The 54,481-nt window shown below is 73.0% G+C and carries 50 protein-coding genes and 1 pseudogene (1 of these 51 only partly in view); 22 read left to right on the top strand and 29 right to left on the bottom strand.

Features of this window, described 5'->3' with window-relative positions:
- A pseudogene (locus tag I3F58_RS06220) lies at positions 1 to 731 on the bottom strand (regulator); the annotation flags it as partial.
- Between the two features lie 237 nt (positions 732 to 968).
- On the opposite strand from I3F58_RS06220, the gene lipB reads away from it, so the two are divergent.
- From lipB to I3F58_RS06200, 4 genes are all read left to right on the top strand, one after another.
- Positions 969 to 1,778, top strand: coding sequence for a lipoyl(octanoyl) transferase LipB (gene lipB / locus I3F58_RS06215; RefSeq protein WP_240107205.1), 810 nt, complete (start codon positions 969 to 971; stop codon positions 1,776 to 1,778).
- A 115-nt stretch (positions 1,779 to 1,893) separates the two neighbouring features.
- The gene (gene lipA / locus I3F58_RS06210; protein ID WP_240107204.1) at positions 1,894 to 2,874 is read left to right on the top strand and encodes a lipoyl synthase; all 981 of its coding nucleotides are present in this window, start codon (positions 1,894 to 1,896) and stop codon (positions 2,872 to 2,874) included.
- Between the two features lie 228 nt (positions 2,875 to 3,102).
- Entirely contained in the window at positions 3,103 to 3,342 is a 240-nt protein-coding gene (locus tag I3F58_RS06205; protein ID WP_240107203.1) for a hypothetical protein, read from the top strand.
- A gap of 10 nt (positions 3,343 to 3,352) precedes the next feature.
- The gene (locus tag I3F58_RS06200) at positions 3,353 to 4,060 is read left to right on the top strand and encodes a DUF4191 domain-containing protein (RefSeq protein WP_240107202.1); all 708 of its coding nucleotides are present in this window, start codon (positions 3,353 to 3,355) and stop codon (positions 4,058 to 4,060) included.
- A gap of 104 nt (positions 4,061 to 4,164) precedes the next feature.
- On the opposite strand, the gene I3F58_RS06195 is transcribed toward I3F58_RS06200, so the two are convergent.
- A complete protein-coding gene (locus tag I3F58_RS06195) occupies positions 4,165 to 4,638 on the bottom strand; it encodes an RDD family protein (protein ID WP_240107201.1) in 474 nt (157 codons plus the stop codon).
- 232 nt (positions 4,639 to 4,870) lie between these two features.
- Here I3F58_RS06195 and glnA point away from each other — a divergent pair, with 232 nt between their 5' ends.
- Positions 4,871 to 6,280, top strand: a complete 1,410-nt coding sequence (gene glnA / locus I3F58_RS06190) for a type I glutamate--ammonia ligase (protein WP_240107200.1) — start codon at positions 4,871 to 4,873, stop codon at positions 6,278 to 6,280.
- A 124-nt stretch (positions 6,281 to 6,404) separates the two neighbouring features.
- Here the strand turns inward: glnA and I3F58_RS06185 are convergent, their stop codons facing one another.
- Positions 6,405 to 6,788: a VOC family protein gene (locus I3F58_RS06185; protein WP_240107199.1), complete on the bottom strand. Its 384-nt coding sequence runs from the start codon at positions 6,786 to 6,788 to the stop codon at positions 6,405 to 6,407.
- A gap of 128 nt (positions 6,789 to 6,916) precedes the next feature.
- Positions 6,917 to 7,348 carry a MarR family winged helix-turn-helix transcriptional regulator gene (locus I3F58_RS06180; protein ID WP_240107198.1) on the bottom strand — a complete coding sequence of 144 codons (432 nt, stop codon included), beginning with the start codon at positions 7,346 to 7,348 and terminating at the stop codon, positions 6,917 to 6,919.
- 126 nt (positions 7,349 to 7,474) lie between these two features.
- Between I3F58_RS06180 and I3F58_RS06175 the strand changes: the two genes are divergently transcribed.
- Positions 7,475 to 8,602 (top strand): NADH:flavin oxidoreductase, encoded by a 1,128-nt coding sequence (locus I3F58_RS06175; protein ID WP_240107197.1) that lies wholly within the window; start codon positions 7,475 to 7,477, stop codon positions 8,600 to 8,602.
- A gap of 249 nt (positions 8,603 to 8,851) precedes the next feature.
- Here I3F58_RS06175 and I3F58_RS06170 read toward each other — a convergent pair whose 3' ends face one another.
- Together I3F58_RS06170 and I3F58_RS06165 are read right to left on the bottom strand one after the other, a co-directional pair.
- Positions 8,852 to 9,514 (bottom strand): hypothetical protein, encoded by a 663-nt coding sequence (locus tag I3F58_RS06170; RefSeq protein ID WP_240107196.1) that lies wholly within the window; start codon positions 9,512 to 9,514, stop codon positions 8,852 to 8,854.
- Between the two features lie 192 nt (positions 9,515 to 9,706).
- A complete protein-coding gene (locus I3F58_RS06165) occupies positions 9,707 to 10,381 on the bottom strand; it encodes a helix-turn-helix transcriptional regulator (protein WP_240107195.1) in 675 nt (224 codons plus the stop codon).
- Between the two features lie 66 nt (positions 10,382 to 10,447).
- Here I3F58_RS06165 and I3F58_RS06160 point away from each other — a divergent pair, with 66 nt between their 5' ends.
- Entirely contained in the window at positions 10,448 to 11,998 is a 1,551-nt protein-coding gene (locus I3F58_RS06160; RefSeq protein WP_240107194.1) for an isocitrate lyase/phosphoenolpyruvate mutase family protein, read from the top strand.
- A gap of 246 nt (positions 11,999 to 12,244) precedes the next feature.
- Here the strand turns inward: I3F58_RS06160 and I3F58_RS06155 are convergent, their stop codons facing one another.
- Complete coding sequence (locus I3F58_RS06155) at positions 12,245 to 12,778, bottom strand: NUDIX hydrolase (protein WP_240107193.1); 534 nt, start codon at positions 12,776 to 12,778, stop codon at positions 12,245 to 12,247.
- Between the two features lie 472 nt (positions 12,779 to 13,250).
- Here I3F58_RS06155 and I3F58_RS06150 point away from each other — a divergent pair, with 472 nt between their 5' ends.
- The 3 genes from I3F58_RS06150 to I3F58_RS06140 all read left to right on the top strand — a co-directional run bounded on the left by I3F58_RS06150 (position 13,251) and on the right by I3F58_RS06140 (position 20,913).
- Positions 13,251 to 14,948, top strand: a complete 1,698-nt coding sequence (locus I3F58_RS06150) for a carbohydrate-binding module family 20 domain-containing protein (RefSeq protein ID WP_240107192.1) — start codon at positions 13,251 to 13,253, stop codon at positions 14,946 to 14,948.
- A 113-nt stretch (positions 14,949 to 15,061) separates the two neighbouring features.
- Positions 15,062 to 20,455, top strand: a complete 5,394-nt coding sequence (gene pulA / locus I3F58_RS06145) for a pullulanase-type alpha-1,6-glucosidase (protein ID WP_374207912.1) — start codon at positions 15,062 to 15,064, stop codon at positions 20,453 to 20,455.
- Positions 20,456 to 20,562: 107 nt separating this feature from the next.
- Positions 20,563 to 20,913, top strand: coding sequence for a 5-carboxymethyl-2-hydroxymuconate Delta-isomerase (locus tag I3F58_RS06140; protein WP_240107191.1), 351 nt, complete (start codon positions 20,563 to 20,565; stop codon positions 20,911 to 20,913).
- Here the strand turns inward: I3F58_RS06140 and I3F58_RS06135 are convergent.
- Positions 20,898 to 21,653, bottom strand: coding sequence for a TetR/AcrR family transcriptional regulator (locus tag I3F58_RS06135; RefSeq protein ID WP_240107190.1), 756 nt, complete (start codon positions 21,651 to 21,653; stop codon positions 20,898 to 20,900). The two genes, I3F58_RS06140 and I3F58_RS06135, sit on opposite strands and share 16 nt — an antisense overlap.
- Positions 21,654 to 21,716: 63 nt before the next feature.
- Here I3F58_RS06135 and I3F58_RS06130 point away from each other — a divergent pair, with 63 nt between their 5' ends.
- On the top strand, positions 21,717 to 22,031 hold the full coding sequence (locus I3F58_RS06130; RefSeq protein ID WP_240107189.1) for a hypothetical protein: 315 nt from the start codon (positions 21,717 to 21,719) through the stop codon (positions 22,029 to 22,031).
- Between the two features lie 31 nt (positions 22,032 to 22,062).
- Here the strand turns inward: I3F58_RS06130 and I3F58_RS06125 are convergent, their stop codons facing one another.
- The 3 genes from I3F58_RS06125 to I3F58_RS06115 form a co-directional block, all read right to left on the bottom strand.
- Complete coding sequence (locus tag I3F58_RS06125; RefSeq protein WP_240107188.1) at positions 22,063 to 23,121, bottom strand: PDR/VanB family oxidoreductase; 1,059 nt, start codon at positions 23,119 to 23,121, stop codon at positions 22,063 to 22,065.
- A 4-nt stretch (positions 23,122 to 23,125) separates the two neighbouring features.
- A complete protein-coding gene (locus I3F58_RS06120; RefSeq protein WP_240107187.1) occupies positions 23,126 to 24,025 on the bottom strand; it encodes a metal-dependent hydrolase in 900 nt (299 codons plus the stop codon).
- 63 nt (positions 24,026 to 24,088) lie between these two features.
- On the bottom strand, positions 24,089 to 26,092 hold the full coding sequence (locus I3F58_RS06115; protein WP_374207914.1) for a hypothetical protein: 2,004 nt from the start codon (positions 26,090 to 26,092) through the stop codon (positions 24,089 to 24,091).
- A 93-nt stretch (positions 26,093 to 26,185) separates the two neighbouring features.
- Here I3F58_RS06115 and I3F58_RS06110 point away from each other — a divergent pair, with 93 nt between their 5' ends.
- Positions 26,186 to 26,608, top strand: coding sequence for a hypothetical protein (locus tag I3F58_RS06110; protein ID WP_240107186.1), 423 nt, complete (start codon positions 26,186 to 26,188; stop codon positions 26,606 to 26,608).
- A 60-nt stretch (positions 26,609 to 26,668) separates the two neighbouring features.
- Here I3F58_RS06110 and I3F58_RS06105 read toward each other — a convergent pair whose 3' ends face one another.
- From I3F58_RS06105 to I3F58_RS06090, 4 genes are all read right to left on the bottom strand, one after another.
- On the bottom strand, positions 26,669 to 28,141 hold the full coding sequence (locus I3F58_RS06105) for a DUF1996 domain-containing protein (protein ID WP_240107185.1): 1,473 nt from the start codon (positions 28,139 to 28,141) through the stop codon (positions 26,669 to 26,671).
- Positions 28,142 to 28,203: 62 nt separating this feature from the next.
- The gene (locus I3F58_RS06100; RefSeq protein WP_240107184.1) at positions 28,204 to 28,872 is read right to left on the bottom strand and encodes a response regulator transcription factor; all 669 of its coding nucleotides are present in this window, start codon (positions 28,870 to 28,872) and stop codon (positions 28,204 to 28,206) included.
- A complete protein-coding gene (locus I3F58_RS06095) occupies positions 28,857 to 30,164 on the bottom strand; it encodes a sensor histidine kinase (RefSeq protein ID WP_240107183.1) in 1,308 nt (435 codons plus the stop codon). The genes I3F58_RS06100 and I3F58_RS06095 overlap by 16 nt, the downstream gene beginning before the upstream one ends.
- Before the next feature lie 211 nt (positions 30,165 to 30,375).
- Positions 30,376 to 31,374, bottom strand: a complete 999-nt coding sequence (locus I3F58_RS06090) for an NAD-dependent epimerase/dehydratase family protein (protein WP_240107182.1) — start codon at positions 31,372 to 31,374, stop codon at positions 30,376 to 30,378.
- A 118-nt stretch (positions 31,375 to 31,492) separates the two neighbouring features.
- Between I3F58_RS06090 and I3F58_RS06085 the strand changes: the two genes are divergently transcribed.
- Positions 31,493 to 32,089, top strand: a complete 597-nt coding sequence (locus tag I3F58_RS06085; RefSeq protein ID WP_240107181.1) for a hypothetical protein — start codon at positions 31,493 to 31,495, stop codon at positions 32,087 to 32,089.
- A gap of 49 nt (positions 32,090 to 32,138) precedes the next feature.
- Positions 32,139 to 33,554 carry a PepSY domain-containing protein gene (locus I3F58_RS06080; RefSeq protein ID WP_240107180.1) on the top strand — a complete coding sequence of 472 codons (1,416 nt, stop codon included), beginning with the start codon at positions 32,139 to 32,141 and terminating at the stop codon, positions 33,552 to 33,554.
- Positions 33,555 to 33,622: 68 nt separating this feature from the next.
- On the opposite strand, the gene glnII is transcribed toward I3F58_RS06080, so the two are convergent.
- The 3 genes from glnII to I3F58_RS06065 form a co-directional block, all read right to left on the bottom strand.
- The gene (gene glnII / locus I3F58_RS06075) at positions 33,623 to 34,654 is read right to left on the bottom strand and encodes a glutamine synthetase (protein ID WP_240107179.1); all 1,032 of its coding nucleotides are present in this window, start codon (positions 34,652 to 34,654) and stop codon (positions 33,623 to 33,625) included.
- Positions 34,655 to 34,828: 174 nt separating this feature from the next.
- Positions 34,829 to 36,007 carry a hypothetical protein gene (locus tag I3F58_RS06070; protein ID WP_240107178.1) on the bottom strand — a complete coding sequence of 393 codons (1,179 nt, stop codon included), beginning with the start codon at positions 36,005 to 36,007 and terminating at the stop codon, positions 34,829 to 34,831.
- A complete protein-coding gene (locus I3F58_RS06065; protein ID WP_240107177.1) occupies positions 36,004 to 37,422 on the bottom strand; it encodes a hypothetical protein in 1,419 nt (472 codons plus the stop codon). Before I3F58_RS06065 ends, I3F58_RS06070 begins: the two co-directional genes overlap by 4 nt.
- Before the next feature lie 242 nt (positions 37,423 to 37,664).
- Between I3F58_RS06065 and I3F58_RS06060 the strand changes: the two genes are divergently transcribed.
- Positions 37,665 to 38,576: a Gfo/Idh/MocA family protein gene (locus I3F58_RS06060; protein WP_240107176.1), complete on the top strand. Its 912-nt coding sequence runs from the start codon at positions 37,665 to 37,667 to the stop codon at positions 38,574 to 38,576.
- A gap of 263 nt (positions 38,577 to 38,839) precedes the next feature.
- Here the strand turns inward: I3F58_RS06060 and I3F58_RS06055 are convergent, their stop codons facing one another.
- Positions 38,840 to 39,295, bottom strand: coding sequence for a MarR family transcriptional regulator (locus tag I3F58_RS06055; RefSeq protein ID WP_240107215.1), 456 nt, complete (start codon positions 39,293 to 39,295; stop codon positions 38,840 to 38,842).
- Between the two features lie 77 nt (positions 39,296 to 39,372).
- On the opposite strand from I3F58_RS06055, the gene I3F58_RS06050 reads away from it, so the two are divergent.
- Positions 39,373 to 40,236 carry an alpha/beta fold hydrolase gene (locus I3F58_RS06050; RefSeq protein WP_240107175.1) on the top strand — a complete coding sequence of 288 codons (864 nt, stop codon included), beginning with the start codon at positions 39,373 to 39,375 and terminating at the stop codon, positions 40,234 to 40,236.
- Here the strand turns inward: I3F58_RS06050 and I3F58_RS06045 are convergent.
- Both I3F58_RS06045 and I3F58_RS06040 read right to left on the bottom strand, forming a co-directional pair.
- Positions 40,233 to 40,847 (bottom strand): septal ring lytic transglycosylase RlpA family protein, encoded by a 615-nt coding sequence (locus I3F58_RS06045; RefSeq protein ID WP_240107174.1) that lies wholly within the window; start codon positions 40,845 to 40,847, stop codon positions 40,233 to 40,235. The genes I3F58_RS06050 and I3F58_RS06045 overlap by 4 nt on opposite strands.
- 118 nt (positions 40,848 to 40,965) lie before the next feature.
- Positions 40,966 to 41,328, bottom strand: a complete 363-nt coding sequence (locus tag I3F58_RS06040) for an arsenate reductase family protein (RefSeq protein WP_240107173.1) — start codon at positions 41,326 to 41,328, stop codon at positions 40,966 to 40,968.
- Between the two features lie 158 nt (positions 41,329 to 41,486).
- On the opposite strand from I3F58_RS06040, the gene I3F58_RS06035 reads away from it, so the two are divergent.
- Positions 41,487 to 41,762 (top strand): hypothetical protein, encoded by a 276-nt coding sequence (locus I3F58_RS06035; protein ID WP_240107172.1) that lies wholly within the window; start codon positions 41,487 to 41,489, stop codon positions 41,760 to 41,762.
- Positions 41,763 to 41,959: 197 nt separating this feature from the next.
- On the opposite strand, the gene I3F58_RS06030 is transcribed toward I3F58_RS06035, so the two are convergent.
- Positions 41,960 to 42,241, bottom strand: a complete 282-nt coding sequence (locus I3F58_RS06030; RefSeq protein WP_240107171.1) for a hypothetical protein — start codon at positions 42,239 to 42,241, stop codon at positions 41,960 to 41,962.
- A 192-nt stretch (positions 42,242 to 42,433) separates the two neighbouring features.
- Positions 42,434 to 43,300 carry a LysR family transcriptional regulator gene (locus I3F58_RS06025; RefSeq protein WP_275678183.1) on the bottom strand — a complete coding sequence of 289 codons (867 nt, stop codon included), beginning with the start codon at positions 43,298 to 43,300 and terminating at the stop codon, positions 42,434 to 42,436.
- A 69-nt stretch (positions 43,301 to 43,369) separates the two neighbouring features.
- Here I3F58_RS06025 and I3F58_RS06020 point away from each other — a divergent pair, with 69 nt between their 5' ends.
- Complete coding sequence (locus I3F58_RS06020; RefSeq protein ID WP_240107170.1) at positions 43,370 to 44,326, top strand: DMT family transporter; 957 nt, start codon at positions 43,370 to 43,372, stop codon at positions 44,324 to 44,326.
- A gap of 299 nt (positions 44,327 to 44,625) precedes the next feature.
- Here the strand turns inward: I3F58_RS06020 and I3F58_RS06015 are convergent, their stop codons facing one another.
- Positions 44,626 to 45,270: a hypothetical protein gene (locus tag I3F58_RS06015; RefSeq protein WP_240107169.1), complete on the bottom strand. Its 645-nt coding sequence runs from the start codon at positions 45,268 to 45,270 to the stop codon at positions 44,626 to 44,628.
- Between the two features lie 22 nt (positions 45,271 to 45,292).
- Positions 45,293 to 46,894: an alpha/beta hydrolase gene (locus tag I3F58_RS06010; RefSeq protein WP_240107168.1), complete on the bottom strand. Its 1,602-nt coding sequence runs from the start codon at positions 46,892 to 46,894 to the stop codon at positions 45,293 to 45,295.
- Between the two features lie 249 nt (positions 46,895 to 47,143).
- Here I3F58_RS06010 and I3F58_RS06005 point away from each other — a divergent pair, with 249 nt between their 5' ends.
- Entirely contained in the window at positions 47,144 to 48,517 is a 1,374-nt protein-coding gene (locus I3F58_RS06005; protein WP_240107167.1) for a rhodanese-like domain-containing protein, read from the top strand.
- Entirely contained in the window at positions 48,514 to 48,690 is a 177-nt protein-coding gene (locus I3F58_RS06000) for a hypothetical protein (RefSeq protein WP_240107166.1), read from the top strand. Before I3F58_RS06005 ends, I3F58_RS06000 begins: the two co-directional genes overlap by 4 nt.
- A gap of 12 nt (positions 48,691 to 48,702) precedes the next feature.
- On the opposite strand, the gene I3F58_RS05995 is transcribed toward I3F58_RS06000, so the two are convergent.
- Together I3F58_RS05995 and I3F58_RS05990 are read right to left on the bottom strand one after the other, a co-directional pair.
- A complete protein-coding gene (locus I3F58_RS05995) occupies positions 48,703 to 49,887 on the bottom strand; it encodes a helix-turn-helix domain-containing protein (RefSeq protein ID WP_240107165.1) in 1,185 nt (394 codons plus the stop codon).
- Between the two features lie 32 nt (positions 49,888 to 49,919).
- Entirely contained in the window at positions 49,920 to 51,269 is a 1,350-nt protein-coding gene (locus tag I3F58_RS05990) for a hypothetical protein (protein ID WP_240107164.1), read from the bottom strand.
- A 147-nt stretch (positions 51,270 to 51,416) separates the two neighbouring features.
- On the opposite strand from I3F58_RS05990, the gene I3F58_RS05985 reads away from it, so the two are divergent.
- Positions 51,417 to 51,770, top strand: a complete 354-nt coding sequence (locus I3F58_RS05985; RefSeq protein ID WP_240107163.1) for a hypothetical protein — start codon at positions 51,417 to 51,419, stop codon at positions 51,768 to 51,770.
- Positions 51,771 to 51,835: 65 nt separating this feature from the next.
- Entirely contained in the window at positions 51,836 to 51,985 is a 150-nt protein-coding gene (locus tag I3F58_RS05980; protein WP_240107162.1) for a hypothetical protein, read from the top strand.
- Between the two features lie 148 nt (positions 51,986 to 52,133).
- On the opposite strand, the gene I3F58_RS05975 is transcribed toward I3F58_RS05980, so the two are convergent.
- Complete coding sequence (locus I3F58_RS05975; RefSeq protein ID WP_374207911.1) at positions 52,134 to 53,216, bottom strand: LacI family DNA-binding transcriptional regulator; 1,083 nt, start codon at positions 53,214 to 53,216, stop codon at positions 52,134 to 52,136.
- Positions 53,204 to 54,481, bottom strand: the 3' portion of a protein-coding gene (locus tag I3F58_RS05970) for a glycoside hydrolase family 13 protein (RefSeq protein WP_240107161.1). Its footprint extends 378 nt past the window's final position; only the last 1,278 of its 1,656 coding nucleotides appear in the window; the start codon falls outside the window, past its right edge; it ends in the stop codon at positions 53,204 to 53,206. The genes I3F58_RS05975 and I3F58_RS05970 overlap by 13 nt, the downstream gene beginning before the upstream one ends.

The following is a 54,481-nucleotide window of genomic DNA, read 5'->3' as shown; positions in this document are numbered from 1 at the left end:
CCGGTGCCGCCGGGCCGCCCCTGAGTGCCGGACGCGCCGGAGCCGTCGGGACCACCGTGTCCACGCGGGCCGCCGTGACCGCCCGGCTCATCCGCCCCCGCCAGACCGCTCCCGGTACCGTCGGCGCCGCCGGTACCGGCCGGGCCGCCGGGTCCGCCCGCACCGGACCGTCCGGCGCCGCTCTCGTCCGGGCGGGCGCCCCCGCCCGTACCGCCGGAGGCGGGGCCGCGGCTCTGGGGCGGGACGCGGCCCGCTCCGGGGACGGCGGGCGGTTCCGCACGCCCGACCCGTTCGTCCGCACGGCCGATCAGCCAGTCGCGGCTCGGCACGACCAGCCCCGCAGGAGTGAACGCGATCTTCCGCAGTTCGGTGTGGCTGCCGGAGTCCTTCCGCCACAGCCCGCTGACGATGTCCACGGCCTCTTCCGGCGTGGAGGCGAACTCCAGACCCGCGTACACGGGGGCGCACGCGTCCAGTCCGAGGTCCTGCGCCGACAGCCGTCGCCCGAGCCGCCGGGTGAACACCTCCGCGATCAGCGCGGGCGTCGTACCGCGCGGCTGCTGCCCGCGCAGCCAGCGGGTGACGGAGGTCTTGTCGTATCGGAGGTCCAGACCGTGTTCCAGGCCGAGCTGATCGACCCGTCTGGCGAGTCCCGCGTTGGAGAAGCCGGCCTCAGCGATCAGGGCGGCGAGCTGGCGGTTCGGGGTGCGCTGCGGGGGTCGATCCGTCATCAGTGGTGCGGTCTCCTGCCTTCCGGGCCGGGGTACGGCCCCCTCGGGACGGCGTGAATTTAGCTGCCGGAGACGCCCATACCGCCACCTTCGCCCCACATTCATCCGATCGTGTGAGGATTGGGTACGGCGCTGACGCGTCAGACCTGGCCGACCGGCCCGACGGCGCCCGCCGTACAGTGGCAGGGCATGTCAGGCGCTTGGCCTATCGCTTGGCCTATCGAGGGAGACGGTGCCGTGAGTGAGCTGCGATTCGTCCATCTGGGCTTCGGGGACGACGCTGTCGAGTACCGGGAAGCCTGGGACCGGCAGCGTGAGGTCCACGCGGCCCGGTTCGCGGACGAGATCCCGGACACCTGCCTGCTGCTGGAGCACCCGCCCGTCTACACGGCGGGGCGGCGCACCGAGGACAGCGAGCGTCCGCTGGACGGCACCCCGGTGGTGGACGTGGACCGGGGCGGCAAGATCACCTGGCACGGCCCGGGCCAGCTCGTCGGCTACCCGATCATGAAGCTGCCGCGTCCGGTGGACGTGGTCGCGCATGTGCGGCGCCTGGAGGAGGCCCTGATCCGCACGGCCGCGGAGTTCGGGCTGGAGACCACCCGGGTGGAGGGCCGCAGCGGGGTGTGGGTGCTGGGCGACCCGGTCGACCGGCGTCCTTCCCTCGGCGGGCTCTCGCTGGACCTCGACCCCCGGCTGCACGACGAGGAGTTCGACCCTCGCCTGAACGGCCCCGAGTACGCCCCGTCCAACGCCGGCCAGCGCCGCGAGGACCGCAAGCTGGCGGCCATCGGCATCCGGGTCGCCAAGGGCGTCACGATGCACGGCTTCGCCTTCAACGTGAACCCGGACAACACCTGGTTCGACCGGATCGTGCCGTGCGGGATCCGGGACGCCGGCGTGACCTCGCTCGCCGCCGAGCTGGGCCGGGACATCACGCTCGGGGACGTGCTCCCGGTGGCGGAGCGGCATCTCCGTGACGTACTGGAGAACGCGGACCTGAAGCCCCGCGAGGTCGAGAGGGTCTCCGAGGGGGCGAGCGCCTGACCGACCCGGTACGGGGGAATGCGCCCCGCCGGCCAGAGGTTGGCCTGAGGCAGGGCCGTACTTTTGACGGGCGTACCCTGAAGTTCGCCGAAGAATCGAAGCCTAGGAGCCAGCCGTGTCCGCAGTCGCACCCGACGGACGCAAGATGCTGCGCCTGGAGGTCCGGAACAGCCAGACCCCCATCGAGCGCAAGCCCGAGTGGATCAAGACCCGGGCGAAGATGGGCCCCGAGTACAACCAGCTGCAGAAGCTCGTGAAGAGCGAGGGACTGCACACGGTGTGCCAGGAAGCGGGCTGTCCGAACATCTTCGAGTGCTGGGAGGACCGGGAGGCCACCTTCCTCATCGGCGGCGACCAGTGCACCCGGCGCTGTGACTTCTGCCAGATCGACACCGGCAAGCCGCAGGCCCTGGACCGGGACGAGCCGCGCCGTGTGGGCGAGTCCGTCGTCACGATGGACCTGAACTACGCCACGATCACCGGTGTCGCCCGCGACGACCTGGAGGACGGCGGCGCGTGGCTGTACGCGGAGACCGTGCGGCAGATCCACGCGATGACGGCGGACCGGGAGGCCGGTCACACCAAGGTCGAGCTGCTGATCCCGGACTTCAACGCGGTGCCGGAGCAGCTGGCCGAGGTCTTCTCGTCCCGCCCCGAGGTGCTGGCGCACAACGTGGAGACGGTGCCCCGGATCTTCAAGCGGATCCGCCCGGCCTTCCGTTACGAGCGCTCGCTGAAGGTCATCACGGAGGCCCGCGCGGCCGGACTGGTGACCAAGTCGAACCTGATCCTCGGCATGGGCGAGACCCGCGAGGAGGTCAGCGAGGCACTGCGGGACCTGCACGAGGCGGGCTGCGAGCTGATCACCATCACCCAGTACCTGCGGCCGTCGGTGCGGCACCACCCGGTGGAGCGCTGGGTGAAGCCCGAGGAGTTCGTGGAGCTGAAGGAGGAGGCCGAGGAGATCGGCTACTCCGGCGTGATGTCGGGCCCGCTGGTCCGCTCCTCCTACCGCGCGGGCCGGCTCTTCCAGCAGGCGATGGAGGCGCGCGGCGCCGCGGAGGCCAGGGCTGCGGAGGCCGCGCGGGCGGTGTGAGGTCCGGCACACGGACGGTACGCAGGCGAGTACGGCGAGACGGCCCGTACGCCCCCGGCCTGGGGGTGTACGGGCCGTCCGCGTGTCACCCGGGGTACCCGGGTTGTCCGGTGTTTGACCCTCCGGACATGCCTTGGTAACACCGGTGAGTAACACTGTCTCCACGCACCGCACACACACGCCCCGCGCACATAACGATTTCGCTCACCCGTCGAAGGGGACACCGAGATGCAGGCCGCGAGTCGTCCCGTACCGCCCGTACCCGTACCGCCCGTACGCGCGCAGGCCCTGCCGTCCGTGACGGACGCCCTGCGCGCCGTCGAGGCCCTGCTGTTGGGGCCCGGACAGCGGGTCGCGCGCCGCAACGCCTGGCGGTCCGTGCTGGAGGACCGGCGCCGGGCCCGGGACCGGATCGAGGCGCAGCACGTCCTGGAGGCCGCGGCGAGCCGGGTGTCGTCGGCCACGTAAACTTCTGAGCATGGCGAGGAAGGCACATTCAGACAGCGGTGACGCTGCTGCGAACCCCGGGCGACTGAAGCAGATCGCCCTGACGTACAAGATGACCCGGCGGTCCGACCCGAAGGTCGGGCTGGTCATCGCGGGCGTGGGGATCGTCGTCTTCGGCGTCCTCCTCGCGATCGGGTTCCTGATCGGTCACCCGGTCTATCTGGGCATCCTCGGTTTCCTGCTGGCCTTCCTCGCGGCGGCGATCGTCTTCGGGCGGCGCGCCGAGCGGGCGGCCTTCGGGCAGATGGAGGGCCAGCCGGGCGCGGCTGCGGCGGTGCTGCAGAACATCGGCCGGGGGTGGACGTCCACCCCCGCGGTGGCGATGAACCGCAGCCAGGACGTGGTGCACCGGGCGATCGGCCGCCCCGGCATCGTGCTCATCGGCGAGGGCAACCCGAACCGGGTGAAGTCGCTGCTGGCGGCCGAGAAGAAGCGGATGGCCCGGATCGTCGTGGACGTCCCGGTGCACGACTTCGTCGTCGGGGACGGCGAGGACCAGGTGCCTCTGAAGAAGCTGCGTACGACGATGCTGAAGCTGCCGCGGGTGCTGACCGCCGCACAGGTGACCGCCGCGAGCGACCGGCTGCGCGCGATGGGCGACATGATGAGCAACATGCCGGTGCCGAAGGGTCCGTTGCCGAAGGGCATGCGCATGCCGCGCGGCGGCCGTATGCGCTGAGGCTCAGCCGCTGGTACGAGTGAGGGGCGCCCCGGCATCCGGGGCGCCCCTCACTCGTACCAGCGCGTGGCGTCTCAGTGCACGGTGTCCCGGTGCCTGGCGCCTCAGTGCGTCCGCACCTGTACGGCACGGGCCAGGCGGTCGTGGAGGCCGCGGCCGTCCCGGTCCCAGACCAGGGCGGGCAGCGCGAGGCAGAGCAGGAGACTGCGCAGCACGACACGCCCGATACCGAGCCGCTCACCGTCCACGGAGATCACCCGCAGCCCGAGGAGCCGCTTGCCGGGCGTGGAGCCGATGGTGCCGACGGTGAGGACACTGAGCACGAACAGGACGAGCAGCGCCCAGTTCCCGGCGGACGTGCCGCCCTCACCGCGGGTGATGAGCCCGTATGCGATGAGCATGCACAGCGACCAGTCGATGAAGAGGGCGCCGAAGCGACGCCCGAGGGGGGCGACGGAACCCGGCCCCTCCTCCGGCAGGCCGAGCCGCTGGCCCCGGTAGCCGAAGTCGGCGCCCATCTCCTCGGCCGCCGCGCGCGGCCCGGAGAGCCACGATCCGATTGCTTGCCTGTTGTCCACCCGTACACGGTACTGGGCCCGCTCCGGATCACTGCGGCGCGGGTGTGCGGGTGCGCGCGCGGCGTCACGCCGGCGGTCACCGCACGGCCAAGCCGGTTAACGCGCGCGAAACAAATGGGTCATGCTTGAGAAATCCCACGTCCCTATGGTCGGCTCCAGCGTGTGCCACCGCACTGGCCGCACGACCGAGCTGCAACCCCGCCCTCCCCCGGGTGGGAGTAGGAGGAGTTGGATGTTCCAGAACGCCGAGGAAGTCCAGAAGTTCATCAAGGACAAGGACGTCAAGTTCGTCGACGTGCGGTTCTGCGACCTTCCGGGGATCATGCAGCACTTCACGATCCCGGCTTCGATCTTCGACCCGGCCGAGGACCTGGCCTTCGACGGCTCGTCGATCCGCGGTTTCCAGGCCATCCACGAGTCCGACATGGCGCTGCGCCCGGACCTGTCGACGGCCCGTCTCGACCCGTTCCGCCGGGACAAGACGCTGAACATCAACTTCTTCATCCACGACCCGATCACGGGCGAGCAGTACAGCCGTGACCCGCGGAACATCGCGAAGAAGGCCGAGGCCTACCTGGCCTCCACCGGCATCGCGGACACGGCGTTCTTCGGCCCGGAGGCGGAGTTCTACGTCTTCGACTCGGTCCGTTTCAACACGACGGCCAACGAGGGCTTCTACCACATCGACTCCGAGGCCGGCGCCTGGAACACGGGTGCGCTGGAGGACAACCGGGGTTACAAGGTCCGGTACAAGGGCGGCTACTTCCCGGCCCCGCCGGTGGACCACTTCGCGGACCTGCGTGCGGAGATCTCCCTGGAGCTGGAGCAGTCCGGCCTCCAGGTCGAGCGCCAGCACCACGAGGTGGGCACGGCCGGCCAGGCGGAGATCAACTACAAGTTCAACACGCTGCTGGCCGCCGCCGACGACCTGATGCTCTTCAAGTACATCGTGAAGAACGTCGCGTGGCGCAACGGCAAGACCGCGACCTTCATGCCGAAGCCGATCTTCGGTGACAACGGCTCGGGCATGCACGTCCACCAGTCTCTGTGGCTGGGCGGCGAGCCGCTGTTCTACGACGAGACGGGCTACGCGGGCCTGTCGGACACCGCCCGCTACTACATCGGCGGCATCCTGAAGCACGCCCCGTCGCTGCTGGCCTTCACCAACCCGACGGTCAACTCGTACCACCGCCTGGTGCCGGGCTTCGAGGCCCCGGTGAACCTGGTCTACTCGCAGCGCAACCGCTCCGCCGCGATGCGCATCCCGATCACCGGCTCGAACCCGAAGGCCAAGCGCGTCGAGTTCCGCGCCCCGGACCCGTCCTCCAACCCGTACCTGGCCTTCTCGGCCCTCCTTCTCGCGGGCCTGGACGGCATCAAGAACAAGATCGAGCCGGCCGAGCCGATCGACAAGGACCTGTACGAGCTGGCCCCCGAGGAGCACGCGGGCGTCCCCCAGGTCCCGACCAACCTCTCGGCGGTCCTCGACGCCCTGGAAGCGGACAACGAGTACCTCCAGGCGGGCGGCGTCTTCACGTCCGACCTGATCGAGACCTGGATCGACTACAAGCGCACCAAGGAGATCGAGCCGATCCAGCTCCGCCCGCACCCGCACGAGTTCGAGCTGTACTTCGACATCTGACAGTCCCCCTCCGGCCTGAGGCCGGAGACAGCTCCGAGGGCTGCCACCCCACAGTCGGGTGGCAGCCCTCGTCGGCTTTCCCGGGCTGTGCCGGGCAGCTCCCGGGCCCGGGGGGAGGCGGACGTCAGAGGGGCTGGAGACGGCGGCGCAGGAGGCAGAACTCGTTGCCTTCGGGGTCTGCCAGGACGTGCCAGTCCTCCCTGCCGGTCTGGCCGACGTCGGCGGGCCTGGCGCCGAGGGCGAGCAGGCGTTCCAGTTCGGCGCCCTGGTCGCGGTCGGTGGGGTTCACGTCGATGTGCAGGGGCAGCCTCCCGGCCCGGGGGGTGTCGGTGGGGCTGAGGACGAGGGTGGGCTGCGGGCCGCCGAAGCCGGTGCCGGGCGGCCCGATCTCGATGCTTCCGTCGTCTTCCCTGCCGATCTCGACGTAGCCGAGGACCTCACTCCAGAAGGCGGCGAGCCGTTCGGGGTCGGCGCAGTCGAGGATCAGCTCACTGATGCGGCATGCCATGCCGGCAGTGTACGGAGCCGGTCGGGTGTGACTCCCGCGGTTTCCGTCACGGGTACGCGGTCCGGCCGGGACCGGGAGAGGCGCAGGGCCCGGTGTGACGGGCCGACGGCCGCCGCGGGCCGTCCCGGTCAGGCGGCGGGCCCGGCGAAAACCCGTTCCAGCAGGGCGTACAGGTCGTCCCGGTCCTGCTCGCTGAGCCTGTCCAGGCCGTCCCGCGTGGTGCGCATCCTCACGCTGATCGCGTCGGCGACCCGCTCCCCCTCCGCCGTGAGGACGACGTTCTTCACGCGCCGGTCGGACGCTGCGGCCTCGCGGCGCACGAGGCCGCGCTTCTCCAGGCGGTCGATGATCCCGGTCACGTTGGAGGCGTCGCAGCCCATGGTCGCGGCCAGGGCGCGCATCGGAGCGGGACCCCGGCGCAGCACGGTCAGCGCCTTGCCCTGGCTCGCTGTGAGGTTCTCACTCGCCGCCGCAGCCGCGAAGTCGGCGTAGTAGACGCCGAGCGACACCGAGAGCAGCTCCATGAGCTGGGCCGTGTCGACGCGAGGAGCTTCCGTCATGAGCGCCACTCTATCCGCTCCGCGCCCGGAAACTTGACTACTTCAAATATCAGCCTCTACCGTCTCCAGCATTGCTTGACGTTCTCAAGCATCAAGGTTGTCAAGTAGCTACGAGGAGCGCTCCCTGTGACCGTCACCGCGTCCCCCGCCTCCCGCGCGGCCCAGTTCCTGTCCCGGCCCATCGCACTGAACGGCCTGACCGTCCCGAACCGCATCGTGATGGCGCCGATGACGCGCATGTTCTCCCCCGGCGGCGTTCCCGGTGAGGACGTGCGTTCCTACTACGCCCGTCGCGCCGCCGCGGGGGTGGGCCTGATCGTCACCGAGGGGACCTACGTCGGCCACGAGTCGGCCGGGCAGAGCGACCGGGTGCCGCGGTTCCACGGTGAGGAGCAGCTGGCGGGGTGGGCGAAGGTCGCCGCCGCCGTCCACGAGGCGGGCGGCACGATCGTGCCGCAGCTGTGGCACATCGGCATGGTGCGCAATCAGGGCGACCCGCCCTTCGCCGCCGCCCCCGCCATGGGCCCCTCCGGCATCCGCACCGACGGCACCGAGGGCACCGGACGGGCGATGACCCGGAGCGACCTGGACGAGGTCATCGGGGCCTTCGCCCGGGCCGCCGCGGACGCCGAGCGCATCGGCTTCGACGGGGTCGAACTGCACGGCGCCCACGGCTACCTGCTCGACCAGTTCCTGTGGGCGGGGACGAACCGACGTACCGACTCCTACGGCGGCGACCCCGTGGCCCGTACGAAGTTCGCGGCCGAGATCGTGGCCGCGGTCCGCGAGGCCGTCTCGCCCGAGTTCCCGGTGATCTTCCGCTACTCGCAGTGGAAGCAGGACGCCTACGACGCGAGGCTCGCGGAGACCCCGGAGGCACTGGAGGCGGTCCTGAGCCCGCTCGCCGCGGCCGGCGTCGACGTCTTCCACGCTTCGACCCGCCGCTACTGGCTCCCTGAGTTCGAGGGCTCGGACCTCAACCTGGCGGGTTGGACCAGGAAGCTCACCGGCAGGCCCACCATCACCGTCGGCTCGGTCGGCCTCGACGGCGACTTCATCCACGCGTTCGCGGGACAGGGCGCCGAGCTCGGCAGCCTCGACAACCTCCTCGACCGCATGGAACGCGACGAGTTCGACATGGTCGCCGTCGGCCGGGCCCTGCTCCAGGACCCCGAGTGGGCGTCCAAGGTCCTGTCGGGACGGACCGACGAGCTGAAGCCGTACGACGCGGCGGCGCTGCAGACGCTGAGCTAGTGCCGCACCGGGCGGCGTCCGCCCTGTCCCTGAGGGCCCGGAGACGCTGACCGGCGGTGTGCCTCGTTCCGCCGGGTGGTGCAGCGGCGGGAACTCCTCGCAGCTGCGCCCGTCTCCCGCGTGGTCGCACGGTGCACGAAGGGGGCAGTCCGTCCGCCGGTCGCGGGTTCGGACCGCCCCCTCCGCGCCAGAGGCGCCTACGGCGTCATGCATCCGCTGCGGCCACCGGTCCGGACCGGCACCGCCGCCCTACCGTCCGGCGGTGCCGTCGTCGCCGTCGATCTCGTAGATGCGCTCCTGAAGCCGTTCCCCGGCCCAGTCCAGCCCCACGTCCAGGTCGAACCAGTGCCGGTCCCTGCGGACTTCGGGTGTCGCGAGGTTCACCGCCGCCCAGGAGAACACCCCCAGGAGGACGGAGCGTCCGTGCTGCGCCGTGCGCACGGACAACGCGAACGGTGCGGCGAGTGCCGCGCGGGTGACCAGGATGGCCTCATCGTCGTCGGACTGCCGACGCCCACCGGTGAAGAACCGGGGCGTTTCGAGGATCTTGACCCACTCGACGACCGCGTCCGCCACCTGGGCGCGCAAGGACTCTTCGATGCCCTTCCGGACGGCGGTCGCGGGATCGTCACCGAGCCAGCCAAGCCAGTGGTCGGGATCAGTGAGCTTGCTGAAGTCGTCCTGCGGCACTCCGTGACGGGGATTCTCCTGGTACTCCCCTGTCAGTTTCCCGCTGCCGTCCACCAGCCACGCACCGCGGATCGCTTCGGGAGGCACGTAGCCGTTCGGGTCGCCGATGTACCTCGGGTCGATCTCGGCGACGCTGCCACCGGGACTCTCGGCAGCCGCCGCCACCAGCTCCGGCGCGTCCGGTATGTCCCTACGCCGGCTTCGCGAGTCAGAACTCCACACGATCCCACCCCCACAGTCGCACGCCCGGTCGACTGCGATTGTGCCGGACCGGCCCGTGACCGCGTGAAGGAGGGTGCGGGACGGCGACGGGTGAGGGACTCTCAGGGAGCGCCGCCTCCTCGGGGACGGCGCCGCGCTTCCCGATGCCCACGCGCACCGCCCCGCCCGGTGCGGAACGTTCGCGCGGCTCGGCTATACCTCGGCGCCCAGCAGCTCCCGGAACGCCCGGGCGCCTTGCGGTGTCACCTTCACAGCGCGCCCGGAGCCGACTCGCCGCACCCACTGCCGGTCCAGCGCGGTGGCGCACAGAGCCGCGCCCAGCGCTCCGGCGAGATGGGGCCGACGCTCCGTCCAGTCCAGGCAGGCCCGCACAAGGGGCCTCCGGGAACCTGGGGGCGGCCTGTGGCCCAGGGCGTCGGCCAGCCATGCCCGGCCCTCCACGGTGACGGCGAGCCCGGAGTCGGTGGCGACCAGGCCTCGGGCGGTCATCGCGTCCGCCAGGATCACGCCCAGTCGCCCCGCCAGGTGGTCGTAGCAGGTGCGGGCCCGCGCCTCGGCGCTGAGCCGCACCGACTCGCGCAGCCCCCGCGGGTGCGGGGTGTCCGGGGCGTACGAGGTGAGGGCTTCGACCAGGGCCGCTGCCTCCGGGCCGGCCAGCCGGACGTAGCGATGCCGGCCCTGGCGTTCCTCGGTCAGCAGTCCGCCCGCGATGAGCCGGGAGAGCTGCTCGCTGGCGGTGGAGGCCCGCACCCCCGCGTGCCGGGCGAGCTCACCCGCCGTCCAGGCACGGCCGTCGAGCAGCGCCTGGCAGAAGGCGGCCCGGGTGCGGTCGGCGAACAGGCCGGCGGTCTCGGCGAGAGGGGGCATGAGGTTCATGATGGCGCACGGACGGTTCGGGGAACCCCGAACCGTTGCGGCCCTAGCGTCCGGGCCATGACGCACATGACGCATGAGTTCGACCGCGCTGCGGACATCTCGGAGGCCCTCGCCGATCCGGCGCTCGTCCCGGAGCTGCCTGCTGCGGACGGTGATCCGGCCGTTGCCGGCGTCGCGTGGCTGCGTGCCACCGTGGCCCGGTTCAGCTCCGGTGCGGCGCACCGGAGACGACGGGCTCTGGTGGAGGCCGAACTGGCCCGTCTGGAGCCCGCCATGCTGCGACGGGCGGTTGCGGCAGGACCCGAGGGGGAGGTCCGGCTACGGGTGGTGCGCACCCTTGCCGAGGCTCTGGGGATGCCGGAGCCCGGGGCGGTCGCCGAGGCGGTGGCCGTGGTGGCCGGGGCCTATTTCGGAGGTGCGGACGCGGCCGCGGACGAGGCGGTGGCCCGGCTGGTGGCGCAGCTGGCGCCAGGGCCCGCGGAGGAACCCGCCCTGGAGGCCGCCGCCAACCGTATCGGCCTGCTGGTGCAGGCCTGCGCGGCGACGGCCGCGCTGGTGGAGGCCGCGGACGCGGGCGGCGACGTGCCGCTGGCCCGGGTGCTCCGGGAAGTCCCGCCGGTGGCGGCCATGCGCCGGGTCGCCGCTCGTGCCACCCGGGTCGCCGGCCGGGAGATCGCCGAGGGCGATGTGGTGCTTCTGGATCTTGCGACGGCCAACCGTGCGCACCCCGTGCCCCTCACCTTCGGCGCACCGCCGCGGATCTGCCCCGGCCGGGCTCACGCCCTAGCCATGGCCGACGGCCTGCTCCGGCGCCCGCGGACCGCCTTCGCCCGTCTGCACGACCAGGTGGCCCCGCTGCTGCTCCCCAACGCCTGGGACCACGCCTCCGCCGCCCTTCTGTCGGCGCGGGGCTTCCCGGCGATCGGCACCACGAGTCTCGGCGTGGCCGCGGCAGCCGGACTGCCGGACGGGACGGCGGCGACCGCCGAGGACACCCTGGCTCTGGCCCGTCGGCTGGGACAGGGCTCCTTTCTGTTCACCGTCGACGTCGAAGGGGGTTTCAGCGATGACCCGGAGGAGGTGGCCGAGCTGGCCGCGAGGCTGTACGACGCGGGCGCCGCGGGGATCAACCTCGAAGACGGGCGCGCGGACGGCACGCTCGCCCCCGTGGAACTGCACGCTGCGAAGATCGCCGCGGTCAAGGCCGCCGCGCCCGCGCTGTTCGTGAACGCTCGCACCGACACCTACTGGCTCGGATGCCGGGAGGAGGAGACCGGGACGCGTCTCGCGGTGTACGAACAGGCCGGTGCGGACGGGGCATTCGTGCCGGGGCTGTCGGATCCGGACGGGATCGCCGCGCTGACGGCAGGCCTCACCGTCCCGCTGAACATCCTGTACACGCCGACCGGACCCGGCATCACGGAGCTGGCCGCGTGGGGCGTGCGCAGGATCAGTCTCGGCTCTCTGCTGTACCGCAGCGCCCTGGCGGCGGCCGCGGCCGGCGCGAGCGCCGTCCGCGACGGCCTGCCGACGGAACCCGCGGCCCTCTCCTACGCGGAGGTACAGGCACTGGGGGCACCTGCCGGGACGCCGCGGAGGCCCGGGTGACGCGTGTCCGACGGGTCGGCCGCCGGTCGTCGCCGCCGTGCGCGGGCCTGCCGCGGGCGCGGATAACACGGAGTCCGGGCGGGTGTCCCTGTCAGGGCCGGCTCCGCCGTGCGGGCGGACACGGGACCGGCGGGAGCGGGGTCGGGCCGCGCCGGTTTGCCGGAGCGTGTGAGGGGGCCGGCTTCAGCGGCTCCGTCAGGCCTGCGCCCCACCGGGCCCCGGGGCTGTGCCGTTCCGGGGCGCGCGTCAGCCCGTCGTCTGGTCCAGGAGAAGGTGGAGGAGGCCCACGAGCGAGGCGCTGCTCACGATGTCGCGGTGGTCGATCATGGAGCGGATGCGGGACAGGGGGATCCACTCGATGCGGTCGGACTCGTTCCGCTCCGTGGGCGGGCCGACGCGGGTCGCGGTGTCGGCGCGGAAGACGTGGTGCTGGGCGTCGGTGATGCCGTTGGCGGGTTCCGCGTAGATCAGGGGACGCAGGGGGCCGGGGCGCCAGCCGGTCTCCTCCAGGACCTCGCGGGCCGCGGCCTGCGCGGGGGTTTCGCCGTCCTCGACCAGCCCCATCGGGAGTTCCCACGCCCACGTGTCGGTGATGAAGCGGTGCCGCCACATCATCAGGACTTCGCGGCGGTCGTTGACCACGGCCGCGACGGCGAGGTGGCGGAGCCGTACGACGCTGTAGTCCAGGCGGCGGCCGTCCGGCTGCTGGACGTCCACCAGGCTCAGCCTCACCCAGGGGTCGGTGTAGACCTGTCGCTCGCCGTGGGTCTTCCACTGCATGGGCGGCGCCGCTCCTCCGGTAGGGGAGCAACAGCATGTCAGACGGACGGGGTCCGCCCCCTTCGGCGCCGGGGGCCCGGGACCGCCCCGGTTTCAGGGGCGGCGGGGTCTTCAGTGGCCCCGGGCCTCCCGGAGTGACCGGACCGGCCGGCCGGGCGCGTGGGGTGGCGGCCGGGTGGCCGGAACCCTCCGGCCGGCCGGACCGGAGTCGCGGTCGAACGTAACACCACTGCAATTACTTGCGAAAGAGCTTGCAGACCGTGAATCTCGCGGGTTTCCGGGATGTGACCCGGGAGTAAGAGGGGCGTGTCGAAAGGGTTGACCTTGCGCCACGCGGCTCGTACGGTCACGTCCGAAAAGTCTTGCTGCCGTCTTGCAGCAAGAATCTTCATCCACCGGCCTTGCGGGCATGGCGCGTTGCCGTACGAGGCTGCCCCCACTGCATCCGCACCTCCCTTCCCCAGGAGGAATCATGGCCAGGAGAACCATGGCCGCCGTCCTCGCCGTCGTCGCAGGAGCGGCGCTCGGCGTCACGGCACCCAGCCAGGCAGCGCAGGCCGCCGCGCCCGGCGACAAGGACGTCACCGCCGTGATGTTCGAGTGGAAGTTCGACTCGGTCGCCAAGGCGTGTACCGACAGCCTCGGGCCCGCCGGGTACGGGTACGTCCAGGTCTCACCCCCGCAGGAGCACATACAGGGGTCCCAGTGGTGGACCTCGTACCAGCCCGTCAGCTACCGGATCGCCGGGCGGCTCGGCGACCGCGCCGCCTTCAAGAACATGATCGACACCTGTCACGCCGCAGGTGTCGAAGTCGTCGCGGACACCGTCATCAACCACATGGCCGCCGGAAACGGGGTCGGGACCGGCGGGTCCTCGTACACGAAGTACGGGTACCCGGGGATCTACTCCGACGCCGACTTCCACGGCTGCCGCCAGCCGATCGGCAACTACCAGGACCGCTACGACGTCCAGAACTGCGAGCTGGTGCGGCTGTCCGACCTGGACACCGGGTCGGACCACGTGCGCGGGCGCATCGCCGCGTACATGAACGACCTGCTCTCCCTCGGCGTCGACGGCTTCCGGGTCGACGCGGTCAAGCACATGGCCGCCGACGACCTCGCCGCTGTCAAGAGCAGACTCACCGACCCGAACGCCTACTGGAAGCAGGAGGCCATACACGGGGCCGGCGAGGCCGTCTCCCCCAGCGAGTACCTCGGCAACGGCGATGTGCAGGAGTTCCGGTACGGCCGGGCGCTCAAGCAGGTCTTCACCGGCGGCGACAAGCTCGCCTACCTGAAGAACTTCGGTGAGGGCTGGGGCTTCATGCCCTCCGGCCAGTCCGCCGTGTTCGTCGACAACCACGACACCGAGCGGGGTGGTGACACCCTCAACTACAAGGACGGCGCCGCCTACACGCTCGCCAGCGTGTTCATGCTGGCGTGGCCCTACGGCTCTCCGGACGTCCACTCCGGCTACGCGTTCTCCGACCACGACGCCGGTCCGCCCAACGGCGGTCAGGTCAGCGCCTGTTACAGCGACGGCTGGAAGTGCCAGCACGACTGGCCCGAGATCAGGTCCATGGTCGCCTTCCGGAACGTGACCCGCGGTCAGGGTGTCACGCACTGGTGGGACAACGGCGCCAACGCCATCGCCTTCGGGCGCGGGGACAAGGGCTTCGTCGCCGTCAACCACGAGGGCGGGTCCCTGACCCGGACCTTCCAGTCCTCCCTGGCCTCCGGCACCTACTGCGACGTGCAGAGCGGCAAGCCCGTCACCGTCGACTCCGCCGGGCGGTTCACCGCCACCCTCGGGCCGGACACCGCGCTCGCCCTGCATGCGGGCGCCCGCGACTGTGACGGCTCCGGCACCCCCGTCACCGCCGGCGCCTCCTTCGGTGTCGAGGCCACCACCGTGTGGGGCGAGAACATCTACGTCACCGGCGACCAGTCCGCTCTCGGCGGCTGGAACACCGGTGCCGCCCCGAAGCTCGACCCCGCCGCGTACCCCGTGTGGAAACTCGACGTGGACCTGCCCGCCGGGACCACCTTCGCGTACAAGTACATCCGCAAGGACGCCTCCGGCAACGTCACCTGGGAGAGCGGCGCCAACCGTACCGCCACCGTCCCCGCCGACGGCCGGGTCACCCTGAACGACGTCTGGCGCAACTGACCCCGCACCGCCTGTGCCCCGCATCCGGCCCACGGGTGCGGGGCCTCCTCTCCACCACGCCCACCGAGGAGAACTCCTTGATACGCCCCCGCCCCGCGCGGAAACCCCGCCCCGTGCGGAAACGCAGAGCCCTGGCCGGTCTCACGGCCGTGACCGTCACCGCGCTCGTCGTCCCGGCCCTCACCGCCCCGGCGAACGCCGCGCCCCGGCCGCCCAAGCCCCCGTCGGACCGGAAACTGGCCGCCCAGCCCGCACGGCACGACCTGACACGCGAGCAGTTCTACTTCGTCCTGCCCGACCGCTTCGCCAACGGCGACCGGCGCAACGACCGCGGCGGACTCACCGGCAGCCGCCTCCGCCACGGCTACGACCCCACCGACAAGGGCTTCTACCAGGGCGGCGACCTCAAGGGCCTCACCGAGCGGCTCGACTACATCAAGGACCTCGGCACCACCGCCATCTGGCTCGCGCCCATCTTCAAGAACCAGCCCGTCCAGGGCGAGGGCGACGACGCCTCCGCCGGGTACCACGGGTACTGGATCACCGACTTCACCCAGGTCGACCCGCACTTCGGCACGAACGACGACCTCCGCACCCTGATCGACCGGGCCCACGCCAAGGGCATGAAGGTCTTCTTCGACGTCATCACCAACCACACCGCCGATGTCATCGACTACGAGGAGAAGACCTACGAGTACCTCTCCAAAGGGGCCTTCCCCTATCTGAGCAGGGACGGGAAGCCCTTCGACGACTCCGCGTACGCGGATGGGGAGCGGCGCTTCCCGAAGACCGGCCCGGGGTCCTTCCCCCGCACGCCCGTCGTTCCACGGGACAAGAAGGACCTGAAGGTCCCCGGCTGGCTCAACGACCCCGCGATGTACCACAACCGGGGCGACTCGACCTTCGCCGGGGAGTCCTCCGCCCACGGCGACTTCGTCGGGCTCGACGACCTGTGGACGGAGCGTCCCGAGGTCGTCGAGGGGATGGAGAAGATCTATCAGAGGTGGGTGCGGGACTTCGCCATCGACGGGTTCCGCATCGACACCGTCAAGCACGTCAACACGGAGTTCTGGACGCAGTGGGCCACCGCCCTCGACGCGTACGCCGAGAAACGGGGGCGTCCGGACTTCTTCATGTTCGGTGAGGTGTACTCCGCCGACACCGACATCACGTCCCACTACGTGCGGGAGGGCCGGCTCGACGCCACGCTCGACTTCCCGTTCCAGGACGTGGCCCGCGGCTTCGCCTCCCAGGGCGGCTCGGCGGCCCGGCTGAAGCAGCTCTTCGCGGACGACCACAAGTACACGAGCGGCAAGGCGAACGCGTACGAGTCCGTCACCTTCCTCGGCAACCACGACATGGGCCGCTTCGGAACGTTCCTCAAGCAGGACAACGCGCAGGCCGACGACGCCGAGCTGCTCAGGAGGTACGGGCTCGCCAACGAGCTGATGTTCCTCAGCCGCGGCAACCCCGTCGTCTACTACGGCGACGAGCAGGGCTTCACCGGTGCGGGCGGCGACAAGGACGCCCGCCAGACCCTGTTCGCCTCCAGGACCGCCGACTACCTCGACGACGACCAGCTCGGGACCGACCGGACCCACGCGGAGGACGCGTACGACCCCACCCATCCCCTCTACCGGCAGATCGCCGCCCTGGCAGGGCTGCGCAGGGCCCACCCGGCCCTCGCGGACGGCGTCCAGACCGAGCGCCACGCCGATGAGGGGGCGGGGGTCTACGCCTTCTCCCGGATCGACCCCGCGGAGAAGACCGAGTATCTGGTCGCCGTCAACAACGCCACCGCGGCCCGGACCGTGGAGCTGAGCACGGACTCGGCGGCCGGTACCGGCTTCCGGACCGTGTACGGCGGTGACGCGGCGCTCCGGAGCGGCGACGACCGGAAGGTCACCGTCACCGTGCCCGCCCTGTCGTCCGTCGTCCTGAAGGCCGACCGGGCCCTGCCCACGCCCTCCGGTGCCCCCGCCGTCGAGCTGAAGGCCCCCTCCGAGGGCTCCTCCGGTGCCGTGCGGGTCACCGCCGACATGGAAGGCGGCGGCCCACTGGACCGGGTCGTCTTCGCCGCCCAGCAGGGCAACGGCAGGTGGCAGGTCCTCGGCTCCGCCGACCACGCCCCGTACACGGTGACCCACACCATCACGGCCCCCGCCGGAACACCCGTCCGCTACAAGGCCGTCGTGGTCGACGCCATGGGGCGTACGGCGAGCGACCTCGCCACGACCACCGCGGGACAGGCGCCCGCGCCCGAGGTGCCCACCGCGACCCAGCGGGACTACGCCGTCGTCCACTACAAGCGGCCCGACGGCGACTACGACGACTGGCGGCTCTACGCCTGGGGCGACATCGCGGACGGCGAGGCCACGGAATGGCCCGCCGGGCACGCCTTCACCGGGCGGGACGCCTACGGCGCCTTCGCGTACGTCAGGCTGAAGCCGGGCGCCTCCAGCGTCGGCTACCTCGTCATCGACAAGGACGGCAACAAGGACGTCTCCGCCGACCGCGCCGTCGACCTGTCCCGGACGGGCGAGGTGTGGGTCGAGCAGGGCAGGGAAGAGGCCCTGAACCAGGCGCCCGACGGCGTCTATCCGCCGCAGGACACGTCGAAGGCCGTGCTGCACTACCAGCGCGCCGACGGCGACTACGAGGGCTGGGGCCTGCACGTGTGGGCCGGGGCGGCCGAGCCCACCGACTGGTCGAAGCCGCTCATGCCGGTCCGGACCGACGCGTACGGGGCGGTCTACGAGGTGCCGCTCAGCGAGGGCGCCACGTCCCTCAGCTACATCCTCCACAAGGGCGACGAGAAGGACCTGCCCGCCGACCAGTCCCTGGACCTGAAGGCCGACGGCCACGAGGTGTGGCTGCTGAGCGGCCGGGAGAAACACCTGCTGCCGCAGCCCGCGGGCGGCGGCGCGGCCCTCGACCCGTCCAAGGCCTCGGCTGTGTGGATCGACGAGACGACCCTCGCCTGGAACGGCTCCGACACCGCCGCCTCCAGCCAGCTCCAGTACTCGCCGTCCGGCTCCATCGCCGTGCGGGACGGCGCCCTCACCACCGGTGACGACACCGCCTGGCTGCGGCTGAGCAGGACCTCCCTCACGGACGCGCAGAAGGAGCGGTTCCCGCACCTCGCCGCGTACCGGGCCTACACCGTCGACCCGCGCGACCGCGACCGGATCCGCACCGCCCTGCGCGGGCAGATCGTCGCCACCCAGTACGCCGCCGACGGCGCGCTGCTGAGCGCCACCGGTGTGCAGATCCCGGGCGTGCTCGACGACCTGTACGGGAAGAAGGCCCGGCACAAGGACCTCGGGCCGGTCTTCCGCAAGGGCAGGCCCACCCTGTCCGTCTGGGCGCCCACCGCACAGTCCGTCGCCCTCGAACTCGACGGCCGTACGGTCCCGATGAGGCGGGACGACACCACCGGCGTGTGGTCGGTCCGGGGCAAGAAGAAGTGGACCGGCAAGCCCTACCGGTACGTGGTGAAGGTCTGGGCGCCCAGCGTCCGGAAGGTCGTCACCAACAAGGTCACCGACCCGTACTCCACCGCCCTCACCACGGACTCCGCCCGAAGCCTGGTCGTCGACCTCGGCGACCCGAAGCTCGCCCCCGAGGGCTGGAGCAGCCTGAGGAAGCCGGATGCCGTGCCACTGCGGGACGCGCAGATCCAGGAGCTGCACATCCGTGACTTCTCGGTCACGGACCCCACCTCGCGGCACCCCGGCGGCTACCTCGCCTTCACCGACCGCCGCTCGGACGGCATGAAGCACCTCAGGAAGCTGGCGGACAGCGGCACTTCGTACGTCCACCTGCTGCCCGCCTTCGACATCGGCACCATCCCGGAGCGGAAGTCCGACCGGACCGCACCCGACTGCGACCTGGCCTCGTACGCCGCCGACTCCGAGGAACAGCAGAAGTGCGTCGGCGAGGCCGCCGCCGAGGACGGCTTCAACTGGGGCTACGACCCGCTGCACTACACCGTTCCCGAGGGCTCCTACGCCTCCGACCCCGAAGGCACCCGCCGTACGGTCGAGTTCCGGCGGATGGTCCAGTCGCTCAACGGCACCGGGCTGCGCACGGTCATGGACGTGGTCTACAACCACACCGTGGCGAGCGGCCAGGACGAGAAGTCGGTGCTGGACCGGATCGTGCCCGGCTACTACCAGCGGCTGCTGGCCGACGGGTCCGTGGCCACGTCCACGTGCTGCGCCAACACCGCGCCCGAGAACACCATGATGGGCAAGCTCGTGGTGGACTCGGTCGTCACCTGGGCCAAGGAGTACAAGGTCGACGGCTTCCGCTTCGACCTCATGGGCCACCACCCGAAGGAGAACATGCTCGCCGTGCGCGAGGCGCTCGACGAGCTGACCGTCGAGCGGGACGGCGTCGACGGCAAGAAGATCGTCCTGTACGGCGAGGGCTGGAACTTCGGCGAGGTCGCGGACGACGCCCGGTTCGTCCAGGCCACGCAGAAGAACATGGCCGGGACCGGGATCGCCACCTTCTCCGACCGGGCCCGTGACGCGGTGCGCGGCGGCGGCCCCTTCGACGCCGACCCGGGCGTCCAGGGCTTCGCCTCCGGCCTGTACACCGAGCCCAACGGCTCGGCCGCCAACGGCACCCGGGAGGAGCAGAAGGCCCGGCTGCTGCACTACCAGGACCTGATCAAGGTCGGTCTGACCGGCAACCTGGCCGGGTTCGCCTTCACCGACACCTCCGGCAAGCAGGTCAAGGGCTCGGAGGTCGACTACAACGGACAGCCCGCGGGCTACGCGGCCGCGCCCGGCGAGGCGCTCGCCTACGCGGACGCCCATGACAACGAGACCCTGTTCGACGCGCTGGCCTTCAAGCTCCCGGCCGGCACGTCCCCGGACGACCGGGCCCGGATGCAGGTCCTCGCCATGGCGACCGCCGCTCTGTCGCAGGGCCCGGCCCTGTCGCAGGCCGGTTCGGACCTGCTGCGCTCCAAGTCGCTGGACCGCAACTCGTACGACAGCGGCGACTGGTTCAACGCCCTGCACTGGGACTGCCGTCTCGGCAACGGCTTCGGCCGCGGACTGCCGCCCGCGGCCGACAACCGGGACAAGTGGCCCTACGCCAAGCCGCTGCTGGGCACGGCGTCGCTGAACGTGGGCTGCGGGCAGATCGACGGGGCCTCGGCCGCGTACCGGGACCTGCTGAGGATCCGTACGACGGAGAAGGCGTTCAGCCTCGCCACGGCCGACGCGGTGCAGCGGAAGCTCGCGTTCCCGCTGTCCGGGCGGAGCGAGACGCCCGGTGTCATCACCATGCGCCTCGACGGCCTGGTCGTGGTCTTCAACGCCACGCCCGGCGAGCAGAAGCAGTCCGTCGAGGAGTTGTCCGGCACCGGATACGCCCTGCACCCGGTCCAGGCGGGCGGCTCCGACGCCAGGGTGAAGGCGTCCGGGTACGACGCCGGGTCCGGGACCTTCACGGTGCCGGGCCGCACGGTGGCGGTCTTCGCCGCGCGCTGACCTGCGGGTCCATGGTGGACGCCCCCGCTCCGGCGAGAACCGGAGCGGGGGCGTCCGCCATGCGGGCCGCGTTTGTGCCCGGGAGGCGGAGCGGTCACAGTGAGCGCATGCCGCAGATCAGCATCGACTTCTCCCCCGCGCTCGACGAGGCCTTCGACCGCCGGGCCTGCGCCCGCGCGCTGCACCCGGTGGTCGTCGAGACCGTCGGCGCCCGGCCCGCCGCCTGCAAGACCCGCACCCGCACGGCCGGTGACTTCACAGTCGGGGAAGGCGACGGCCGGGACGCCGTCGTCCATGTCGAGATCGCGCTGCTCGCGGGCCGCACCGACGAGGCCAAGGCACGGCTCAGCGAGGCCGCCGTCGCGCTCGTACGGGACCATCTCAAGCCCCTGGACGGGCTCACCGTCCATGTGTCGGCCGAGGTGCGGGACCTCGACGCGTCCTATCGGGCGTCCTGACCCGACGGCTGCGCCGGGATCCTCGCCGCCAGGGTGCCGAGCCGGGCGAGCAGCTCGCCGAACGGCCCGTCGGCGGGCTCTTCCGCGAGCATCCGTACCAGGATCCCGGCCATCTCGTCGTCGTGGGCGGCGCTCACCGCCGCCAGCGCCGCGAAGTCGTGCACCAGCTGCGACTCCAGTTCGGCGCGCGGGATGCGGCGGCCGTCCAGCCAGATCAGCGCCGTCGACTCGGCCAGCGCCACCCAGGACCGCACCACCAGGTCCAGCCGGGCGGGCGGCGGGTTCTTCGCCCCCAGGTGGTCGAGGATCTGCTCGTACGCGGCCCGCCGCACGTCGTCGATCATCACGCCGGCCGCCGGCGCCCCGGGCGTCCCCGGCCCGGGCGCCGAGCCCGCGGCGGGGCCGCCGCGCATCAGTGCCGAGAAGCCCGGCCCGTGCTCCTCCACGAAGTCGAAGAACCGGCCCATCACCCTCATCAGCCGTGCGCCCAGCGGGCCTTCGTGCGGCTCCACGAACCGGGCCCGCAGCTCGTCGGCCGCTCGGCGCAGCGCCGCCTCGTACAGGCTCTGCTTGCCGGGGAAGTAGTGGTAGACGAGCGGGCGGGAGATCCCCGCGGCGGCGGCGATCTCGTCGATCGACACCTCGTCGGGCGAGCGGCTGCTGAACAACTCCAGCGCCACTCCGATGAGCTGCTGCCTGCGCTCCTCGACGCCCATCCTTCTGCGTACCCCGGTCGTCATGCGGACAGCGTAACCGGCGCCCTCCGAACAGCCGGGGGCCCGGAGTCCGTTACGCTCCGGGACATGACCACTGCCGACCAGGACACGCCGCCGGACACCGACGGCGCGCAGCAGGAACCCGACGGCCTCACTCCGCGGCAGGCGCGGAGGCTGCGGGTGGCGGTGGCGACCGTGCTCCTGGTCACGCTGGCCGTCGTGCTGGCGCTGCGGCTGGCCAGCCGGGGGTCGGTACTGGTGGTCGGAGTGTACGGGCTGGCCATGATCCTGTGCGGTGTGGTGATCGAGCTGAGCCGCCACGGGCGTACACGGCTGGGCACGTGGCTGCTCGCGAGCGGGCTGACGGCGGCACTGGCGGCGGACTGGCTGCTGCTGCCCTGACGGCCGGGGCGCGGGGCGGAGTCCCCGGGCCCTACAGGTCGAGCACCAAGCGGTCGCCCCGGCACCGCGACACGCAGATCAGCATCGAGTCGTGACGCTCGTCGTCCGTCAGAAGCTCGTCGCGGTGGTCGATCTCGCCTTCCAGGACGCGCTGTTGGCAGGTTCCGCAGAAGCCCTGCTCGCAGGAGTACGAGAGGCCCGGCAGTTCCGCCCGGACCGCCGACAGGACGGACTGGCCGGGCGCCACGTCCACCGTGCGGCCCGAGCGGCGCAGTTCGACCTGGAACGCCCCGCCCTCGGCAGTCCGCGCGCCGGGTGTGAAGCGTTCCAGGCGGGGCTCACGGCCCAGAGCGGCTGTCACCGCCTCCAGCAGCCCTTCCGGGCCGCAGCAGTAGACCTCCGCGCCCTCTTCGGGGACTTCCGCGAGGAAGCCCAGGTCCGGGCGCCCGTCGGTGTCCTCGGCCACGACCGTGACCCGGTCCGGTCCGCCCAGCCGCTCCAGCTCGGCCAGGAACGGCATCGACGCCCGGTCGCGCCCGCAGTACAGCAGCCGCCAGTCCGCGCCCGCCGCGTGAGCGGCCCGCACCATGGGCAGCACGGGCGTGATGCCGATGCCGCCCGCGACGAACACGTACGCGTCCGCGTCGACCAGGGGGAAGCGGTTGCGCGGACCCCGGATCTCCACCTCGACGCCCTCGTGGAGCTGCTCGCGCACCTCCAGGGACCCTCCCCGCCCGTCCTCCAGGACCCGCGTGGCGATCGTGTACGTGCCGGTGTCGGCCGGGTCGCCGCACAGCGAGTACTGCCGGACCAGCCCCGAGGGCAGCACCAGGTCGAGGTGCGCGCCGGGGGACCACGGCGGCAGGCCGGTGCCCTCCAGCCGGAGCCGGACCACCCCGGCGGCGGGCTCGGTGCGTTCGGTGACCAGGGCCCGGCGCGGGGTGGTCGAGGCGCGGCGGCCTCGCCCGGAGACCGGCTCCTCCAGCGTGGGCATCGGCCACAGGGGCGCCTGCCGGATGCGGCGGCGCAGGGCGTGCCGCACGAGGAGGGCCGCTCCGGCCGCCAGCGCGACGGTACGGATTCGGGGCATGGGGTCAGGCACCTCCGCGTGCGCCGGGGGACGAGGCCAGATAGGCGACCGCCTGTGCGGTGTCGCCCTCCTGGGAGGGGTGGTAGGCGCGGCTCAGGTAGCGGGGGATGGACCGCAGCATGTCGGGCGTGGCGGGCAGGACGCCCTCGTGCCCCTTCCGTACGAACCGCGTGAAGGTCGGCTTGTCGCCGGGCAGGGTCGGGTCGTTCTCCATGAAGAACCGCACCCCGCGCTGCCACAGGAACACCAGCGCCGAGAAGGCCGCCGCCCAGGTCCGCACCCGGCGCCGGTAGCCGCCGTCCAGGTGCGTGAACAGGTCGAACGCGACCGACCGGTGCTCGACCTCCTCCGCGCCGTGCCAGCGCAGCAGGTCCAGCATCACCGGGTCGGCTCCACGCCGGTCCAGTTCGTCGGCGTTGAGCACCCAGTCGCCGAGGAACGCGGTGTAGTGCTCGATCGCCGCGATGAGCGCGACCCGCTCCATGAGCCACCACCGGCGGGGCCTTCCGGGCGGGAAGGTGCGGTCGCCCAGCAGTTTCTCGAAGAACCAGTCGACCTGGGCGGTGTACGGGGTGGGGTCCAGGCCCAGTTCGCGCAGGCGGGGCAGGACGTCGTCATGGGCCTGGGAGTGCACGGCCTCCTGCCCGATGAAGCCGATGACGTCCTCGCGGAGCCGGTCGTCCCGGATGTACGGGAGGACCTGGCGGTACACGTGGATGAACCAGCGCTCGCCCGCCGGGAGCAGCAGGTGCAGGACGTTGATGGTGTGCGTGGTGAACGGGTCGCCGGGAACCCAGTGGAGCGGGGTCTCCTTCCAGTCGAAGGAGACCTTGCGGGCCCGCAGATGGATCGGCTCCGTGGACACCTGCGGGGGAGGCACAGCAGCCGGCCGCTTATTAGACATGGCGTCAATGTACTGAGCGGTACGCCGTGGCGACACCCCCGTGCACGGGCCTTTTCGGGACCTCTACCGCAGCGCCCCCAGTTCCCCGCCCCCCTTCAGCGTCCCGTTCAGCTCCACCTGCGCGCCCTTCTTCGCCTCGACCGCGAGCAGTCGGCCGTCCGCGCGGCCGGTCACCCCGCCCGAGGCGGCCACCGACGTGACGTCAGGGCTGCCCGCCGCCAGCACGTGCCAGATGTCGTCCGGCGCCTTCCACAGCACGCCCGCCAGCACCTGCGGCGCCCGGGCCCCGCAGGCCGGGGAGTCCTCCGCCTTCGCCGCGACCGCGCCCGGGGTGACGGGCGTGCCCGGCGTCACGGTCGTCACCGGCGCCTGGAACTGGGCCAGCACCCTGCTGCCGGGGCCCCGCCAGGTCTCGGCGCGGGTGCACAGCCAGGACGCCTTGCCGTTGCCCGCGCCCGGCAGCTCCTGCTCCGCGAACCGCCACGAGTTGACCGACCGCACCCCGATCGCCCGCATCGAGGGCAGCAGACACGCCGTGCGGGCCCACTCGGCCCGCTCCACGTCCCCGGACACGTCGGCCGGCGCCGACGGCGCCCCCGACGTCAGCCGCGCCGGGACCAGCTCGCCCAGGTCGGTCAGCACCCGGGTGGCCGACCCGTCCCGCACCTCCAGCACATCCCACGAACGGCAGGTGCTCGCCGCCGCCGGGCTGAGCATGGGGCTGGTCACCCCGTGCTCGTCCCGCGCCAGCCGCCTGCCCTCCCCGTCGGCCACCAGCAGGTCCCGCACCTGTACGTCACGGACCCAGGGCGCCGTCAGATAGCGGACGTTCGCGTGCGTACGGCTCACCACGAGCGCCGCCGACGAGGCCGTGTCCGCCCCGTCGGTACGGGCGAAGTCCAGCGCAGCCACATCCGTGCCGTCCTTCGGCTCGGCGTACCGCACCGCCCTGAGCCCGTCGTGGAACAGCACCACCCGCGCGCCGTCCACCTCGCCCGCGAACAGCAGCTGCGGCGGGCCCGCCGGGGGGCCGGGCATCGTGCCGGGCGTGGCCGAGGCCTGCACCTGCTCCCCGGGCCGCGCCCACACCGCCAGTGCCCGCCGCAGCAGTTCCCGGTCCCCGACCAGGTCGCCCCGGGCCGGCCACACCGTGAAGTCGGTACGGGGGGAGCTCTGCCACGCCGCCGGATCCACCCGCAGCAGCCTGCCCGGGTCCAGCGCCGCCTCCGCCGCCGGGTTGCGCGCGTACGCGGGCGCCGCCGCACCGTCGGGCCCCCAGCCGCCCCCCGGAAGCCCCAGCAGCACCCCGCACACCACGAGCGCCGCACCCGCCGCGAGCGCGGCCCGCGTGTGCTGGCGGCGCCGCATCAGGTCCGTCGGCCGGGCCTGCAGCGAGCACGGGTCGAACTCCGGCGACTCCAGCAGTGCCACCCCGCCGGCCGCGCCCCCGGCGTCCACCGTGTCGGCCTCGGCCAGCGCCGCCTTCGGGTCCGCGACCCCGGCCGCGGTGAGCACCCGCCGCACCTCGGCGTCCCCCTGCCGCTCGATCCCGCGCAGCACGTACGCGGCCCGCGCCGCGCCCGAGACCCCGGACAGCCTCTGGTCCAGCGCCAGTTCGTCGGCACCGCCCGAGCGCGGGAACAGCCGCAGCCCCCACACCTGCGGCAGCAGCGGCGGAAGTTGCGACCGCTTGGGCCACGCCCGGCGCCGCAGCGGCAGCCCGGCCTCCAGGGCCTGCCGGAGCACACGGAGCCGCAGGAACGCGTAGCCGGGATCGACGGCGTCCTCGGGGCGCCGCTGGACCGGCATCGCCAGGTCCCCGGCGGACGTCCGCCGCCGGGGCAGGGACCGCTGCACCAGGGAGTGCGCGGCCAGGACGCGGCGGTTGCGGCCGAGCGACGGCGGCAGCACGAGATAGGCGATGCGGACGAGCCTCGGGTAGTGCTCGACGAGCGCGGCCTCCGCCTGCTCGACGTCGATGGAGGCGGGGGCGGCGGTGGTGGACGCGGCGCGGGGCTCGGGCGCTCTCCGGTCGCGCTGGGCTTCCTGGGTGCTCACGTTCAGCAGAACGAGCGATCATGATGATGGTCACCTGGGCGGCGACGGATCGTTGTCGCGGTTCGGGTCACGGCGCGGTGTCACAGAAGGCACGATGACACCATGCGTACCAAGCGAACCCCTCATTCCGCTCTCGCTGCCGGCGCCCTCATAGCCCTGGCCCTGGCAGGCTGCACCGCGCAGAGCCACGGCCCCCACGACGGCGGCCCGGCCCCCGCCCCCTCCCCCGCCACGGGCACGCTGGAGCAGCTGGCGAAACGGGCGGAGTGCACCCCGCGGATCCAGACCGAGGCCGAGGAACTCCGCCAGGCCAACTGCACGACGGAGTACGGGAAGTACGTGCTGGCCACCTTCGCCACCGACCGGGGCCAGCGCGAGTGGATCAACGGCGCCAAGGACTACGGGGGTTCGTATCTGGTCGGCCGCAAGTGGGTGGCCGTCGCGGAACCGGACGTCATCACGGAGCTGCGCGGCCGGCTCGGCGGTGAGATCGAGGCTGGGGAAGAGCACTCGGGTCACCACTGAACCGACCGCGCAGGTGGGGGGAGTGGGGGGAGCCGGGGGGCGAAGGCCCCCCGGCGGTGGTCAGGCGCAGCGGCGCCCCGTGTTGATGCAGTCGACCACGCGGTTCATCAGGCCACGGTCGAAGACGTTGATGAAGTCCCCGTGGTCGGTGATGGGCTTGTGGAGCTGCTCGGGGAACGAGTCCACCGCGAAGTTGGGCTTCGGCGGCACGTTGTAGACGATCCGCTGCACGAGCTGCGGGATGGCCCGGAAGCCCCGGGGGCAGCGCCCGGACTCGTCGGCGAAGGCGACATGCGTCCGGTGGTTGGCGCTGTCGGCGTTCCGGCCGTCCCAGCAGCTCTGGAACTTGAAGGTCCGGACGACCTTGCTGCCCGAGGGACAGAGCGGGTACTTGTCCTTCAGCTGGACCCGGTCCTCGAACCCGGTGCAGCTCCACGAGGCGTTGGCGTTCGCGTCGCCGTTGGTGAACGCCTTGGCGTCACCGGTGATGATCCTCAGGAACCGGGGCATGGCCGTGACCTTGGAGACCGGGCTGCCGACGAAGTTCATCGTCACCTGGGCCGGGGTCTGGATCTTTCCTACGTTCTGCTCCTTTCCGCCGCCGTCCTCGTCGGCGTCGAACTCCTTCTCGCCGTTCTGGACCCGCAGGACCGGCCAGTAGTACGTGGAGCGGTCACCCTGGTTGCGGCAGGTGGTACGGCCCCGGGCCAGGTCCCTGTTGTCGGCGAAGGCGTCGTTGGCCTGGTTGCCGACGTAGTCGTGCATGTGGTGGGCGCCGTTGACGACACCGGGGGCGACGATGATGTTGTCGGAGTTGAACTTCCCGTTCTCGTTGCGGCCGCACTTCGTGACGAAGCTGCCGGTGGAGGCGCCTCGCTGCTGACGAGGGGTCTGTACGTTCGGCTGGACGGACTGGATCTCGACGAAGTCGCCGGCGACGGGACCGTTCCCGGCCTGGCCCTGGCCCCGGCCGTTGCCCCGGTCGTCGCCCTGGTCCCGGCCGTCGCCCTGGTCCCGGCCGTCGCCCTGGTCCTGTTGCTGAAGGGTGCAGGGAGCCAGCTCCTCCATGCCCTCGGGGCGGTCGGCCGAACGGTCGATGGCGGTGACGATCCGCTGGATACTGGCGAACCGCTCGTCCTTCAAGGGGTTCAGAATCACGTTGTCAGCGAAAGAGGGATCCTGCCGCATCTGCTCCTGCGACTGCGCCAGCCGCTGATAGGCGTCGGTGATCCGGTTGTCGATCCTGGCCAGTTCCAGGTCGACCTCCCCGCGCGCCTGGTCCGGGATCTCCTTGGGCAGTCCGTTGGCCACTTCGGGACAGTCGATGGTCGACATGTTCACATTGGCGGCCTTGGTGTCCGCCCGCTGCGGCTGCTCGTCCCGGGATGCCCCGGACCATCCGTACCACCCCCACCCCTCATGGGCGGAGGCGTAGAAGTTGGCCGTGAGCAGTCCGCCTCCGCCCAGCACCAGAGCGGCGGTCGCGGCGATCGCTCGGTTGGCCAGCGTCGAGCGTTTTCTTGTGCGTCGCATGGAACTCCAATCCCTGCGGGGGAACAGCGCTCCCTCCCGTACGCATGGGACGCGTGGGACGTTCAACGCCGCGTGGAATTCCGCCCGTCGAGATACGCGAGCACCGCCAGCACCCGGCGGTTGTCGTCGTCCGAGACCTCCAGGCCCAGCTTGGCGAAGATGTTGGAGGTGTGCTTCGTCACCGCCCGCTCGGTGACGGTCAGCCGGTCGGCGATCGCCGCGTTGGACCGGCCCTGGGCCATCAGCTCCAGCACCTCCCGCTCCCGTGGCGTCAGCCGGGCCGACGGCGGCTCGTCCCGCCCCGAACGCCGGTTCACGAGCTGGGCGATGACCTGCGGGTCCATGGCGGTACCGCCCGCCGCCACCCGCCGTACGGAGTCCACGAACCCGTCCGCGTCGAACACCCGGTCCTTGAGGAGGTAGCCGACCCCGCCCGCCCCGTCCGCCAGCAGTTCGCTCGCGTACAACTGCTCGACGTGCTGCGACAGCACCAGCACCGGCAGCCCGGGGCGCGCCCGGCGGGCGGCCAGGGCGCACTGCAGGCCCTCGTCGGTGTGCGACGGAGGCAGCCGTACGTCGACGACCGCGACGTCCAGCCGCTCCTCCGCCAGCGCCCGGCCCAGCTCGGGCCCGCTCCCGACAGCGGCGACGACCTCGCAGCCGTACGCCTCCAGGAGCCGTACGAGCCCGTCCCGCAGGAGGAACAGGTCTTCGGCTACGACAACACGCAAGGGATCTCCAGCGTGACCGTGGTGGGACCGCCGACGGGGCTGCTGACGGCCAGGATCCCGTCGAATGTACCCAGCCGCCGCTCCACCCCGGCCAGTCCGGAGCCCTCACCCGCTCCGGCGCCGCCCACGCCGTCGTCGGTGACCGTGACGGACAGCATGACGCCACTGTGCCTGACGTCCACCCAGATCCGTTCGGCCTGCGCGTGCTTGACGGCGTTCGTGAGCAGCTCGCTCGCCGCGAAGTACGCCGCCGACTCGACCGGCGCGTCCGGTCTGCCCGGCAGGTCCACCGTCACGTCCACCGGGAGCGGGAGCCGCAGGGCCAGCGCCCTCACCGCGTCCCCGAGGCCGCGCTCCGCGAGGACCGGCGGGTGGATGCCCCGGACCAGGTCACGCAGTTCGTTCAGGGCGTCCGCCGAGTTCTGCCGGGCCTTGGCCAGCAGCGCCTTCGCCTGGGCCGGGTCCCGTTCGATCAGCGCCTCGACGGTGCCGAGGTCCATGCCCATCGCGACGAGCCGGGCCTGTGCCCCGTCGTGCAGGTCCCGCTCGATACGGCGCAGTTCGGCCGCCGACGCGTCCACCGCGTCGTGCCGGGTCTCGGTCAGCCGGTCGATGCGCTCGGCGAGGTCCGCGGTCAGCGGCCGGTCGAGGAGTGCCTTCGTCAGCATGAAGTGCCCCCGCAGCAGCACCGGGTTGAAGCACAGACCGAGAACGATCACCACCAGGCCGAGCCCGCCCGCCGCCATGGCGGTCGACTCCCCGTCCACCGGGACGAACGCGTACCAGTACGGGCCGTGATCGCCCAGCACCCGCCACAGGCCCGCCGCCCACACCAGGCCCTCCAGCCCGAACGCGAGCGTGACGAAGGGCAGCAGCGCTGTCAGGAGCCCGGCCGACATGTCCACCCACAGCCACCGCACGTCCCGCCAGGTCACCGGGTCCGTCAGCAGGCGTACGCAGTGGGTGACCCGGGGGGCCCAGCCGTCCGGGCGCTCGGGCGGGAGCGGACGGTGCGCCTCGGGGATGAGGATGCCCGCCCAGTGCTCGGCCAGGTGCCGTCGGCGGGTGGCGTGGGCCCGCACCGCGCGCAGGACGGGCGGGGTGGTCAGGATGCCGATGCCGAGGGGGATCAGGGAGACGGACAGCAGGACGGCCGTCAGGAGGGCCGTGGAGCCGACGAGGGTCGCCGGTACCAGGCTCAGGCCCCGGGGGACGGCCTGCAGTGAGGCCCGTATCCATGTGCCCGGGGTGCCGCCGTCCGCACGCCCCGCCTCCGCGTTCGTCCCCGCCACCGCGACTCCCCCTGGTGCTCCCGCGCGGCCGGTGCCGCGTCGTGGGACCAGTCTCGCGGAGGTGCGGCGAACGCGGCACGGGACCCACCGCCCGGGCCGGGGGTGTACTTTCCCCCACCCCGCCCCTCCCCCGGCCCCTTCGGGCAGGGGGTGCACCCGGAACGCGGCTCGTCCTCGGACGCCGGGCGGGCCTGAGCGCACCCGGCGGACCTCAGCTCACCATCGCCAGCACCTTCGCCTCCAGTTCCGGGCCGATGCCCACCGTGCCGCGGTCGGCCCGCAGCGGCGCCCGGCCGCCGAGGCCGCTCAGCCACTCCCATGTGTCCGCGACCGTCTCGGCCACCGGGCGGCAGCGCAGGCCCGCCGCGAGGGCCTTCGACACGTCCGCGCGGTGCATCGCGTCGTACAGCTCACCCGGCGGGATCCACACCGGCAGGTCGGTCCAGGGGGCGATGCCTGCCTCCAGGACGGGTCCCGGCTCGGTCCAGCACAGCTCCGCGTCGGATCCGGTCACGCGTACACAGCTCTCCAGCAGTTCCCGCATCGTCGTGTGCCCGGGCGGGCTCACCAGGTTGTACGGGCCGGACAGACCGGCCTCCGCCGCGTCCAGCAGCCAGATCGCCATGTCCCGTACGTCGATGTACTGGAGGGCCAGATCGCGCGGGCCCGGCGCCAGGACCCTGCCGCCGCGCGCCATCCGGTTCAGCCACCACGGCAGCCGCCCGATGTTCTCCCACGGCCCCAGGATCAGCCCGGCCCGCGCCAGCAGCGTGCGCTCCGCGCCGAACACGCGGGTCGCCGCCAGCTCCCCGCCCCGCTTGGCCTGCGCGTACGGCACGTCGTCCCAGTCGTCCTCCGACGCCTCCACCAGCGGCCCGTCCTCCGCTTGCCCGGCCGCCACGGGCCACGCGTACACCGATCGGCTCGACACGTACACGTACCGCCCGGCCCGCCCGGCCAGCAGCCGGGCCGCGTCCCGTACCACCGACGGCGCCGACGACCAGGTGTCGACGACCGCGTCCCAGGTGCCGCCCCGCAGTTCCTCCAGCCCTTCCGTGCCCTCCGTCCGGTCGCCGTGCAGTGCCGCGGCCCCGGGAGGCGGCGCGTGGCGCCCCCGGTGGAACACCGTCACATCCCAGTCACGCGCCAGCGCCTCCTCGACGACCGCGCGGCCCACGAACTCCGTACCGCCAAGAACCAGAAGTCTCATACCGTCGACTCTGCCTCGCCGGGCCCCGTCCCGCACCCGTCCCGCACCCACCGCGCGTCCGCTCTGAGAAGAACCGGACCGCCGCGCGTATCCAGGGGGGTGCGAGCATGTTCGAGCCATGACCGGTAACCGCTCACCTCTGCGCCTGATGCGCGCCGCCCTGTTCGCGGCGGTGTGCGTCGTGCTGTCCGCGACCGGTCACGCCTCCCAGACGGCCCACCGTGTCCCGCTCGGTTCCCTGCTGACCGCCTTCGCGCTGACCTGCGGCCTCGCCTGGGTCTTCGGCGGCCGTCGGCGCGGTGCGTGGTCCATCGGTACGGGGCTGCTCGCCGTGCAGGGCGCGCTGCACCTGACGTTCGCAGGCGCGCGGGGGCATCACGGCGGCGGTCACGGGGGCGGCGCCTCCCTGGCGGACGCACTGCCGACGCCCGGGATGACCGGAGCACACCTGCTGGCCGCGGCGGTCTGCGGGCTGTGGCTGGCCTGCGGCGAGGCCGCGCTGTTCCGGCTCGCCCGCACCGCGTTCGTACCGCTGCGGCCACCGCTCACCGCCGTACGGCTTCCGCTCGCGCCCCGCCCGCCCCGGCCGGTTCCCCGGTCCCGGGCGGACCAGCCGACGCGCGGGGCCGTCCTCGCCCGCGCCCGCACCCGCCGGGGGCCGCCCGTCCTCGCCGTACCCCACCACGTCGTCAAGGCCCTCGGAGCGCACGCCTGATCCCGGGGGTCTGCCACCCCTGCGGTCAACCACGCTTGCGAGGACACGCATGCTCACCACCGAACCCACCGAGTCCATACAGTCGGAGAAGGACCAGGACCAACGCGTACCCGTCCGGCCCGGCACCTGGAGCGCGCTGCGGCCCCTCGTGCTGCGGCTGCACTTCTACGCCGGACTGCTCATCGCCCCCTTCCTGTTCGTCGCCGCCGCCAGCGGGCTGCTCTACGCCCTCTCGTACCAGGCCGAGAAGATCGTCTACCGGCACGAGCTGGAGGTGCCCGTCGGTGACAGCGTCCGGCCGCTGGCCGAGCAGGTGGAGGCCGCCCGCCGCGCCCGGCCCGACAACACGGTGACCGCCGTGTGGCCGGCGGCCGAGGAGGGTGCCACGACCCGCGTCCTGATGAGCGGGCCGGGTGTCGAGGACGGCAGGTCGCTGGCCGTCTTCGTCGACCCCTACACCGCCGAGGTGCGGGGCGCCCTTCCCAGCTACGGCGGCTCAGGGGCGCTGCCGCTGCGCACCTGGCTGTCCCAGGTCCACCGGGACCTCGGGCTGGGCGAGCCCGGCCGGGTCTACAGCGAGCTGGCCGCGAGCTGGCTGTGGGTCATCGCGCTGGGCGGCCTCGCCCTGTGGCTGGGCCGCAGGCGTACCGCCCGGCGCGCCCTGTTCCTGCCCGAGGGCGGGGCCCGCTCCCGGCGCCGTACCCTCTCGTGGCACGGCTCGGTGGGCCTGTGGGCCACCGCCGGGCTGCTGGGCATCGCGGCCACGGGCCTGAGCTGGTCGGCCTACGCGGGCGAGAACATCGGCTCCCTGAGGGAGCGGCTCGGCGGCGCCACGCCCAGCGTCTCCGCCGCTCTCGACAGCGTCGCGGGTTCCGCCGACAGCGGCCACGAGGGACATGAGGGGCACAGCTCCGGCCACCGGCCGACGGCGCCGGCCGGTGGCGGCGTCATCGGCATCGACCAGGCCGTCCGGGTCGCCGCCGAGGCCGGGGTCGCGGGGGAGATCGCGGTCAGTCTCCCGAGCGAGGGCAAGGGGTACGTGGTCAAGGGCATCGACCGTCAGTACCCCGTCCATCTGGACTCCGTCGCCGTCGACCCGGCGGACGGCCGGGTGCTCGACACCGTCCGGTTCGCGGACTACCCGCTGCTCGCGAAGCTCACCAGCATCGGCATCGCCCTGCACATGGGAACGTTCCTGGGCCTGCCCAACCAGCTGGCCCTCGCCGTGCTCGCGCTGGCGCTGGTGCTGCTCGTCGTGTGGGGCTGCCGCATGTGGTGGCTGCGCCGCCCGGGCAGGCCGGTCGGGCCGGGCGCCTGGAGGAGGGTTCCGCCGACGGTCCTGCTGCCGCTGGCGGCGGGAACCGCAGCGGTCGGATGGTTCCTGCCGCTGCTGGGACTGAGCCTGCTGGCGTTCCTGGTGGTGGACGGGGCGCGGTCGCTGGCGGCCCGCCGCCCGAACGGCTGACGGGTACGGGAAGGGGCGCCCCACCGGACCGTTCCGGTGGGGCGCCCCCTCGCCGCGTCCGGGCGGGATCAGACCTGGCCGGCCTTCTCCAGTGCCGAGCAGCAGGTGTCCACCAGCAGGCGGGTCACCACGTACGGGTCGACGTTCGCGTTCGGGCGGCGGTCCTCGATGTAGCCCTTGCCGTCCTTCTCGACCTGCCACGGGATGCGGACCGAGGCACCGCGGTCCGAGACGCCGTAGCTGTACTGGTCCCACGGGGCCGTCTCGTGCAGACCGGTCAGCCGGTCGTCGATGCCCGCGCCGTAGTTCTTGACGTGGTCGAGCGGCTTGGAGCCCTCACCGAGCGACTCGCACGCGGTGATGATCGCGGCATAGCCCTCGCGCATCGCCTTCGTCGAGAAGTTGGTGTGCGCGCCCGCGCCGTTCCAGTCGCCCTTGACCGGCTTCGGGTCGAGGGTGGCGGACACGCCGTAGTCCTCCGCCGTGCGGTAGAGCAGCCAGCGGGCGATCCACAGCTGGTCCGAGACCTCCAGCGGGGACAGCGGGCCGACCTGGAACTCCCACTGGCCCGGCATCACCTCGGCGTTGATGCCGGAGATGCCCAGACCGGCCTGGAGGCAGTGCTCCAGGTGCGCCTCGACGATGTCACGGCCGTGGATCTCGTCCGCGCCGACACCGCAGTAGTAGCCGCCCTGGGGGGCGGGGAAGCCGTTCTCGGGGAAGCCCAGCGGACGGGAGCCGTCGAAGAACGTGTACTCCTGCTCGATGCCGAAGACCGGCTCCTGTGCGGCGAACTTCTCCTCGACCTCCGCCAGCTGCGCCCGCGTGTTGGTGGTGTGCGGGGTCATGTCCGTGTTGAGGACCTCGCACAGCACGAGGATGTGCTCGCCGCCGCGGATCGGGTCCGGGCAGGTGTGGACCGGCTTCAGCACGCAGTCGGAGGCGTGGCCCTCGGCCTGGTTGGTGCTGGACCCGTCGAAGCCCCAGATGGGCAGCTCCGCGACGCCGGAGACGGCACCGGACAGTATCTTCGTCTTCGAGCGAAGCTTGGCGGTCGGCGCGGTGCCGTCGATCCAGATGTACTCAGCCTTGATGGTCACGGGCCTCATCCTTTGCGGGTGCAGCGGTATGCCGCGCAGCTTGGCAACGGGGGATTTCCCGACCGTTGCCCGTATGTGAACCCCGTGTTACTCAGGTTTCCTGTGGTTTGCGCACGTGCTGTGCGCCGTCTTCCAGGCGCCGCGTGCCCTGCCTCACCCGCTGTGCGCCCTGCTTCACGTGCCCTGTGCCTCGCGTGACCGCTGTGCGACCACGTGCGGGTTCAGCAGCGACCCGAAGCCCGCCCGGCGGATCCGGGCGACCAGTTCCCCGTAGCCGATGCCCATCGCCTCCGCGGTGTGCCCCAGGTGCCAGTCGGTGTCGGCCAGCCTCCGCAGCAGGTAGCCGCGCCGGACCTGTCCGTCGGACAGCCGGAAGGTCTTCAGGTACGCGGTCCGTCCCCTGTGGTCCGTGATCATCTCTCCGATGTGCTGTCCGAGCCCGTCCCGCGCGAAGGGCGGCAGGAACCGGTACAGGCCGAACCGCCCCTTCCGCTGGACGCGTTCGCAGGCGTACGGGGTCTCCAGCAGCTCCCGGGCCATGACCGTGTCATGGCCCGCCGTCCACTCCCGCTCCTGCGCGCGTGCGGCCCGCCGCAGGTCCGCGAGCGTCCGGACGGTGCCCCGCGCGTCGTCGATCCGCGCGGTGAACTCCGGCACCGGGGCCCCGTAGTACGCGTACTGGTGCACCAGCTCTCCGTACAGGTCCTGCACGAGGGAGGGGTGCAGTGCCCGGTAGTCGTCCGGGTGCGGGACGACGAACGCGGCGGCGAGCGCGTCGGCGGCGTACACCATCACACCGCACTGGTCCGGGTGGATCTCGAAGATCCGCAGCGCCTCCGCGAGCCCCCGCACGTCCGCCCCGGCGTACGCCTGCTCCTCGCGCGGCGACAGCCCTCGCCGCACCGCCGCACGGGACCACTCGTCCCACACGACGGACGGCCCGCCGAAGTGGAGCGCGAGGTAGCCCTCCAGGGCGAGGTGCAGCGGCAGGAACCGCAGCCGCCCGCGCGCCGGGCCGTCTCCGGCCTTCCTGGCCGGCCGGTGAAGACCGCGGACGGGCACGGCCACAGGGGTGCCGGTGCCCATCTGGGTCCCGTAGGCGGCGCTCTGGCGCCTCTCCTCCGTCCCGGCCGCCCCGGGTGTCCCGGACCAGTCGGCCACGAAGCCGTGCGGGACGTACGAGACATACGCATGCCGCTCGTCCAGCCGCACGAGGCCCGTGTGGTCCTCGTACAGCTCCCGGCGCAGCCGGAGCCCCTCCACCGGCCGCTCCCGCAGCAGCGGCACGAGCCGGATGCCGCCCCACACCTGCGAGGGCCCGGCGGTCAGCCCGCCCAGGTCGATCCGTGTCACGACTCCCCCAGGAACAGCCGTACGCGCCCGTCCAGATACGCCCGCAGCTCCGCGAGCCCGGTCCGGCCCTCCGCGAACCGGGCGATCTCCACCAGCGACGCCAGGTCCCCGGCGTCCCGGATCCCGGCCGTCGGCACGCTCGGCGCCAGCCGCCGCACGTCGAACCCGCCGGCGTCGTACACGGGGTTGACGTGCACGGCGCTGGTACGGCGCTCCGGGTCGATCCGGGTCCGCCACACCCGCAGCACCTCCCCCGCCAGCCCCGGCGGGGCGTTGTCCCACCCGTCCGAGACGATCACCAGCCGCTCGGGGCGGGCGTCCAGCGCGTCGAGGATGCGTGTCCCGAGCGGGGTCGGGCCCCAGGGCCGCACGAGCAGCGGGTCGGCCGCGCCGGACGTCCACAGCGGCGTGTACGCGCGGGGAGCGGCCAGTGCCTCCAGCAGGAAGTGACAGCCCAGGGCCACCGCCAGCGGGCGGCGCCGTTTCTGACCCGACCCGGACGAGGAGAAGCTGTCGTCCAGCACGGCAGCGACCCGCCCCCAGGTACCGGCGTGCGTCCCGGCCGCCCGGCGGGCCGCCGCGCGCAGGGCGCCCGTCAGCTCGGCCCGCCGGGCGGTCCGCTCCTCGAACGGGAGGGCCAGCACGTACAGGGCGAGCCGGGTCAGCGGCATGACGGTCAGGTCGGTGTCGGTTCCGGCACCGGCCCGATGGGTGCGCAGCCGTTCCAGCCGGGTCATGCGGGGCGCCATCCGCTCCAGGAACACCTCACGCTTCAGACCGTGCCCGGCGGCGAAGCCCTCGGCGACGGTGAACGGCAGCTCGTACAGGGCGGCCTGCTGGTGGTGGGCGCGGCGGTGGGCGTCCAGCAGGGGATGCGCGTAGCGGGCGGGGGCCCGGCGGCGCGGGGTGAACAGGAAGTGCCCGATCTCGGGTGCCGGCGCCACGTGCGCGTGCCGGACGGCCGCTCTGACTCCCGCCCGGTACTTGACGGCGTCGTGCCCGAGGTCGGGGCGGGCGGCCAGCCAGTCCCGCATCAGGGCGCGGGTGCGGCGGTTGTTGACGCGGGCGGTGCGCAGGGCACGGAACAGGCGGTACACGCGTGGGGGCGGGAGCGTGGCCAGCCGGGCCGCGATGAGCCGCCCTTCGAGCCGCTTCTGGTCCGGGTCGGCCTCGCCGGCATGGCGCAGCAGGTTCTCGACGACGAGCGCGGCGTTGTGGTCGTTGATGCCGAGGGCGAGCGACGCGGCGTACAGGGGGCGGTAGTTGACCCGTACGTACTCGTGCAGAAAGCGCAGCGACAGCCGCTGCCGCGCGGCCCCGGACCGGAACTCGCGCTGGCCGGTCGCGGTGACGGCGGCGTTGACGAAGAGCAGCACGTCCTCGGCCGCGACAAGATCGGCGAGCGTCTCCGCCATGGTTCCCCCGGTGCTCTGCGAGAGGTGCGGTACCGGCCGGGGAATAGGGGCGTGAACAGCGAAATCGTTGCTTGAACAGAGCAGGTCTCGGAAGTCACGCGGGAGTCCCGCGGCCGGCGTGGAAGGAAACATAACACCGGAGCGGGCCGGGTCCGGCATGGATTTCGGGCCGGGATCCCCGGCCGGCGTGCCTGTGCGGCCCGGTTTCCGGGCGTGCCGGAGCGGCGGGCAGACTGGCGGGCATGCAGACGTCGTCACCGAAGCCCCGTATCGGCCTTCTCGGCACCGGCCCCTGGGCGGCCCGCACCCACGCCCCGGCGCTGGCCGCGCACCCGGGGGTGGAGTTCGCCGGGGTGTGGGGCAGGCGCTCCGAGGCGGCGGCCGGGCTGGCCGCGAGGCACGGTACGCGCGCGTACGGGGACGTGGACGCGCTGTTCGCGGCGTGCGACGCGGTGGCGTGCGCGCTGCCGCCGGATGTCCAGGCGCCGCTGGCGGTGCGGGCGGCCGGGGCGGGCTGCCATCTGCTGCTGGACAAGCCGGTGGCGACGAGTGTGGCAGCCGCGCGGGAGGTGGCGGACGCGGTGGACGCGGCGGGGGTCACGGCGGTGGTCTTCTGCACGCTGCGGTTCGCGGAGGCGACGGCGCCGTGGGTGGCGGAGCAGGCGGCGGCGGGCGGCTGGCACCTGGCGGAGGCGCACTGGCTGGGGGCGCTGTTCGGGCCGGACTCGACCAGCGCGTACGCCGCTTCGCCGTGGCGGCGGGAGAAGGGCGCGCTGTGGGACGTGGGCCCGCACGTACTGTCGGTGCTGCTGCCCGTGCTGGGCGAGGTGACGGGGCTGCGGGCGGTGCCCGGCCCGGGGGACACGCTGCATCTGCTGCTGCGGCACGCGTCGGGCGCGGGTGGCTCGGTGACGCTCAGTCTGAGCGCTCCCGCCGCCGCTGCGGACGCGGGCGTCACGCTGTACGGCGAGCGGGGCCGGGCGGTGATGCCCTACTGGGGCGACGCGACGGGTGCGTTCGGCCACGCGGTGGACGCCCTGCTGGACGCCGCCCGCACGGGCACCCCGCACGCCTGCGACGCCCGCTTCGGCCTGCGGCTGACGGAACTCCTGGCGGAGGCGGAGACGCAGACCGCGCCGGTGCGGGTTCCGTAACGGGCAGGAGTCCCGGGCACGGCGGGCGCGGGCCCTGCGGGACACACGGGTACGGAGGGACACGGGCCTCGGAGCTTCGGTTCGTGGAGGCGCAGGCCCGGACGCACGGGCCGAGGGACGCAGTGCCGGAGGAAGACCCCCGGGCGGGCACGCGGCCCGGGCGACGCGGGCCCGGAGAGCGCGAGCCCAGGACGCACGGGCCACCCGGGAACCGCAGGCCCGGGAGGCACGGGGCGCGGACAGGTGCGGGAGAAGTGTCCCCCTCACTCTCCGCCGGTCTCCCGCAGCACCTCCCGGACCCCCGTCAGGAACCGCCGCACCGCGTCCCGCTCCCGCTCGTCGAACCCGTTCAGCAGCTCCGCGGTGCCGTCGATCAGCGGCCCGAAGTGCGCCCACCCGAGCTCCCGGGCACGGTCGGTCACGGTGAGCAGTACCCGCCTACGGTCCCGCGCGTCCCGCACGCGGGCGAGCAGCCCGAGGCGTTCGAGCCGGTCGATGACGGCGGTGGTTCCCGCGGAGTTCAGGCCGAGGGCCGCCCCGAGGAGACCCGCCGTGGCGTCCTCGCCGGCCCGCTCGGCGTCGAGCAGCCGGATCAGGGCCCGCACATCGGTGGGGTGCATGTCGTTGCGTGCGGCGAACTCCCCTTGCCGCAGACCGTATTCCACGGTGACGGCTCGCAGCAGGTGAAAGACCCGGAGCTCTGCGGACTCCTCGTGCACGGACACACCTCCGGCATAGTATCTCGGTCAGCGAGATTATCGCTGGCCGAGATACTTACCCGAACGGAGGGGCACTCATGGCCATCCCACCGGCCGACGGGGCATTCTTCACGGCGTACGACACGGTCCTGCGCACCCGGTGGCCCGCCACCACCGTCAGCACGACCGTCCCCACCCCGTACGGGCCCACACACGTCAACAGCCACGGCCCCGAGGACGGCCCGCCCGTCATCCTCCTCCCCGGGGGCGGCGCCACCTCCACCGTCTGGTTCGCCACCGCCGCCGAACTGGGGCGCACCCACCGGGTCCACGCCGTCGACCTGATCGGCGACCCCGGCCGCAGCGTTCCCGGGTCGGACGACCCGCCCGTCCGTGCCGTGGCCGACCTCATGGCCTGGCTGGACGCGGTCATGGACGGCCTCGGCACCAAGACGGCCTCCCTGTGCGGCCATTCGTACGGCGCCTGGACGGCCCTCCACTACGCCGTCCACCGTCCCGACCGACTGGCCACACTGGTCCTGCTGGACCCGACGAACTGCTTCTCCGGCTTCAGCCCCCGCTATCTGCTGCGGGCCGCACCGCTCCTGCTGCGCCCCACCCCGGCCCGGACCCGGGCCTTTCTCCGCTGGGAGACCGGCGGTGTGCCGCTCGACGAGACCTGGCTCGCCCTGGAGCGGCACACCGCCGCCTTCCCTGCCGCCAGGCCGGTCACGGGTCCCCGCCCGGAGACCGCGGCCCTGCGCGTGCCGACACTGCTGCTCCTGGCGGAGCGCTCCCGGGCCCACGATGTACGGCGGGCCGCGGCGGCGGCCCGGAAGGTCCCCGCCGTGCGGGTGGAGATCCTCCCGGGCGCGACACACCACACCCTTCCGCTGGCGTCCCCGCCCGGCACGGACGCACGCGTGGCGGAGTTCCTCCGGGCCCGGCCCCTCCAGGCCTAGCCGACGCGTTCGATCCGGGCGTTGCGGATCAGGAACTTGCCTGCCTCCCGGACCTGCTCGAACGCGGCGTCGTTGAGCAGTACGCAGCTTCCGGAGGTGGATGTGACCTCGACGGTCGTCGACTTGTCGTTGTCGAGGTTGGTGACCTTCAGCCGCGTCCCGGCCGGGAACTGGTTGCTGGACGCCGCGGGCGCGCCGCCCTCGCCGGAGAGCGTGACGGTGGAGCCGGCACAGACGACCTCGCCCCCGGCCGCCGGGGGCGCGGCCTCGGCCGGCGGCTCCGCCTCCGCGGGCGGGGCGGCTTCGGCCGGCGGGGCGGCCTCCGCGGCTCCGCCGCCGCCCACCTCGCACCCGCTCGCCGCCTGCTTCCTCTTGATCTCCTCGATCACCGCGAGCCGGTTGGCGATCCGCGCCTCGGACTGGGCGTCCGGATTGGCCCGCTGTCCGGCGATGAACTGCTCGTTGTTGGCCAGCGCGGTGGCCAGCCCGTCGCAGGCCACCGACGCCTGACTGGTCCCGGTCATGACCACCGCGGTACCGCCCGCCAGCACGGCGGTACCGGCGAGCAGCGCGAGCTTCTTACTGCGGCTGAGGGTCTTCCTGCGTGACACGTGGGGCTCCTGTCCCCGGCCGCCACCCGGGGGAGAGCCGGCGGCCGGATCGGCTTCACTGTGCCCCTACGTACGAGTAACACCCCGGATCCGACTCAAAGTTGGCTGCGACTCGCTCTCAGGAACGGGACAGGGCGTCCCGTACCGCCTCCTCGGTGCGGGCGACCACCGCCGTGCCGTCGTCGGCGGTGACGATGGGCCGCTGGATCAGCTTCGGATGGGCGGCGAGCGCCTCGATCCAGCGGTCGCGGGAGACGTCGTCACGGGGCCAGGCCTTCATGCCCAGCTCCTTGGCCGCGGCCTCCTGGGTGCGGGTGATGTCCCACGGCTCCAGGCCGAGGCGGCGGAGCACGGTGCGGATCTCGCCGGGGGACGGGACGTCCTCCAGATAGCGGCGGACGATGTACGTCACGCCCTCCTCGTCGAGGATTCTCACGGCGCTGCGGCACTTCGAACAGGCGGGGTTGATCCAGATCTCCATGCCGGACACGGTACCGCCCGAAGGCCTCGGACTCCTTGCTCCCACGCCCCTTCAAATGACGTCTGACCAGGGCCGATTGTCAGTGGGGGCCGGTAGAATGAAGGCATTGAGCGAGGGTCCGGGGGAGGGCTCTCGCACCCCGCACCAGGAGGATGCCGATGGCCGTCGCCACCGTCACGCCACTGCCCGTCGAAGCCTGGAAACCGCTGCGGAAAAAGCCGCTCCCGGCCGGACGGCCGCGCGAGTGGTACGTGCGCCACAACCGTCGTCTGAAGGCCATGCGCCTTGCCATCGCGCTGCTCGACACGGGCGTGTACGTCCCCTCGCGGGCCGACGACGCGACGATACGGGACACGGCGCACCGCATCGGCGTGCACCCGCCGTCGACGACGACCTGCCGGATGGTCCGCACCCTGATCCGCGCCAACCGCTGACCGGCGGCTCCGCCCCCGGCATGCCTCGGCCCGTCCGGCGGGTGAGGACGGGTTCTCCCGGGGCACGATGACGGGGATCCGGGGGCGGAGCCCCCGCACGCGGCGGCAGCCGTGTACCGGTGCGGCCGGGAGAGCCGGGACAGCCTGTTCACCGGTCCCGGCCGTGAGCGCCTGAGGGCAGGCATCGAACCTCGCGGTCATGCCATGTCCAGCCCTCCGTCCTCTGTACCCGCCGCTCCGGCTCGTCTCGTCGTCGCCTGGCGTGCCGCCGCCCTGCCGACGGGCCGCGTCACCCCGTCCGGCGGCACGAGCGCGCCCGGTACGACTCCGCCCCCGGGCCTGTCCCAGATGCCCTGGCGCAGCCCGCCCCGACCATGACGGACGCGCGGGTCGAGGACGCGGCCGAGCAGCCGGACACCGGGGTCGGCACGCTGGTGCGGCGGACGGGCGTGCCCGGTGTCGCCGTTGCGGTGGTCCACAAGGGGAAGGTGCTCCTGCAGAAGGGCTACGGCGTCCCCGCGTCGCGCCTCGTGGGGCCCTGCGACGGCGACGCCTTCAGCAACGAGTCGACGGGGGGGAGGGCGAGGAGGCCGCCAAGGCGGCCGTCGAGAACCTCGACAGGAGCGGGCCCGGCACCTTCACCCGCGGCTCCCAGCCGTCAGCGAGGCTCGTCACACCCCCCGGTACAGCTCCGCGAGCAGTGCCACCGCCGCGTGCGTGCCCGGATGCGGGTCGTGCCGCCGCCAGATCAGGTACACCGGCACCGGTGCGGCGTCCCGCACCGGCCGGTACACGATGCCGTCGCGCCGGTACTGCGTCACGGTCGCGTGGGGCGTCACCCCGACGCACCGGCCCGAGGCGATCGCGGCCAGCCAGTCGTCCACGTCGTCGATGAACTCCAGCGCGGGCCGCGCGTCCTCGGGCCACAGGTCCACGGTCGTCGTCCCCTTCCGCCGGTCCACCGCGAGCACCCGCTCCCGGATCTCGTCCAGTCGCACCGAGCGCCGCCGTGCCCACGGGTCGTCGGCGGCCAGTGCCACATAGCGGCGCTCGGTGCCGACCAGCGCGTGGTCGAACCCGGGCCCCCGGTCCACGGCCGCGCGCACCACCGCCAGGTCGCACAGGCCCTCCGCGAGGCCGCCGGTCGGCGTGTTGTGCCGGATGAGCCGCAGCTCGACGTCCGGGTACCGGTCGTGCCAGCGGCGCTGGAACTCCGCGGTGTGACGCCCCAACGCGGACCAGGCGTGTCCGACGCGCAGCCGGGTGTGGCCGGTCACGGCCTCCCGCACGAGCTCCTCGGCCTCCGCGAGCAGCAGCCGGGCCCGTGCCAGGACCTGCACGCCGGCGGTGGTGGGGGTGACGGTACGGGAGGTCCGGTGCAGGAGCTGCACCCCGAGGATCCGTTCCAGAGCACGCAGGGTGCGGGAGACCGCCGCCTGGGAGACGCCCAGCTCGATGGCGGCGTCGGTGAAGCTCCCGGTGTCGACGATGGCGACGAGACAGCGCAGGTGCCGCAGCTCCATGCCGGTGCGTTCCATGCGTCCATCGTATAGATGGAGCACTGGATGCATTTTGCGTATGGATGTGGTCGGCGGACAGTGCTGCCCATGGCGATGGCGATACGCGGAAGCGGGCAGGCGACGGGGACGGCCCTGATGCTGGGCAGCGGACTGTCGAACCAGGTGGGGGCGGCGGTGGCGGCGCTCGCCTTCCCGGTGCTCGGACCGGTGGGGGTGGTGGCGGTACGGCAGTGGATGGCGGCGGGCGTTCTGCTGGCGGTGGGGCGGCCCCGGTTCCGTACGTTCACCGCCGCGCAGTGGCGGCCCGTGCTCGGGCTGGCGGTGGTGTTCGCCGCCATGAACGTGTCGCTGTACACGGCGATCGACCGGATCGGGCTGGGCCTCGCGGTGACCCTGGAGTTCCTGGGCCCGCTCACGGTGGCCCTGGCCGCGTCCAGGCGGCGGGCGGACCTGCTGTGCGCGCTGGCCGCCGCGGGCGCGGTCGCGGTGCTCACCCGGCCGCAGTCGAGCACCGACTACCTCGGCATCGGTCTCGGCCTGGTCGCGGCGGTCTGCTGGGGCTGCTACATCCTGCTGAACCGCACGGTGGGGGCCCGGCTGCCCGGGGCCCAGGGCTCGGCCGCGGCGGCGGCCGTGTCGGGCCTGGTGTACCTGCCGGTCGGCGCGGCGGTCCTGTGGCTGCGCCCGCCGACGGTCACCGCGCTGGTCTGCGCCCTGGCGGCGGGCGTGCTGGCCTCGGCCGTGCCGTTCCTGGCGGACCTGCTGGCGCTGCGTCGCGTCCCGGCGCACTACTTCGGCGTCTTCATGAGCGTGAATCCCGTGCTGGCCGCCCTGGTGGGCCTGGTGCTGCTGGACCAGCGGCCGGACTGGCCTTCCTGGCTGGCCATCGCGACGATCGTGACGGCGAACGCGACGACGGTGACGCTGGCGGCGAGGCGCGCCAGGTCCGTCGCCCGAGGGGCTGAGCCCCTGTCCGTCCGGCGTTTCAGGACGAGTGCCGTCCTGGGTGCACCTCCCGGTTCGAAGAACCGGCCGGAGCGGTGAGGGGCCCGGGAGGCGAGCCCCCGGTCCGCCGGGCCCGCCCGCTCCGCGCCCCGGAGCCGCCGTCGCGGCGTCCGCGTCGGCCGGCTCGGGTCGGCGAACCGGCACGGCACCCGTCCCGGGCCCGCCGGGCGGCGTGTACGGCGTCGGCTTCCGGCCGCCGGGCCTGCGGTTCGTCGGGGACCGGCTGACGGCGCTGCCTGCACGAGGTCGAGGTCGCCCCGCATCACGCGCGGGGTGCGGGGCGCGTCGGTTGCGGGAGCCGACGGAGACGACGGGGAAACGGGGGGCCGAGGCCGTTCTCAGTGCCCGAAGGGAGGCTCGAAGCAACCATGCTCCGGATACGGCCCGTTGACCTGCACGAGATAGTTGCTCTTCTGGACGAACGCGGTGACACAGGCGTCGGTGCCGACGCGCAGGCCGATCCGGGCACCCTCGGGTGTGACGTAACCGCCCTCCTTCCAGCGGGGGTTCATCTCCCTGACGGAGAGGGTCCCGCCGGACGGCTCGCTCTTCGCCCCGGCCCGCTCCTCCTCGTACCCGAGCCGGAGCAGGGCCGTCCGGACGCCCCCGGGGTCCCAGGTCCCCGCCTCCCACAGCCGCTTGAGCACGGGCTCGATACGGCCGGCCTCCTTCCGGGCCCGCTCCTCACCGGCGGGTGACATCTCCCGGGGCCGCCGGTGGGCGTTGTTCTCGGCGTAGTGCGGCGCGCCGTCACCGGCCCCCGGCGCCACGTACGGCGAGGGCTCGGGCGGAGGCGGACTCGCCGTCCCGGCGCCCGGCGTTCCGGCACCCGGGGTCGCAGCCGCCACCGCTGCCCCGGCGCTCTCCGTCCCGCCCGCGGCCGGTTCCCCGGCGCGCTGTTCACCACAGGCGGTCAGGGCCAGCACGGCTCCGAGAACGAGCGCGGCGCCCCGGCCGGGCCACCCCGGGTGGGATATCTCCATGGCCGCCACCCTGCCACGTTCTTCAGCAGGAGGCGCCCGGTTCCACGGGCCTCAGGCCGATGAGGTAGTCGTCCACCGCGTCGTCGACGCAGGCGCCGCCCCGCCCGTACGCGGTGTGCCCGAAGCCCTCGTAGGTCAGCAGCATGCCTCCGGGCAGCTGGCGGGCCAGCGCCTGCGCCTCGTGGTAAGGCGTGGACGGGTCACCGGTGGTGCCCACCACGAGGACGGGGGGCAGTCCTTCGGCCCGCACCTTGTGCGGGCCCGCCCCGGTCTGCGGCCAGCCCTTGCAGCCGAGCGCGGCGACCACGCTGTCGGACCCGAAGTCGCCGTCGGCGCGATGGGCCCGGTCGAGGGCCTTCCAGTACTGCTCCGGGTCCCCGGGATGAGGGATGTCCGCGCAGTTGACTGCGGTGAGGGCCACGTCGGAGTTGTCGGGCGGACCATCGTCCTGGGCCTCGTCCCCGGCCCCGCTGTCGGTCTCCGCCGCGTCGGCCTCCCCGGTCTCCTCCTCCGTCCCGTCCTCTCCGGAGGCGATGGCGGCGAGCCGCGTCCCGTCACCGCCGTCGGCGTCGGCCAGGGCGACGGACAGGGGCTCCCACTGCTCCTCCGGCGTGTACATCGACGCGGTGACGGCGCTGTGCAAGGTGACGGCGTCCAGCCCCCACTCGCTGTCGTCGACGGGCAGCGGCTCCTCGGCGGTCTTCGTGTACAGCTTGTCGAGCAGCTCGCGGATGCCCGCCGGGCTGTCGGCGGGACAGGCCTCGCCCGCCACCTCGGCACAGTGCTCCGCATAGTCGTCGACCGCCTCGCGGAAGCCCTTGGCCTGGCTCCGGGCCCGCTGGGACCAGTCGAGCGACGGGTCGATGGCCCCGTCCAGCACCATCGCACGCACCCGCCGGGGGAACAGCTCGCCGTAGGCGGTGCCCAGGGAGGTCCCGTACGACCAGCCGAGATAGCTCAGCCTGTCGTCACCGAGCGCTGCGCGCAGCACGTCCATGTCACGGGCGGCGTCGGCGGTGCCGACGTGCCGGAGGATCGCCCCGCTGTGCTTCTCGCAGGCGGCGAGCACGCTCTCCGCTTCGGCCAGGGCCGTCTGGCGTTGCCTCGCGGTGACGGGGTGCAGCGGCTGCGGCGGCAGGTCGTCGCCGCCTTCAGCCTCCCGGGCCCCGTCTTCTGGCCCGCAGTCCACGGCGGGGTCGCTGCCCCCGACTCCACGCGGGTCGAAGCCGACGATGTCGAACCGCTTCCGCAACCGGTCGCTGAAGGCCGTGACCCCGCCGTCCTGGAGGAGCCCGACCCCGGACTCCCCCGGCCCTCCCGGGTTGAAGACGAGCGACCCGATCCGCCGGTCAGGATCCGTCGCGGGCACCCGGATGAGAGGCAGGACGAAGGTTCTGCCGTCGTCGGGGTCCGTGTAGTCCATCGGCACCTCCAGCTCGGCGCACTCCTCGGTGCCGCAGGGCTCCCACCGCAACTCCTGGCCGTAGAAGGGGCTCAGGACTGCGGGGACGGACGAGTCCGCCCGCGAGTCGTCCGGCGCACAGGCGCCGAGGGAGGCGGTGAGCAGCACGCCCGCCGCGGCGGTGACGGCGGCACGAAGGCATCGCGAGCCTGGGGTGAACACGGGGAAGCGCTCCGGATGAGAGGACGGACAGAGGCCACGGCGGGTCGGCGGCGGCCGGGTCACCCTATGAACCGGAATCCCTTCCTCACATCGTCCGGACGGAGGACAACCGGAGTCGGCCGAAGACCGTCAGGGGGGCCGTGCCCGGTCGATCGCGCCCGGTCCGCGCTGTATAGATGGATGAAGGGGAGGCGAGCGGACCGGCCGCCCCGCGGAGGGCGGGCCGTTCCCGGACCCTGGAGGACCGCCGTGGGCTTCACCGAGGACCAGCTGATTCCGCTGGTGGACACCGGTCTGGGCAACAGCACCTATCTCGTCGACCTGGGCGACGGCCGCGCACTGGCCGTGGACGCCGGGCGCGACCTGCGCGCCGTGCGCGCCGCCGCGCGGCGCCGGGGCCTGCGGGTCGCCTACGCTGCGGACACACACCTGCACGCCGACTTCCTCTCCGGCGCCGTCCAGCTCGCCCACGACGAGGGCGCCGCCGTCCTCGCCTCCGCCGCGGGGCGCCGCGCCTTCCCGCACCGGGGCCTGGCCGACGGCGACGAGGTGGACCTGGGCGGGCTGACCCTGCGGGCGCTGGCCACTCCGGGGCACACCGACGAGCACCTGGCGTTCCTGCTGCTGGACGGGGCGCGGGAGCTGGGGGTGTTCACCGGGGGCTCGCTGATCGTGGGCTCGGCCGCCCGCACGGACCTGCTGGGCACCGGCCGCGCCGAGGAACTGGCCCGCGCCCAGTACCACTCGCTGCGCCGACTGGCGGCGCTGCCGGACGCCACCGGGGTGTGGCCCACCCATGGGGCGGGCTCGTTCTGCTCGGCGCCGCCGGGCGCGGAGCGTACGACCACGATCGGCGCGCAGAGACAGGCGAACGCGCTGCTGGCGGCGCCGGACGAGGACGCGTTCGTGCGGCGCCTGACGGCGGGACTGGGCACGTACCCCGCGTACTTCACCCGCCTGACCGAGCGCAACCGCCGCGGACCCGGGGTCCTGACGGCCGCCCCGGAGCTGCCCGCGCTGGACCCGGCCCGGGTGCGGGCGCTGACCGGCCGGGGCGGCCGCGTCGTCGACGTACGCCCTTCGGCCTCGTACGCCTGCGGCCACGTCCCCGGCTCGCTGTCCATCCCGCTGCGCGCCCGGTTCGCGACCTGGATCGGCTGGCTGCTGCCGGACGACGTGCCCCTGGCCTTCGTCATGGACGAGGGCCAGGACAGGGGCGAACTCGTCTGGCAGTCGTTCAAGATCGGCTACGAACGTCTGGCGGGACGCCTGGACGGCGGCATGCGGGCCTGGACGGCAGCGGGCCTCCGCACGGCCACCACCCCGTACGTCACACCGGACCGTACGGCTGCGACGGCCCCGTACGTCGACGTACGCCAGGAGTCGGAGTACACCGCCGGTCACGTCCCCGGAGCCCTCAGTCTGGAACTCGGCGCCCTGCCCTCCCGCACCGCCGACGTCCCCCGGGGCGCGGTCGTGGCCTGCGCGCGCGGTCAGCGCGCGATGACGGCGGCCAGCGTCCTGGAGGCGGCGGGCCACCCGGGCGTGACGGTCCTCAGGGGCGGCCCGTCCGACTACGCGGCGGCGCACGGCCTGCGGCTCACCGAGGGTGACGCCAGGTGATCCCGGCCGCGGCCCCGGTACGGCGCCGCCTGTGCGAGAACCGCCTCCGGTTCACCCCGCCGGTCGTCGCCCCCGTGTGCGTGGGCGCGCCGGCGGGCCTGGAGGCCGCCCTCCTCACCGCCGCCTCGGGCCTGCCGGCGGCCCGCCGGATCACGGAACGGCGCGGGGGCTGACTGCGCAACCGGTCAGGAAGCCAGTCCGGTGCGCTTCGCCATCGCCATCAGGTCGGGGCGGCTGCGCTGGTGCAGGACGAACAGCACGCGGAGAACCTCACGGCTCATGGGGTGGATCTCCGCCATCTGCGGCGACACCGTGAACGCCGGTTTCAGGGCCTCCTCGGCCCCGTCCAGGTCCTTGGTGGCGAGCCGGGCGCGGGCCAGGTCGATGTAGAAGCGGCCGACACGGTTCGGTTTCAGCCCCGTTGGGGGCGCGGTCACGAGGGGCGCGGCCATCCGTACGGCCTCGTCGGGCTGGTCCAGTTCGATGTGGGCGGCGAGTTCGTACAGCGCGGTGTTGCCTTCTCCGAAGGTCAGGTTGTGCAGGAGCCGGTCGTCGGGCAGCTGTAGGGCCAGATCCTTGGCGTACCGCAGGTGGGCCTTGGTGGCCTCCTTGTCCCGGTGGCGGGAGGCGAGGACGACTCCGCGCAGGTGGAGTGAGCCCAGCACGACGACCGGTTCGGGGCCGTCGGAGCGGGAGCGCCCGTAGTGGCTGATGGCCCGCTCGACGATGGCCAGGCCGTCGTCGTACTGGCCCGCGCTCTGGTACGTCCCGGCCTCGTTCCAGGCCGCCGCGGCGTCGGCCGCCGGGTTCCAGGTGCGCTGGGCGGCCCACTGCTGGCGGGAGACGACCATGTCGGCCAGGTCGGGCTGGGCGAGGCGGTGGGCGACCGCGTAGGCGCACCCGTACAGGTCCGACACCTGCCCCCACGCCACCGCGTCCCCACCAGCGTCCAGCGCGGTCGCGGTCGCCTGGCCGAGGAGCCTGGGCAGTATGCGGAGAAGCTCCAGATACTTGGTGTCGGCCCGCAGCTGCGCGGCCTGCTGAAGGCCCTGGGCCAGCTCGCTCCGCGCGGGCGTGTCCTCCTTCGGCAGTGTGTGCCGACGTACCGCGCCGCGGAGTTCGTTGAGCAGGTCGGCCTGCTCGGACGGATCCGCGAAGGGCTGCCCGTGGATCCGGGCGGTGGTGACATGCAGCGCCTCGGCGGCAGCCGCTACAACCGTGGGTGTGGCGGGCCTGAGCCCGATCTCGACCTTGCTGAGGTACGAGACCGTGATGCCCATCCGGCGTGCGAGCCTGGCCTGACCGATCCCGCGCGCTTTGCGCAGGACGGCAATGTTTTCACCGGCGGTGGGCTTGCGGCTGCTCTCCATGGCCTGAGCCTTCCCCGCAGGAGGGCCACGCATCAGCCGGCCTTCATGGCCGCGACGTGCCGCGCCCGCTCCTCCAGTTCGCGTACGGCTCCGAGCCCCCGGTATGCGGGCAGGGCACGCAGCATGGCGGTGAGATGGGCGTCACCGCGGGCGGAGGAGAGGGTCACGTGGTCGTCGAGGAAGGCGTGCCAGGTGGCGCAGGCGGCTTCCACGTGACGCATACGGAACTGGCGTTCCGCGATCACGCCCAGGCAGTGCAGCCGCCCCTGCCGTTCCTCGGCGGACCGTGCGGCGTTGGAGCGGCGCAGGCTCCGGACCGAGCCCTCGCCGTCGCCCAGGCTCCAGCGGACGTGGGCCTCGTGGAAGAAGTACGCCGCCTCGTCGTAACCGCCCACCGCGTCACGCCGGTTGTCGGCCCGTGCCAGTGCGCCCTCCGTCTCCCGCAGCCGGGCCAGCGCGCCGTGCCGGTCGCCCACCATGGCCGAGCCGTGGGCCTGCTGGCCGCGCAGGAACGCCACCAGGCGCGGCCCGGCCGCCGGGGCCGCCTCCGCCGCCGCGTCCGCCAGTTCCAGCGCCCGCGCCCCGTACCCGAGGTGCGAGGCCTGGAGGCTCATGCCGCGGAGGGTGCGGCAGTAGGTGACATGATCCTCCGCCTCCCCGGCCAGTGCGAGCGCCTCCAGGTAGTACCGCTGGCCCAGCCCCTGGCGCTCCTCGTACATGGCCATCCAGCCCGTCAGGTACACCAGGTCGGCTGCGGCGGCCCGCATGTCCCGCCGCACATGCTCCGGCCCCGACGCCTTCAGATACGCCCCCACGGTGTTCGCCAGGAACGCGGCGGCCATCGGCCGGGCATGCCCGGCGCCGATCTCGTCCAGGATCTCCGCGACCTTGACCGTCATCCTCCGTACGGTCTCCACGTCGCCCGCCCCGATCCGCACCGTCCGCCCGGCCTCCGCCGCCTCCGCCCGCCCGGCCAGGACCTCCTGGAACGACGGCACCAGCAGTGTCGCGCTGTACAGCCCGGCCCCCAGCACTCCCCGCCGGGACGGGTCCATGTCGGCCCGGCTCAGCTCCATCACACCCGCCGCCACGTCCCGTGTCCCGGGGGCTTCTGCCCCCCATCCCAGCTCGGCCGCCACCACAGGACGGCCCACCAGGCGCCCCAGCGCCTCCGTCACCGCCGGACGGGCCTCGGCCTTCGGCACGCTCCCCTTCAGCCAGTGGGAGACCGTGGACTTGTCGTAGTGCAGCCGCAGCCCCAGTTCGGCGCCGACCGTGTTCACTCTGCGCGCGAGCTGGGCGTTCCCGACTCCTGCCTCGGCCATCAGGCGGGTCAGCGCCTCGTTGGGTGTCCGTGTCCGTGTCCGTGCCTGTGCCGCCATGGCCGCACCCCCGAGCGTTCAACGCGTTCAACCGGACCTTCAGAGTGCCCGGTTCTCCCCCGGCCCGTACCCGCGTTGGATGGATGTCAGCCGCACGGAAACACCCGGGGCGGCCCGTCTCCCAGCACCCGGTCGAGGGGAACGACGATGGCAGTGCCCCACACGAACCCGCCCTCCACGCCGCCTCCCGTGGACACCTCACACGTCGCCCAGGACGTGGACCTGGCCCTGCGCCTCGCCGCCCTGAGACCGACCGGCGAGGCGGCCGACGCGCTCCGGGAGCGGCTGCGGGGTTACATCCGTGCGTACGCGGACGCCGCCGGTGCCTACGCCCGCGACCTGGCCGACGGGCGGGCCCGGGACATCGCGCTCAGCACGGTGACCCACGCGCGGGCCGTCGCCGCCGACGCCGTGCACGACCCCGGCGCGAACCTCCGGCTCCTCGCCGGAGGCGCACAGATGCTCGCGCGGTACGCCGCGGCTCGGAAGGGGGCCCTGTGATGGCTCACCGTCCCCCGTTCGGGAGGGAATTCAGTGGCGGTGCACGTGTCCTCGATACCGCGCGGATGAAGGTCGCCGTTGTCACAGCGCCGCCTGACAAGGGTGGCTGGTACCGGCTGGCCGGTGAGTACACCGAGGACGCGTGGCACGCGCGGGGCTGGACCCTCGTCCCGCTGCCGTCGCTGCGGGATCAGCACGATCGCCCGTTCACCTGACCTCGCGTCAGGCCCCTGGTCCCGCAAACAAGCCGGAGGCCCGGGTGCATCGCGCAGGCGGGCCGCCCCGTCCGCCTGGGAGGGGGCGCCCACCCCTGGAGGGCGCCCCCGGGCGGGCGGGGCCGGGCCCCGCCCGCCCACGCCGCCGTCACCTCCCCGGCGCCGCCGTCGAGCCCCGTACCACCAGTTCCGGCTGGAACACGTACTCCGTGCGCTGGACCGGGTTGCCCTCGATCTCCTCCAGCAGCGCGTCCACCGCCGCCGTCGCCATCGCGCGGACCGGCTGGCGGACCGTCGTCAGGGGCGGGTCGGTGAAGGCGATGAGCGGGGAGTCGTCGAAGCCGACCACCGACACGTCCCCGGGCACGTCCAGGCCCCGTGCCCGTACCGCGCGGATCGCACCGAGCGCCATCAGGTCGCTGCCGCAGACGATGCCGGTGCAGCCCTGGTCCAGGAGGGTGTCGGCCGCCGCGTGGCCGCCCTCGACGCCGAAAAGCGTGGACTGGATGTACGAGTCGGCCTCCTCGCGCGGGACGCCCAGCAGCCGGTGCAGGGCGGAGACGAAGCCCTCGGCCTTGCGGCGGGAGGGAACGTACCGGGTGGGGCCGATGGCCAGGCCGACGCGCTCGTGGCCGAGGTCGGTCAGGTGGCTCACCGCCATGCGGGCCGCCGCCCGGTCGTCGGGAGAGACGAAGGGCGCGTTCACCCGGTCGTTGAAGCCGTTGATCAGGACGAACGGCACGCCCCTCGCCGCCAGGCGCTCGTAGCGGCCCGGGTCCTCCGTGGTGTCCGCGTGGAGGCCCGACATGAAGACGATGCCGGTGACGCCGCGCTCCTCCAGCTGCTCCACCAGTTCGTCCTCCGTCGCGCCGCCCGGCATCTGGGTGCACAGCACGGGGGTGTAGCCGTGGCCCGCCAGGGTCTGCTCGATGACCTGGGCGAACGCCGGGAAGATCGGGTTCGTCAGCTCGGGGATCACCAGGCCGATCAGGCCCGCGCTGCGCTGTCTGAGGCGTACGGGGCGTTCGTAGCCCAGCAGGTCGAGCGCGGTCAGCACCCGGTGGCGGGTCGCCGGGGCGACGCCCGCCTTGCCGTTCAGGACGCGGCTGACCGTGGCCTCGCTGACCCCGGCCTGGGCCGCGATGTCCGCGAGGCGCGGGGCGGCGCCGCCGGTGACACCAAGGTCACCGGCGGCGCCGCCCCGCGCCAGGGAGATGGTCACTCCGCCCACCAGACCGTGGTGTCGGCGGGCAGTTCGGCCGTGCCGTCCACGCTCGTACGGACCTGCTCGCTCGACAGCAGCATGCGGCCGGGGACCTCGATGCGGACCGGGGCTGCCGTCGTGTTGGCCGTGCAGACGAACCCCTCGCGGCGGAAGGACAGCACGCCCTCCGGCGCCACCAGCCACTCGACGTCCGCGCCCGCGCCGAGGCCGGGCTGCTCGCGCCGCACCCGCAGCGCCGTGCGGTACAGCTCCAGCGTCGAGCCGGGCACCCCGGTCTGGGCCTCGACCGACAGCGCGCCCCAGGTGGCGGGCTGCGGCAGCCAGCTGCCCCCGGCCCCGAAGCCGTACGAGCCGCCCTCCACGGTCCACGGGATCGGCACGCGGCAGCCGTCGCGGAAGCCGTCCTGGCCGCTGGCGCGGAAGAACGACGGGTCCTGGCGCACCTCGTCCGGCAGGTCGGTGACGTCGGGCAGGCCCAGTTCCTCGCCCTGGTAGACGTACGCGGAGCCGGGCAGCGCCAGCATGAGCAGGGTCGCCGCGCGGGCTCGGCGCAGGCCCAGCGCGCGGTCGCCGGCCTCCCGCAGCTGGGTGCCGAGTCCCGCCGGGTTCGCGAACCGGGTGGCGTGGCGGGTCACGTCGTGGTTGGACAGCACCCAGGTGGTGGGCGCGCCGACCGGGCGCATCGCGGCCAGCGAGACGTCGATGACCTCGCGGAGCTCGGCCGCGTCCCAGTGGGTGCCCAGGTACTGGAAGTTGAACGCCTGGTGCATCTCGTCGGGGCGCACGTAGTTGGCGGTGCGCTCGACGGTCGGGGTCCAGGCCTCCGCGACGAGGACACGCTCGCCGTCGTACTCCTGGAGGACCTTCCGCCAGCTGCGGTAGATCTCGTGGACGCCTTCCTGGTCGAAGAACGGCATCACGTCGTTGCCGAGCAGCTTCAGCTGGTCGTGGCCGCCGACGTCGGGCAGGCCCTCGGCCTTGACCAGACCGTGGGCGACGTCGACGCGGAAGCCGTCGACGCCCATGTCGAGCCAGAAGCGCAGGATGGAGCGGAACTCGTCCCGTACGGCGGGGTGCTCCCAGTTGAAGTCGGGCTGCTCCGGGGCGAAGAGGTGCAGGTACCACTCGCCGTCCGCGACACGCGTCCAGGCGGGGCCGCCGAAGATGGACTCCCAGTCGTTCGGGGGGAGTTCGCCGTCGACGCCCTTGCCGGGGCGGAAGTGGTAGCGCTCGCGCAGCGGGGAGCCGGGGCCCTCCCGCAGGGCGCGCTG

This window comes from Streptomyces sp. MUM 203J, assembly GCF_022414595.1.
In the GTDB taxonomy this organism is placed as follows: domain Bacteria; phylum Actinomycetota; class Actinomycetes; order Streptomycetales; family Streptomycetaceae; genus Streptomyces.
This window is presented reverse-complemented; position numbering and strand designations above follow the sequence as displayed.

What these genes read in the sequence shown, in the direction of transcription:
- I3F58_RS06205 (WP_240107203.1), top strand. Translation starts at nt 3,103, where the DNA reads ATGCAGGCCGCGAGTCGTCCCGTACCGCCCGTACCCGTACCGCCCGTA.
- I3F58_RS06200 (WP_240107202.1), top strand. Translation starts at nt 3,353, where the DNA reads ATGGCGAGGAAGGCACATTCAGACAGCGGTGACGCTGCTGCGAACCCC.
- glnA (WP_240107200.1), top strand. Translation starts at nt 4,871, where the DNA reads ATGTTCCAGAACGCCGAGGAAGTCCAGAAGTTCATCAAGGACAAGGAC.
- I3F58_RS06185 (WP_240107199.1), bottom strand. Translation starts at nt 6,788, where the DNA reads ATGGCATGCCGCATCAGTGAGCTGATCCTCGACTGCGCCGACCCCGAA.
- I3F58_RS06180 (WP_240107198.1), bottom strand. Translation starts at nt 7,348, where the DNA reads ATGACGGAAGCTCCTCGCGTCGACACGGCCCAGCTCATGGAGCTGCTC.
- I3F58_RS06165 (WP_240107195.1), bottom strand. Translation starts at nt 10,381, where the DNA reads ATGCCCCCTCTCGCCGAGACCGCCGGCCTGTTCGCCGACCGCACCCGG.
- I3F58_RS06160 (WP_240107194.1), top strand. Translation starts at nt 10,448, where the DNA reads ATGACGCACATGACGCATGAGTTCGACCGCGCTGCGGACATCTCGGAG.
- I3F58_RS06155 (WP_240107193.1), bottom strand. Translation starts at nt 12,778, where the DNA reads ATGCAGTGGAAGACCCACGGCGAGCGACAGGTCTACACCGACCCCTGG.
- I3F58_RS06150 (WP_240107192.1), top strand. Translation starts at nt 13,251, where the DNA reads ATGGCCAGGAGAACCATGGCCGCCGTCCTCGCCGTCGTCGCAGGAGCG.
- I3F58_RS06140 (WP_240107191.1), top strand. Translation starts at nt 20,563, where the DNA reads ATGCCGCAGATCAGCATCGACTTCTCCCCCGCGCTCGACGAGGCCTTC.
- I3F58_RS06135 (WP_240107190.1), bottom strand. Translation starts at nt 21,653, where the DNA reads ATGACGACCGGGGTACGCAGAAGGATGGGCGTCGAGGAGCGCAGGCAG.
- I3F58_RS06130 (WP_240107189.1), top strand. Translation starts at nt 21,717, where the DNA reads ATGACCACTGCCGACCAGGACACGCCGCCGGACACCGACGGCGCGCAG.
- I3F58_RS06125 (WP_240107188.1), bottom strand. Translation starts at nt 23,121, where the DNA reads ATGCCCCGAATCCGTACCGTCGCGCTGGCGGCCGGAGCGGCCCTCCTC.
- I3F58_RS06120 (WP_240107187.1), bottom strand. Translation starts at nt 24,025, where the DNA reads ATGTCTAATAAGCGGCCGGCTGCTGTGCCTCCCCCGCAGGTGTCCACG.
- I3F58_RS06110 (WP_240107186.1), top strand. Translation starts at nt 26,186, where the DNA reads ATGCGTACCAAGCGAACCCCTCATTCCGCTCTCGCTGCCGGCGCCCTC.
- I3F58_RS06105 (WP_240107185.1), bottom strand. Translation starts at nt 28,141, where the DNA reads ATGCGACGCACAAGAAAACGCTCGACGCTGGCCAACCGAGCGATCGCC.
- I3F58_RS06090 (WP_240107182.1), bottom strand. Translation starts at nt 31,374, where the DNA reads ATGAGACTTCTGGTTCTTGGCGGTACGGAGTTCGTGGGCCGCGCGGTC.
- I3F58_RS06085 (WP_240107181.1), top strand. Translation starts at nt 31,493, where the DNA reads ATGACCGGTAACCGCTCACCTCTGCGCCTGATGCGCGCCGCCCTGTTC.
- I3F58_RS06080 (WP_240107180.1), top strand. Translation starts at nt 32,139, where the DNA reads ATGCTCACCACCGAACCCACCGAGTCCATACAGTCGGAGAAGGACCAG.
- I3F58_RS06065 (WP_240107177.1), bottom strand. Translation starts at nt 37,422, where the DNA reads ATGGCGGAGACGCTCGCCGATCTTGTCGCGGCCGAGGACGTGCTGCTC.
- I3F58_RS06060 (WP_240107176.1), top strand. Translation starts at nt 37,665, where the DNA reads ATGCAGACGTCGTCACCGAAGCCCCGTATCGGCCTTCTCGGCACCGGC.
- I3F58_RS06050 (WP_240107175.1), top strand. Translation starts at nt 39,373, where the DNA reads ATGGCCATCCCACCGGCCGACGGGGCATTCTTCACGGCGTACGACACG.
- I3F58_RS06040 (WP_240107173.1), bottom strand. Translation starts at nt 41,328, where the DNA reads ATGGAGATCTGGATCAACCCCGCCTGTTCGAAGTGCCGCAGCGCCGTG.
- I3F58_RS06035 (WP_240107172.1), top strand. Translation starts at nt 41,487, where the DNA reads ATGGCCGTCGCCACCGTCACGCCACTGCCCGTCGAAGCCTGGAAACCG.
- I3F58_RS06025 (WP_275678183.1), bottom strand. Translation starts at nt 43,300, where the DNA reads ATGGAACGCACCGGCATGGAGCTGCGGCACCTGCGCTGTCTCGTCGCC.
- I3F58_RS06020 (WP_240107170.1), top strand. Translation starts at nt 43,370, where the DNA reads ATGGCGATGGCGATACGCGGAAGCGGGCAGGCGACGGGGACGGCCCTG.
- I3F58_RS06015 (WP_240107169.1), bottom strand. Translation starts at nt 45,270, where the DNA reads ATGGAGATATCCCACCCGGGGTGGCCCGGCCGGGGCGCCGCGCTCGTT.
- I3F58_RS05995 (WP_240107165.1), bottom strand. Translation starts at nt 49,887, where the DNA reads ATGGAGAGCAGCCGCAAGCCCACCGCCGGTGAAAACATTGCCGTCCTG.
- I3F58_RS05990 (WP_240107164.1), bottom strand. Translation starts at nt 51,269, where the DNA reads ATGGCGGCACAGGCACGGACACGGACACGGACACCCAACGAGGCGCTG.
- I3F58_RS05985 (WP_240107163.1), top strand. Translation starts at nt 51,417, where the DNA reads ATGGCAGTGCCCCACACGAACCCGCCCTCCACGCCGCCTCCCGTGGAC.
- I3F58_RS05980 (WP_240107162.1), top strand. Translation starts at nt 51,836, where the DNA reads ATGAAGGTCGCCGTTGTCACAGCGCCGCCTGACAAGGGTGGCTGGTAC.